The sequence below is a fragment of the Nonomuraea sediminis genome (assembly GCF_018531495.1).
GTDB lineage: Bacteria > Actinomycetota > Actinomycetes > Streptosporangiales > Streptosporangiaceae > Nonomuraea > Nonomuraea sediminis.
The window spans coordinates 229,560-285,020 of the sequence record NZ_JAHDTI010000015.1; the positions used below are offsets into that span (position 1 = coordinate 229,560).

At 66.3% G+C, this 55,461-nt stretch carries 62 protein-coding genes and 1 tRNA gene (2 of these 63 running past the window's edge); 31 read left to right on the plus strand and 32 right to left on the minus strand.

The genetic code is table 11. The features are described from left to right. Positions 1 to 241: the 5' end (the start) of a VOC family protein gene (locus KIK09_RS46680; RefSeq protein WP_214325982.1), read on the minus strand. Its footprint begins 266 nt before the window's first position; 241 of the gene's 507 nt are visible here — the first part of the coding sequence; it begins with the start codon at positions 239 to 241; its stop codon lies off the left edge, out of view. A 528-nt stretch (positions 242 to 769) separates the two neighbouring features. Here KIK09_RS46680 and KIK09_RS46685 point away from each other — a divergent pair. Next, positions 770 to 1,399, plus strand: a complete 630-nt coding sequence (locus KIK09_RS46685) for a hypothetical protein (RefSeq protein WP_214325983.1) — start codon at positions 770 to 772, stop codon at positions 1,397 to 1,399. A gap of 808 nt (positions 1,400 to 2,207) precedes the next feature. After that, positions 2,208 to 2,390 carry a DUF2716 domain-containing protein gene (locus KIK09_RS46690; protein WP_275956528.1) on the plus strand — a complete coding sequence of 61 codons (183 nt, stop codon included), beginning with the start codon at positions 2,208 to 2,210 and terminating at the stop codon, positions 2,388 to 2,390. Positions 2,391 to 2,654: 264 nt separating this feature from the next. Here KIK09_RS46690 and KIK09_RS46695 read toward each other — a convergent pair whose 3' ends face one another. From KIK09_RS46695 to KIK09_RS46705, 3 genes are all read right to left on the minus strand, one after another. After that, on the minus strand, positions 2,655 to 3,476 hold the full coding sequence (locus tag KIK09_RS46695; protein WP_214325985.1) for a nitroreductase/quinone reductase family protein: 822 nt from the start codon (positions 3,474 to 3,476) through the stop codon (positions 2,655 to 2,657). Between the two features lie 347 nt (positions 3,477 to 3,823). Beyond that, entirely contained in the window at positions 3,824 to 4,609 is a 786-nt protein-coding gene (locus tag KIK09_RS46700; protein WP_214325986.1) for a hypothetical protein, read from the minus strand. Further along, entirely contained in the window at positions 4,606 to 5,157 is a 552-nt protein-coding gene (locus KIK09_RS46705) for an RNA polymerase sigma factor (RefSeq protein WP_308164715.1), read from the minus strand. Before KIK09_RS46705 ends, KIK09_RS46700 begins: the two co-directional genes overlap by 4 nt. A gap of 274 nt (positions 5,158 to 5,431) precedes the next feature. On the opposite strand from KIK09_RS46705, the gene KIK09_RS46710 reads away from it, so the two are divergent. Together KIK09_RS46710 and KIK09_RS46715 are read left to right on the plus strand one after the other, a co-directional pair. Beyond that, entirely contained in the window at positions 5,432 to 5,722 is a 291-nt protein-coding gene (locus tag KIK09_RS46710; RefSeq protein WP_214325987.1) for an antibiotic biosynthesis monooxygenase family protein, read from the plus strand. A 25-nt stretch (positions 5,723 to 5,747) separates the two neighbouring features. Then, positions 5,748 to 6,374, plus strand: a complete 627-nt coding sequence (locus KIK09_RS46715) for a TetR/AcrR family transcriptional regulator (protein WP_214325988.1) — start codon at positions 5,748 to 5,750, stop codon at positions 6,372 to 6,374. Positions 6,375 to 6,721: 347 nt separating this feature from the next. Here KIK09_RS46715 and KIK09_RS46720 read toward each other — a convergent pair whose 3' ends face one another. After that, positions 6,722 to 7,606, minus strand: a complete 885-nt coding sequence (locus KIK09_RS46720) for an NAD(P)-dependent oxidoreductase (RefSeq protein ID WP_214325989.1) — start codon at positions 7,604 to 7,606, stop codon at positions 6,722 to 6,724. A 49-nt stretch (positions 7,607 to 7,655) separates the two neighbouring features. Between KIK09_RS46720 and KIK09_RS46725 the strand changes: the two genes are divergently transcribed. Both KIK09_RS46725 and KIK09_RS46730 read left to right on the plus strand, forming a co-directional pair. After that, entirely contained in the window at positions 7,656 to 8,063 is a 408-nt protein-coding gene (locus KIK09_RS46725; RefSeq protein ID WP_214325990.1) for a MerR family transcriptional regulator, read from the plus strand. Positions 8,064 to 8,137: 74 nt separating this feature from the next. Continuing rightward, positions 8,138 to 8,503 carry a tyrosine-type recombinase/integrase gene (locus KIK09_RS46730; protein WP_308164716.1) on the plus strand — a complete coding sequence of 122 codons (366 nt, stop codon included), beginning with the start codon at positions 8,138 to 8,140 and terminating at the stop codon, positions 8,501 to 8,503. 132 nt (positions 8,504 to 8,635) lie between these two features. Here the strand turns inward: KIK09_RS46730 and KIK09_RS46735 are convergent, their stop codons facing one another. Genes KIK09_RS46735 through KIK09_RS46745 form a run of 4 tightly spaced genes read right to left on the minus strand, consistent with a single transcriptional unit; the run spans position 8,636 to position 10,665 of the window. Beyond that, the gene (locus tag KIK09_RS46735) at positions 8,636 to 9,076 is read right to left on the minus strand and encodes a hypothetical protein (RefSeq protein WP_214325991.1); all 441 of its coding nucleotides are present in this window, start codon (positions 9,074 to 9,076) and stop codon (positions 8,636 to 8,638) included. Further along, the gene (locus tag KIK09_RS58615) at positions 9,073 to 9,747 is read right to left on the minus strand and encodes a transposase (RefSeq protein ID WP_372455786.1); all 675 of its coding nucleotides are present in this window, start codon (positions 9,745 to 9,747) and stop codon (positions 9,073 to 9,075) included. Before KIK09_RS58615 ends, KIK09_RS46735 begins: the two co-directional genes overlap by 4 nt. Beyond that, positions 9,662 to 9,991, minus strand: coding sequence for a transposase (locus KIK09_RS60820; protein ID WP_214325992.1), 330 nt, complete (start codon positions 9,989 to 9,991; stop codon positions 9,662 to 9,664). Before KIK09_RS60820 ends, KIK09_RS58615 begins: the two co-directional genes overlap by 86 nt. 23 nt (positions 9,992 to 10,014) lie before the next feature. After that, a complete protein-coding gene (locus tag KIK09_RS46745; protein WP_308164718.1) occupies positions 10,015 to 10,665 on the minus strand; it encodes a TetR/AcrR family transcriptional regulator C-terminal domain-containing protein in 651 nt (216 codons plus the stop codon). 404 nt (positions 10,666 to 11,069) lie between these two features. Between KIK09_RS46745 and KIK09_RS46750 the strand changes: the two genes are divergently transcribed. After that, positions 11,070 to 11,558, plus strand: a complete 489-nt coding sequence (locus tag KIK09_RS46750; protein WP_214325994.1) for a DUF6326 family protein — start codon at positions 11,070 to 11,072, stop codon at positions 11,556 to 11,558. A 590-nt stretch (positions 11,559 to 12,148) separates the two neighbouring features. Beyond that, positions 12,149 to 13,447, plus strand: coding sequence for an MFS transporter (locus tag KIK09_RS46755; protein ID WP_214325995.1), 1,299 nt, complete (start codon positions 12,149 to 12,151; stop codon positions 13,445 to 13,447). Between the two features lie 1,140 nt (positions 13,448 to 14,587). Here the strand turns inward: KIK09_RS46755 and KIK09_RS46760 are convergent. From KIK09_RS46760 to KIK09_RS46770, 4 genes are all read right to left on the minus strand, one after another. Further along, entirely contained in the window at positions 14,588 to 15,724 is a 1,137-nt protein-coding gene (locus tag KIK09_RS46760; RefSeq protein ID WP_214325996.1) for a low temperature requirement protein A, read from the minus strand. Positions 15,725 to 16,140: 416 nt separating this feature from the next. After that, on the minus strand, positions 16,141 to 16,683 hold the full coding sequence (locus KIK09_RS46765; RefSeq protein ID WP_214325997.1) for a DinB family protein: 543 nt from the start codon (positions 16,681 to 16,683) through the stop codon (positions 16,141 to 16,143). Between the two features lie 196 nt (positions 16,684 to 16,879). Beyond that, on the minus strand, positions 16,880 to 17,011 hold the full coding sequence (locus KIK09_RS59725) for a hypothetical protein (RefSeq protein ID WP_275956530.1): 132 nt from the start codon (positions 17,009 to 17,011) through the stop codon (positions 16,880 to 16,882). Positions 17,012 to 17,438: 427 nt separating this feature from the next. Continuing rightward, positions 17,439 to 17,825, minus strand: a complete 387-nt coding sequence (locus KIK09_RS46770; protein WP_214325998.1) for a hypothetical protein — start codon at positions 17,823 to 17,825, stop codon at positions 17,439 to 17,441. 593 nt (positions 17,826 to 18,418) lie between these two features. On the opposite strand from KIK09_RS46770, the gene KIK09_RS46775 reads away from it, so the two are divergent. Then, the gene (locus tag KIK09_RS46775; RefSeq protein WP_214325999.1) at positions 18,419 to 18,616 is read left to right on the plus strand and encodes a hypothetical protein; all 198 of its coding nucleotides are present in this window, start codon (positions 18,419 to 18,421) and stop codon (positions 18,614 to 18,616) included. Between the two features lie 669 nt (positions 18,617 to 19,285). Here the strand turns inward: KIK09_RS46775 and KIK09_RS46780 are convergent. Further along, the gene (locus KIK09_RS46780; protein ID WP_214326000.1) at positions 19,286 to 22,615 is read right to left on the minus strand and encodes an ATP-binding protein; all 3,330 of its coding nucleotides are present in this window, start codon (positions 22,613 to 22,615) and stop codon (positions 19,286 to 19,288) included. Between the two features lie 74 nt (positions 22,616 to 22,689). Continuing rightward, positions 22,690 to 22,887: a hypothetical protein gene (locus KIK09_RS58620; protein ID WP_250574875.1), complete on the minus strand. Its 198-nt coding sequence runs from the start codon at positions 22,885 to 22,887 to the stop codon at positions 22,690 to 22,692. Here KIK09_RS58620 and KIK09_RS60825 point away from each other — a divergent pair. Continuing rightward, positions 22,871 to 23,128 carry a hypothetical protein gene (locus KIK09_RS60825; protein WP_372455788.1) on the plus strand — a complete coding sequence of 86 codons (258 nt, stop codon included), beginning with the start codon at positions 22,871 to 22,873 and terminating at the stop codon, positions 23,126 to 23,128. The genes KIK09_RS58620 and KIK09_RS60825 overlap by 17 nt on opposite strands. Continuing rightward, entirely contained in the window at positions 23,071 to 23,955 is an 885-nt protein-coding gene (locus KIK09_RS46790) for a hypothetical protein (RefSeq protein WP_214326002.1), read from the plus strand. Before KIK09_RS60825 ends, KIK09_RS46790 begins: the two co-directional genes overlap by 58 nt. Positions 23,956 to 24,377: 422 nt before the next feature. On the opposite strand, the gene KIK09_RS46795 is transcribed toward KIK09_RS46790, so the two are convergent. The 5 genes from KIK09_RS46795 to KIK09_RS46815 form a co-directional block, all read right to left on the minus strand. After that, a complete protein-coding gene (locus KIK09_RS46795) occupies positions 24,378 to 24,515 on the minus strand; it encodes a hypothetical protein (protein ID WP_214326003.1) in 138 nt (45 codons plus the stop codon). 212 nt (positions 24,516 to 24,727) lie between these two features. Next, positions 24,728 to 25,519 (minus strand): MBL fold metallo-hydrolase, encoded by a 792-nt coding sequence (locus tag KIK09_RS46800; protein WP_214326004.1) that lies wholly within the window; start codon positions 25,517 to 25,519, stop codon positions 24,728 to 24,730. Between the two features lie 446 nt (positions 25,520 to 25,965). Continuing rightward, positions 25,966 to 26,772 (minus strand): alpha/beta hydrolase, encoded by an 807-nt coding sequence (locus KIK09_RS46805; protein WP_214326005.1) that lies wholly within the window; start codon positions 26,770 to 26,772, stop codon positions 25,966 to 25,968. A 19-nt stretch (positions 26,773 to 26,791) separates the two neighbouring features. Continuing rightward, positions 26,792 to 27,616: an alpha/beta fold hydrolase gene (locus KIK09_RS46810; protein ID WP_214326006.1), complete on the minus strand. Its 825-nt coding sequence runs from the start codon at positions 27,614 to 27,616 to the stop codon at positions 26,792 to 26,794. A 72-nt stretch (positions 27,617 to 27,688) separates the two neighbouring features. Then, positions 27,689 to 30,436 carry a helix-turn-helix transcriptional regulator gene (locus KIK09_RS46815; protein ID WP_214326007.1) on the minus strand — a complete coding sequence of 916 codons (2,748 nt, stop codon included), beginning with the start codon at positions 30,434 to 30,436 and terminating at the stop codon, positions 27,689 to 27,691. Positions 30,437 to 30,563: 127 nt separating this feature from the next. Between KIK09_RS46815 and KIK09_RS46820 the strand changes: the two genes are divergently transcribed. Continuing rightward, a complete protein-coding gene (locus KIK09_RS46820) occupies positions 30,564 to 31,385 on the plus strand; it encodes an alpha/beta fold hydrolase (protein WP_214326008.1) in 822 nt (273 codons plus the stop codon). A gap of 492 nt (positions 31,386 to 31,877) precedes the next feature. Here the strand turns inward: KIK09_RS46820 and KIK09_RS46825 are convergent, their stop codons facing one another. Further along, entirely contained in the window at positions 31,878 to 32,660 is a 783-nt protein-coding gene (locus KIK09_RS46825; RefSeq protein ID WP_214326009.1) for an NsdA family TPR-like regulatory protein, read from the minus strand. Here KIK09_RS46825 and KIK09_RS46830 point away from each other — a divergent pair. The 5 genes from KIK09_RS46830 (at position 32,636) to KIK09_RS60370 (ending at position 37,042) form a co-directional block, all read left to right on the plus strand. Then, positions 32,636 to 33,757 (plus strand): replication initiator, encoded by a 1,122-nt coding sequence (locus tag KIK09_RS46830; protein WP_308164719.1) that lies wholly within the window; start codon positions 32,636 to 32,638, stop codon positions 33,755 to 33,757. The two genes, KIK09_RS46825 and KIK09_RS46830, sit on opposite strands and share 25 nt — an antisense overlap. Then, positions 33,754 to 33,954 carry a helix-turn-helix domain-containing protein gene (locus KIK09_RS46835; RefSeq protein ID WP_214326011.1) on the plus strand — a complete coding sequence of 67 codons (201 nt, stop codon included), beginning with the start codon at positions 33,754 to 33,756 and terminating at the stop codon, positions 33,952 to 33,954. The genes KIK09_RS46830 and KIK09_RS46835 overlap by 4 nt, the downstream gene beginning before the upstream one ends. Beyond that, on the plus strand, positions 33,951 to 35,105 hold the full coding sequence (locus KIK09_RS46840; RefSeq protein ID WP_214326012.1) for a site-specific integrase: 1,155 nt from the start codon (positions 33,951 to 33,953) through the stop codon (positions 35,103 to 35,105). The genes KIK09_RS46835 and KIK09_RS46840 overlap by 4 nt, the downstream gene beginning before the upstream one ends. Positions 35,106 to 35,379: 274 nt before the next feature. Continuing rightward, a complete protein-coding gene (locus tag KIK09_RS46845) occupies positions 35,380 to 35,715 on the plus strand; it encodes a hypothetical protein (RefSeq protein ID WP_214326013.1) in 336 nt (111 codons plus the stop codon). Between the two features lie 493 nt (positions 35,716 to 36,208). Then, a complete protein-coding gene (locus KIK09_RS60370; protein ID WP_214326014.1) occupies positions 36,209 to 37,042 on the plus strand; it encodes a pentapeptide repeat-containing protein in 834 nt (277 codons plus the stop codon). 96 nt (positions 37,043 to 37,138) lie between these two features. Here KIK09_RS60370 and KIK09_RS46855 read toward each other — a convergent pair whose 3' ends face one another. After that, positions 37,139 to 37,399: a GntR family transcriptional regulator gene (locus KIK09_RS46855; protein ID WP_308164720.1), complete on the minus strand. Its 261-nt coding sequence runs from the start codon at positions 37,397 to 37,399 to the stop codon at positions 37,139 to 37,141. 795 nt (positions 37,400 to 38,194) lie between these two features. Between KIK09_RS46855 and KIK09_RS46860 the strand changes: the two genes are divergently transcribed. Further along, entirely contained in the window at positions 38,195 to 38,641 is a 447-nt protein-coding gene (locus KIK09_RS46860; protein WP_275956538.1) for a GntR family transcriptional regulator, read from the plus strand. Here KIK09_RS46860 and KIK09_RS46865 read toward each other — a convergent pair. Together KIK09_RS46865 and KIK09_RS46870 are read right to left on the minus strand one after the other, a co-directional pair. Continuing rightward, complete coding sequence (locus KIK09_RS46865) at positions 38,638 to 39,207, minus strand: cysteine hydrolase family protein (protein WP_214326016.1); 570 nt, start codon at positions 39,205 to 39,207, stop codon at positions 38,638 to 38,640. The genes KIK09_RS46860 and KIK09_RS46865 overlap by 4 nt on opposite strands. Positions 39,208 to 39,212: 5 nt before the next feature. Next, a complete protein-coding gene (locus tag KIK09_RS46870) occupies positions 39,213 to 40,385 on the minus strand; it encodes a hypothetical protein (RefSeq protein WP_214326017.1) in 1,173 nt (390 codons plus the stop codon). Positions 40,386 to 40,829: 444 nt separating this feature from the next. Here KIK09_RS46870 and KIK09_RS46875 point away from each other — a divergent pair, with 444 nt between their 5' ends. The 9 genes from KIK09_RS46875 to KIK09_RS46915 all read left to right on the plus strand — a co-directional run bounded on the left by KIK09_RS46875 (position 40,830) and on the right by KIK09_RS46915 (position 45,900). Next, on the plus strand, positions 40,830 to 41,342 hold the full coding sequence (locus tag KIK09_RS46875; protein ID WP_214326018.1) for a hypothetical protein: 513 nt from the start codon (positions 40,830 to 40,832) through the stop codon (positions 41,340 to 41,342). Then, the gene (locus KIK09_RS46880) at positions 41,342 to 41,488 is read left to right on the plus strand and encodes a hypothetical protein (RefSeq protein ID WP_214326019.1); all 147 of its coding nucleotides are present in this window, start codon (positions 41,342 to 41,344) and stop codon (positions 41,486 to 41,488) included. Before KIK09_RS46875 ends, KIK09_RS46880 begins: the two co-directional genes overlap by 1 nt. Then, positions 41,488 to 41,721, plus strand: a complete 234-nt coding sequence (locus KIK09_RS46885; RefSeq protein WP_214326020.1) for a hypothetical protein — start codon at positions 41,488 to 41,490, stop codon at positions 41,719 to 41,721. Before KIK09_RS46880 ends, KIK09_RS46885 begins: the two co-directional genes overlap by 1 nt. Before the next feature lie 5 nt (positions 41,722 to 41,726). Further along, positions 41,727 to 41,915 carry a hypothetical protein gene (locus KIK09_RS46890; protein WP_214326021.1) on the plus strand — a complete coding sequence of 63 codons (189 nt, stop codon included), beginning with the start codon at positions 41,727 to 41,729 and terminating at the stop codon, positions 41,913 to 41,915. Positions 41,916 to 41,932: 17 nt separating this feature from the next. Continuing rightward, positions 41,933 to 42,265, plus strand: coding sequence for a hypothetical protein (locus KIK09_RS46895; protein ID WP_214326022.1), 333 nt, complete (start codon positions 41,933 to 41,935; stop codon positions 42,263 to 42,265). Further along, positions 42,262 to 44,094 (plus strand): putative type IV secretion/conjugal transfer ATPase, encoded by a 1,833-nt coding sequence (locus KIK09_RS46900; protein WP_214326023.1) that lies wholly within the window; start codon positions 42,262 to 42,264, stop codon positions 44,092 to 44,094. The genes KIK09_RS46895 and KIK09_RS46900 overlap by 4 nt, the downstream gene beginning before the upstream one ends. Before the next feature lie 178 nt (positions 44,095 to 44,272). Continuing rightward, positions 44,273 to 44,449, plus strand: coding sequence for a helix-turn-helix domain-containing protein (locus KIK09_RS46905; RefSeq protein ID WP_214326024.1), 177 nt, complete (start codon positions 44,273 to 44,275; stop codon positions 44,447 to 44,449). Positions 44,450 to 44,552: 103 nt separating this feature from the next. Next, positions 44,553 to 44,705 carry a CopG family ribbon-helix-helix protein gene (locus KIK09_RS46910; RefSeq protein WP_214326025.1) on the plus strand — a complete coding sequence of 51 codons (153 nt, stop codon included), beginning with the start codon at positions 44,553 to 44,555 and terminating at the stop codon, positions 44,703 to 44,705. 4 nt (positions 44,706 to 44,709) lie between these two features. Further along, on the plus strand, positions 44,710 to 45,900 hold the full coding sequence (locus KIK09_RS46915) for a tyrosine-type recombinase/integrase (RefSeq protein WP_250574877.1): 1,191 nt from the start codon (positions 44,710 to 44,712) through the stop codon (positions 45,898 to 45,900). Positions 45,901 to 45,972: 72 nt separating this feature from the next. Here the strand turns inward: KIK09_RS46915 and KIK09_RS46920 are convergent. From KIK09_RS46920 to galU, 7 genes are all read right to left on the minus strand, one after another. Then, positions 45,973 to 46,046, minus strand: a tRNA-Ala gene (locus KIK09_RS46920). 49 nt (positions 46,047 to 46,095) lie between these two features. Next, entirely contained in the window at positions 46,096 to 46,737 is a 642-nt protein-coding gene (gene sepX / locus KIK09_RS46925; RefSeq protein WP_443678892.1) for a divisome protein SepX/GlpR, read from the minus strand. Between the two features lie 97 nt (positions 46,738 to 46,834). Then, positions 46,835 to 47,488 carry a GNAT family N-acetyltransferase gene (locus KIK09_RS46930; RefSeq protein ID WP_214326075.1) on the minus strand — a complete coding sequence of 218 codons (654 nt, stop codon included), beginning with the start codon at positions 47,486 to 47,488 and terminating at the stop codon, positions 46,835 to 46,837. A 46-nt stretch (positions 47,489 to 47,534) separates the two neighbouring features. Then, on the minus strand, positions 47,535 to 48,011 hold the full coding sequence (locus KIK09_RS46935; protein ID WP_214326027.1) for a MogA/MoaB family molybdenum cofactor biosynthesis protein: 477 nt from the start codon (positions 48,009 to 48,011) through the stop codon (positions 47,535 to 47,537). After that, the gene (moaC, locus tag KIK09_RS46940) at positions 48,008 to 48,478 is read right to left on the minus strand and encodes a cyclic pyranopterin monophosphate synthase MoaC (RefSeq protein ID WP_214326028.1); all 471 of its coding nucleotides are present in this window, start codon (positions 48,476 to 48,478) and stop codon (positions 48,008 to 48,010) included. Before moaC ends, KIK09_RS46935 begins: the two co-directional genes overlap by 4 nt. Beyond that, a complete protein-coding gene (gene glp / locus KIK09_RS46945; protein WP_214326029.1) occupies positions 48,475 to 49,662 on the minus strand; it encodes a molybdotransferase-like divisome protein Glp in 1,188 nt (395 codons plus the stop codon). Before glp ends, moaC begins: the two co-directional genes overlap by 4 nt. After that, on the minus strand, positions 49,649 to 50,551 hold the full coding sequence (galU, locus tag KIK09_RS46950; RefSeq protein ID WP_214326030.1) for a UTP--glucose-1-phosphate uridylyltransferase GalU: 903 nt from the start codon (positions 50,549 to 50,551) through the stop codon (positions 49,649 to 49,651). The genes glp and galU overlap by 14 nt, the downstream gene beginning before the upstream one ends. 24 nt (positions 50,552 to 50,575) lie before the next feature. Between galU and KIK09_RS46955 the strand changes: the two genes are divergently transcribed. From KIK09_RS46955 to KIK09_RS46965, 3 genes are all read left to right on the plus strand, one after another. After that, positions 50,576 to 51,145: a 5-formyltetrahydrofolate cyclo-ligase gene (locus KIK09_RS46955; protein WP_308164721.1), complete on the plus strand. Its 570-nt coding sequence runs from the start codon at positions 50,576 to 50,578 to the stop codon at positions 51,143 to 51,145. A 24-nt stretch (positions 51,146 to 51,169) separates the two neighbouring features. Then, complete coding sequence (locus tag KIK09_RS46960; RefSeq protein WP_214326031.1) at positions 51,170 to 52,675, plus strand: potassium/proton antiporter; 1,506 nt, start codon at positions 51,170 to 51,172, stop codon at positions 52,673 to 52,675. Positions 52,676 to 52,746: 71 nt separating this feature from the next. Then, complete coding sequence (locus KIK09_RS46965) at positions 52,747 to 53,031, plus strand: FmdB family zinc ribbon protein (RefSeq protein ID WP_214326032.1); 285 nt, start codon at positions 52,747 to 52,749, stop codon at positions 53,029 to 53,031. Here KIK09_RS46965 and KIK09_RS46970 read toward each other — a convergent pair. Beyond that, positions 53,028 to 54,995 carry an MFS transporter gene (locus KIK09_RS46970; RefSeq protein ID WP_214326033.1) on the minus strand — a complete coding sequence of 656 codons (1,968 nt, stop codon included), beginning with the start codon at positions 54,993 to 54,995 and terminating at the stop codon, positions 53,028 to 53,030. The genes KIK09_RS46965 and KIK09_RS46970 overlap by 4 nt on opposite strands. 145 nt (positions 54,996 to 55,140) lie before the next feature. On the opposite strand from KIK09_RS46970, the gene KIK09_RS46975 reads away from it, so the two are divergent. After that, positions 55,141 to 55,461, plus strand: partial view of an S-methyl-5'-thioadenosine phosphorylase gene (locus tag KIK09_RS46975; protein ID WP_214326034.1) — the 5' portion only. Its footprint extends 486 nt past the window's final position; the window shows 321 of its 807 coding nt (coding positions 1-321); the start codon lies at positions 55,141 to 55,143; its stop codon lies beyond the right edge, outside the window.

The following is a 55,461-nucleotide window of genomic DNA, read 5'->3' on the forward strand; positions in this document are numbered from 1 at the left end:
GGACGAGCAGAGCGTCTTGGAACGCCCACCGTCGAAGGTGCGTGACCTGGCCCGGGACCGTGAACAGGTCGATGAAGCCGAGCCCGCGGGTCCAGAAATCCACGGACGCGGCCAGGTCCGGCGTCGGCACGGTGACGAACATTGGCATGCCGTAAATGCCCCGGTAAATCTCAGGTGGCGTCGCGTCGGGCCCGGGCGGAGGGACAGGGCTGATATCGAATGCCTCGTAGTAGTCGGTCATGCGTTCATCGTGGTGCCTGACGCAACGTCAGGGTCAAATCCGGATCAGCACTCGTACCAAGTTGCAGGCCATGCAGGTGGCAGGGCCTTCCTCGTGCGGCGGAGACGGATCTTGCAGTCTTTGGGGTCAGCAATGCCATTGCCGCCCACAGTGAGCCTTCTGCGACACCCACCACACAGGACCCAAAGGCAGCCTGGAAGCCTCTGAAACGACGAGGTCCCGCCCGACCATCAAGATCAGCCGGGATCCCGTCAACTTCAGTCCAGCCGCTTCAAGAACGACCCTGGGCGGAGATGATGGGATTCGAACCCCTAACCCCTTCGGTACGAACCCCGGTGGGACGCACCGTGCCTGCTCACCGAATGCCATCCGGTGCCGTCAAGTGCCGAGAGGATGGCATCCGTTGGTCTCGACTGCGCTCCCGTGTCAGCAAGTCCGCTGACTCCCCTGACCTTCCAACCTGCCGGCGAGCCCCTCCTCGCACCTCCAGCGACTACACGCACGCGCAATGCCTGGATACTGCCAGCTATGGTCATCGTCGAAGTCGTCCTGGAGACCTACGACGCGGTGGACTTCACGGCCTGGCCGATCGCGGAGCCGTCGAGCGACCGCCTTCTCGCCCTCTCCGGCCGGATGTCTCCCGCCGACGTCGGGACGGCCATGGCCGTCATCTTCAGCTACAACAACATCCCTGTCACGCACGCCGCCGACCTGACCGAGGCGCATCTGCGACAACATCTCGCCGAAACGGAAGGCCTGATCGCTCCGGGCGGTCTGCGCTTCCGCGACACCACCACCAACGTCAACGTCTCGCCCGGTTGCTGTTTCGGCTTGGAGAACTGGCGGGACTGGTGGGACGTGGCTCGCGGGCAAGAATCTTGGCTCGGGCACGACCCCACGCCACACATCACACATGTGGGTCACGTCATCCAGCTCCGGCAGAACGATGAGGACTCTCCGTCCATCGAGATCACTCGCGGCGAACTCTCCAGCCTGCTCACCGCAGCCCAACAGCACTTCTCCGGGTTCCTCGACCTCGCCCAGCAATGGGCGGCGATCACTACCCCGGGGCTGGCCGACCGGCTCATCTCAGCCCTCGACGAATACTTCATGATCACTGAAGCCTTTTCATCCTCGGGCGGCCTTGCGACGCGGTGATTCTGAACGTTTCCACACGAGGCGGGATGTCGTGCCACCATGATCGCGTCGTTACGACGAAGGAGGCTGCTTGGTCGTTTTCTCCTGTACGGGGTGCGGCGCCGTAATGACCGCGAGGGTGGCGCGGGTGGCGCTTCCCGACCACTCCGGCCAGAAGTACGGCCATGACCTGCTCCCCGCTCTTCTGGAGCCAGGAACGTACGTGGTGGACCCTGGAGACGGCCGGCCTTGGGAACCATTGAGGCCCGAGCCGGAAGAGCATGGCGTCCGACTACTGACGTACTGCATCTCGGGCCCCCGAGCAGGATCGGGGTCGCGCCCGTACATGGATCCGTTCTCGTAGACGCGCAGGGCGATGGCCTCGCGGATGTGGCGCCCATGCGGTGGCCACTCCGGCGCCGAAGTCGGGCCGCGGCTCCGGCGAGCGTTACGTCGAGGCAGGACACCTGCTGTCGCTATCTCGGGGCAGCGCCTACGCCCTCATCCGCAGAGCAACCGCTGGGTGATCCTCAAGCGCCGGTTCCACTCCTGGGTGGACCGCACGCCGGGAAACAAGGCGAACTGATATGGGGCACATCGTCAAGACCAAAGCCGGGACGACCACCCCCCACCTGGGAGCAGATCGAGCCCGAACGCTACGAAGACGGGTGGGCACCGTTCGACGCGGGTTTCGCCTTCCGGCCGTACTCATGGAAGGACGGCGAAACCGCGATCAACGAACCCACCCCGTCCCTGACCATCGACCTAGCCCCGATCTTCACCAGCTCTCCGGCCCGGTTCGCCGCGGCCAACGACGCCGTCAACGCCCTTGGCCTGCCGACTGGTCCGTCGAGGGCTTCCCGATGGGGACTACTACGTCTTAGAAGACATGACCAACGGCACCTTCGGCCACCTCGGGGAACAGACCCTCTGCATTTTCGGCTCCAACCTGCTCCCCGAACTGGCCCCGCTGCTCACCTCGTGGCTGCCAGTCAAGCGAGCCCGTCCCTGACACCCCCGCCTACGGCAAGCGGCTCCAAGGACGTCCGCTGACTTCTCGCTGACTCCCGCCGAACCTCTGCTCGGACACTCCGCTACCGATCGGGGATCACCGACAACCCGCATCGCCCCTGACCACTAAAAAGCCCGGTCCCGAAGTAGGAACCAAGCCTTTTGACCTTGTGGGGTGTTCACGAGTATTGCTGAGCTATGTATTCAGAGGGGCATAAAGATCGCTCCCCGGGTGTTCCGAGATCGTTTCCCAATTCCTCGAACTTCAGGAGAGATCGAGAATCGGGATCAGTTGCTCCTCCTCGTACGTCAGGTGCGCCTCGAGCTCATCGACGAGCCGTTCGACCTCGGCCCGTACCTTCAGCGGATCCCCACCGGAAAGGGCCTGCTTCAGCTCTTCCAGGAGTACGGCGATGCGCTCGTGCTCCTTGGCCAGCCGCTCCAAGGTCGGAGCGAGCGAGGGATGCTGCTCAGCCAGGCCGGGGAACATCATGGTGTCCTCGCCCGTGTGGTGATGGTGCAGGCCCTGGCAGACGGTCAAGCAGTTGATCCTCAGCTGTACGCCCAGGCCTGGCCGTCCTGAATCGGACAGCTCCTTGCGGATCAGCGCGAGTTCGCGGCGGAAGCCGTCGTGCACCAGCTTGAGGTAGGCACCGCCCGACGGTGCGCTAGCCCGGGGCGGACCAGTCACGCGAAGTGCGACGACCGGGATGGTGCGCGTCGTCTTGGCCTGGTAGTCGGCCCAGCCAGGGTCGCCTTCGACCGCGCGGGCGAACGCCGCGTCACGCTCGGCGCCCTCCAGGACCTCCGCCTCGACATCGAAGATGAGGACGCCGGTCTCGACGGTGGCGCGCGGGTTGGCCTTCAGATTGTGGTACCAGGCCGGGTTGTTCGGCGCTCCCCCGGCGGAGGCGATGACCAGCATGCGCTCGACGCCGTCGGGCAGGTAGGCGAGCGGGGTCGTGTGCGGCTTTCCCGAGCGGGCGCCCGTGGTGGTGAGCAGGAGCAGCCTCGCTCCCTCGAAATAGCCACCGACTTGGCCGTTGTTGGCGCGGAACTCGTCGATGACCTGCTTGTTGAAATCCATTCTTCTCCATTGGTGGTTCCTGCTGTGCCGTACTGAATGGAGAAGAGGACGGCGGGCCGCGGGCCCGCCCGGCGATCAAGCGTCAGCCGGGCTGCTCTCTGGTGCGTGGCCCAAGGCCGACCCGGCAGTCACACAGGTCACGCTACTTCATCAAGATATTCTCCGCAAAAGTGGCACTCCTTAGTGCCGGCGATCTCCCGAAGGCGGAGGCCCCGCCGATCCCCGGGTCGCGGCCTCCAACTCTGGCGAGAGCCTTCATGATGCAGCACTGCGTGTTGTCTGAGAAAGACCGGGTTGAATGCCGGTTGGAGTACGTCTGGCGCCCGCCTACCCCAACCGGCTCATGATCAGTTTCCGGCCATCTTCTTCACCATTGACTCATCGGATTCCGCGTCTACGAGGGTGCAAGGCGCGACCAGGCTGCCGGCCTTGGCCAGGTAGGTGCCGAGCGTCCAGTCCATTCCCGGGTAGTTGCCCGGCCGGAACTCCAGCACCAGCGTCTCCCCCTGCCGGATGTAGCTCGGGGAGATCACGAAGGTGTCCCGGTTGATCGGCCTGGTGGCGTCCCGAGAGCGCCAGTTCTCCGGCTTGTCGAACTCCTTGCGCTCCTGTTCGGTCATGTTCTTGGTGCTCGGCGGATCGTAGGCCAGGTCCGCGCCGACGAAGCGGCCAGGGGCGCACTGCTTGCCCGCTTCGGTGAACGTCACGTCGGCTACGATTCCCTCGGCCTTGAGCTTGGCCTCCAGCCCATCCGGGTCCCGGAACTCTCGGAGCGTCACCTGAACGGTGCCGTCGGACTTCTTCACCACGGCGTACGCCGCGCTCTGTGGCCCGGAGACCAGCGGCACCGCCACCAGCGCGGCCGCGGCGATGCCCGCGACCGCCGCCCCTGCCAGCAGGCGACGACGCAGCGGTGAAGGGCCGTGCCGCGGCGCCGCCGCCGTCATCGCCGGGGACGGGTGGACGTGTCCCGGCTCGGCGGCACGCCTCCCGGGCAGCCAGGACGCGCGGCGTCGCGCGGGCGGCGTCGCGACGATCTCCTCCAGAAGTTCCTCCATACCCTGGCTCAGGACGAGCTCATCGTGCTCGGCGGCCGGGTCAATGGTGGCCAGCATGCGATCGATCTTGTTCATCGGGTTTCTCCTCTCAGCGGGGTCATCACAGGTGTCTCATCCGTCGTGCCGAGTAGCCGGGCCAGTCGTTTACGAGCCTTGTGCAGCCGTAACCGGACGGCGGTGCTGCTACAGCCGAGAACCGTGGCGATTTGGGGGCCGGTCAGCCCTTCCCAAGAGGCCAGGGCGAGCACCTCCCGGTCGGCCGGGGCCAGGGCGGCGAAGGCGGCGCGAATCTCCTCAGTTCGCGGATCGGCGGGTGCGGTCTCCTGGCGGACGGCCAGTTCGCCGCGGAGCCGCGAGCCCAGCGCGCTGCGGCGCGACTCCCCGCGCCGGTGATTGGCCAGGACGCGGCGGGCGGCGCCGTACAGCCACAGCAGGGCGGCATCCCCCTCCGGGACGTCGTCCAGCCGCCGCCACGCAGCGAGAAAGGTCTCCGCGATCACATCAGCGACATCGTCCACCGAATCGGTACGGCGGAGCGCATAGCGCTGTAGTGCTGGATAGCAGGCGCGGTAGAGCGCCTCGAAACGATCTCGCGCGCCGGAGGGCACGCGTGGATCTTGCACGGGCGTCTCCTTGTCGAAGAGTGGCAGAACACCTCACTAGGTGTCCGGCATCTCCGTCAGTGTTTCCTGCCCTGCTCACCGGCGTGGTGGCCGGCGGGTTCCACGGCGGGGGTGACAGATGCAAAATCTGGGTTAAACTACCGTTTGTGTCAATGACCCGAAAACATCGCTCGGGTCGGCTTCATCCCGCCGCTCGTATGGGCGCGCCGTCGTTCATCGACAGCACGCCGCAAGACGGCGGGCGACCCTCGTGGCCCGATCTCGAAAGGACGCCATGTTCGCTCAAGTTGTCTCCGTGGAGGCGGCAAGCGACAAGCTCGCCGGTCTCCTCACGTTCTGCCAGGAGCAACTCCCGGGCTTCCGCCAAGCTCCCGGGTTCAAGGGCTTCTACCTGCTTGCCGACCGCCAGAGCGGCAAGATCGTGACCATCTCCCTGTGGGACAGCGACGACGACCTGCGCAGGAACAACGAAGGCCGAGGCGCCCAGGCACGTCAGGAGGCGAGCACGGAGCTGGGCGTCGCCCCTCCCCCGGTCGACATCTACGAGGTCGTGCTGCAGGCATGACCCGCGGTGAGCAGAGACCGGAACAATGAGCGCACCGACCAATCCCACCCCGGGCCTGCGGGAACGCAAGAAGATCAAACTGCGCCGCGCCATCCAGACCGCGGCGCTGCGCCTGTTCGAGAGCCAGGGCTACGAGCACACCACCGTCGAGCAGATCGCCGAGGCCGCCGAGACCTCCACCACCACCTTCTACCGCTACTTTCCCACCAAGGAGGACGTCGTCCTCGACAACGACGCCTCTCCCCTCTTCGAGACCAGCGCCGTCGCGCGACCCGCGGGCGAGCCCCTGACCGCCACCGTCCGCGCCGCCATGGGCGCGGTCGTGACCGCGGCCGAAGCCGACCGCGACCTCACCCTCGCCCGCATGCGGCTCATCGCGACCGTCCCCGCCCTCGAAGCGCGTTACGCGGGCGAGGAACGCAGGACCATCGAACTCCTGACCGGCCTGCTCGCCGCCCGCACCGGCCGCCCGGCCGACGATTACCAGCTCGAGCTCATCGCCTTCGTCCTCGCGGCGGTGCTGTTCACCGCCTCCCGCCGATGGGTGGCCGACCAGGGCGCCACCCCGCTCACCGCCCTGGTCGACCAGGCCCTCACCACCGTCGAACCACTACTGGCCACGCTCGAGGACCCGACCCGAACACCGCCGTGACCAGCCGGGCGCGGCGGGGCCGTACAGCTCATCACTTGCTCCAAGATCACTATGTATCTCGATGGCTCCCCAAGCACACCGATAGAGCACACAACCAATCGAGACGAACCCGCCCACAGCCGGCGCGCGGTCGGGGCCCATCGCGCACCGTCCCCCACCAGCGCCGTCCCCGACGCCGCGCGGCGAAGCTCCTCAACCGCAGGTCGCGGCTATATCCGACCGAAAGCTTCGCCAGTGCTACCGGGACCCCAGCTGGGGTGGGTCGAAGCCCTAGAAGATCGCTTCCCAGGAAGCCTGCACGGAGTTGACTCCCCCAGAGACCGCTGAGATCCCGGTATCGGGATCGGTCAGTCGTTGCGGGGTTTGCTGAACTCTTCGATCAGCACCGGATACTGCTCCCCACCGTGTCCGGCGGCGATCGAGCGGTCGGCCATCGCCTTGATCAACTTCGGCAGTTCGGCGTTGACACCGACCGCCTCGCTCTCCTCGATCAGATGTGCCATCGCCCGCGCGTCGGTCTCCAGGGCCGACGCCTCGGCAGGGAAGGAGCCGCTGTCGATCTGCTCGGCATACCCAGGCAGCCATTCGGCCACACCGGCAGCGATCTGCCGCGCGAACGGCGCATACGTCGCGGCGTCAACACCGGCCGTCCTGAGCAGGGCAGTGCCCTGGAGCCAGGCGTTCAGGACGCTCCACATCATGGCGAGGCCGGCCACGTCGTACAGGGACGCCAGCCCGTGATCCGCACCCAGGTAGGTGACGGTGCCGAGCGCGTCGAGCGTTGACTTGTGCGCCTCGAAGTCCGGCTGTGGCCCGCTGTGCAGAATCACCGCCTCGGCGGTCCCGATCGCCGATGGGATGGCCATGATGGCGCCGTCCAGGTAGTGGGCGCCGCGCTGCTCGGCCCATTGGGCGGCTTCCCGCGCCTGGGCCGAGTCGCCCGAGGTCAGGTTGATCAACATCGTGCCGTCCAGCTCGATATCGCTCGCGCCGAGCAGCTCGTGCATGGCCTGATAATCGGTAACGCAGATGATCGTCAGGGAACCTGCCTTGAGCGCGTCGCCAACCGTTGGCGCCAGCCGTGCACCCTCGGCCACCAGCTGCTCGGCCTTGGAGGTCGTACGGTTCCACACTGTTGTGGGATGCCCAGCTTTCAAGAACGCGCCGGCCAGTGCCCGGCCCATCAGTCCGAGTCCGATGACTGTCACGGGTGTATCGGTTTTGCTGTTCATGGCAGCATCGTCAACGTTGATACCGGTGTGAAGGTCAAGTGAGGTTTCGATGCTGATCGGGGAACTGAGTCGCCGGGCGGGCGTGAACGCCCATCAGTTGCGCTACTACGAGGCTCAGGGCCTGCTGGCGGCAGACCGGGGCGCGAATGGTTACCGCGAGTACGACGAGAACGCCGTGCTGCGAGTGAAGCAGATCCGGCACCTGCTTGGTGCCGGTCTGTCATCTGAGGACATCGCGTACCTGCTGCCGTGTGCGGTCGGAGAGGCTCCGGAGCTTCCCGGGTGTCCCGAGTTGCTGACCGCGATGCGGTCACGGCTGCAGCGACTGGACGATCAGATGGCCAGGCTCGCCCAATCCCGCGACGCTCTTGCCGACTACATTGTTGCGGCCGATCGAATCGGCGGCGAGAGCTATCCACCCTGTGACGATGCTGACCAGGAGCCCGTCCCCGCCTGAGTCATCTGTTGGGTTTTCGGCCAGGAACCCAGGGACCCCTTCTTGAGCCGCGCGCAAGGATCTTCCAGGCGGTCGTGACGGCCAGTGCTTTGCCGTCCGCGCCACAAGAGGCGATACGCGCCGATGCTGGAGACAGGTGGCAGGATCACGGCCTGCTCTTCGCATCGACTGTGGGCACGCCTCTCGACGCCCCCCACGTCAGGCGATCCTTCCGCTCGATCCTCAAGAAGGCCCATCTGGACGAGAAGGCGTGGACTCCTCAGGAGATGCGCCACAGCTTCGTCTCGCTGCTCTCCGACTCCGGCGTGCCGTTGGAGAACATCTCCCATCTGGTTGGACACGGCAACACGACGGTCACCGTGACCGTGTACCGCAAGCAGCTCCGCCCAGTGCTCCTCGAAGGAGCGGAGGCAATGGACAAGATCTTCAAAGACGCATAGTCACTCACAAGATCAAAAGACCGCCTCTGATGATCAGAAGCGGTCTTAGAGTGCGTTACGTGAGCTGACGCCATTTTCGTCGTTGCGGTTGGATGAGGTCTGCTGGTCGATGGGTCGCCGCTCGGTCTGTCGTCACGGCCGAGTGGACAAGCCGGGCTCGGTTTCGATGAGGATGCCGCGGCTGGTCAGGCGTTTGAGCTTGGCGCGGACGTTTTGGATGCCGTTGGGCGTCAGGGGCAGGTCCATCGCCAGAGCCAGGTCGCGGGCGCGCAGCGAGCCGCCGGTCTCGCTGAAGACGGTGAGGATCTGCTGGTAGTCGGGATGATCGAAGCCGACCAGCGGCGGCGCGTCCGATTCGGCCGGAGCGGGCTCCGCTTCAGCGAGGGACAGGAGCGTCTTGCGGCTGATCCGCAGATGCTCGGCCTCCTGGCTGAGTTCACTGAGCCGCGCGGTCAGGGAGTCGATGTCGGTCTGGGTCTGCTCGATCTGGCGGGTCAGGGCCTGTTCGCGGGTATCGAGGCGGTCCAGAAGCCAGGTTCCGGGATCGGGCGGGCGGGTATCGGGCCTGGTCATGTCCAGCGCCAGGACGGGGTCGCGGAGGTCAGGCGCCGGGACATCGCGTCCGTCATCGCCCGATACACCCGTGATTCAGAACTGGCTGGACGGTGCTCGTAGTCGCGGATCAGGCGCCGGTGGAACATCAAGATTCCGTAGGTCTGCTCGACGACCCATCGTTTTGGCTGGGGCACGAAGCCTTTGTCGGCGGGGTCGCGTTCGACGATGTCCACGGCGATCCCCAGGCTGGCGCCATGGGCGACGACCGTGTTCTTGAACCCTTGGTCGACCAGTGCTTTGGTCACGCTGCCCTCGGTGACGACGGCGGCCTGGTCCAGCAGGGCGATCCCGGCCGTGTTCTCGTGGGCTGAGGCCGCGAGCACGACGACCGCGATGACCGCGATGACCGCGATGACCGCGATGACCAGGCCCAGCACGTCTACGGCCAGGCCTCGCTTGCGTCCCGGCACCTTCTTGGCGACGTCCCAGCCGGTCGTGGTGGCGGCGACGCCAGCCGCGACGTGGACGCTTTGGGTGTCCAGTACGACCAGGCTCGGGTCGGCTAATCGGCCCTTCTTCTCGCGCAGGTGCCAGCGCAGCAGGTCATGGATCGTCTTGTCGGTGCCGTCGTCGCGCCATTTGGCGAAGTAGTAGTACGTCGCGCCCTTGGGCGGCAGATCGTGCGGGATAGTCCCATTGGACGCCGGTTCGTCCCTGGTAGCGGATCGCGTTGACGATCTCCCGCAGCGCATAGTTGCCTTCGTGGCCGCTGACCGAGGAGTGCGCGGCCTTCCATGCCGTGAGGACCGGTTCGATCAACGCCCACTGAGCGTCGGTTAAGTCGCTCGGGTACGGCTTGCGCTCAGTCACCGCGCCATCCCAGCACAACTGGACCCGCAGACTGGCGGTAACACTACAAATCCACACGATCACATAACGGCATCACGGATGGAGGCTCACGTAGGCACTCTCAGGGGCTCGAGGGCGGCTAGGACGAGGTCGAGGCCGAAGGTGAACTCCTCCGCCGGGTCGTAGCCGGCAGCGGCGAGCACCGCGGCGGATTCGTTGAGGTAGGGGAACTCGTCAGGAGGAAGCTGGGGCAGGTAGACGTCCTCGGCCATGTCCGCGAACTCATCAGCGGTGTCGAACGGCAGGCTGGCTTCCTGCAGGGCGAAACCGTATACATAGCTGTCGAGCAACCAGTTGGCGTGCGTCGCCATCAAGACCGAGAAGCCGGCCCTCCGCAGGCAGGCGGTGACCGCTTCGCGGTGGCGGAGGTTCGCGGGCCCCGGCGATGTCCGCGACTCCATCAGGCCGATCGCCCACGGGTGGCGTGCGAGAACCTGTCGGGCGGATACCGCCCGACGTCGCATCGCTGACTGCCAGTCGGTCTCTTCGGGCGGGAGCTCGATCTCCTCGAACACGACGTCGATCATGGCGTCCAGCAACTCTTCCTTGCTCGCTACGTAGTAGTAAAGCGACATCGCGCCCGCGCCGAGCGCGCCAGCCAGCCGGCGCATGCTCAGCCCGTCGACCCCCTCGCGGTCGGCGAGCCGGACCGCCTCGACCACCACCCGTTGCTTGCTCAGCGCCGCGTCTGACGCCACCTGGCGTTGTTCCCTCGCAGACACGGGTCTCCTCTCGCTCGCTCGAGCGGCTTGACAATCGTCCAGCGCACGGTCATGGTACAGCGTACTACTTGTAGTACATTGTACGACGTACGGTGTACGAACCAGCCAGAGTCGTAGCTCGGACGTGAGGAGGCTTCTGTGGGAATCGAACAGCGATCGAATGCCGGAGCACGCCTGGTGCCGGGGGCGAGTCCGGCCGGGGCGACGACGATGCGGGCCGCCGACCAGCACCGCTACGGCCTGCCCTCAGCGCTCGAGTCGTCCGAGGTCCGGGCTACCGCTGCCCGGTCGAGGCGATGTGCTCGTCCAGGTGGGCGCGGCCTCGGTACATCCCTGCCGCCATTCCGGCGGAGGGACCGCTCCTCTCGAAAGAAGAACCGATGACCATCCGAACGAAAACCCCGAACCTGCTCGACAACCCGCCGGTCCCCGTGCAGGTCAAGCTCGCCGCCGCATGGACCAGCTTCATGTTCCTCTACATCTACGTCGACTACTTCCACCTCCACAAGCCCGGCGTCATCGACAACCTCCGCGCCGGCGTCGTCTTTGAGTTCGACATCAGCCCGACGTTGTTGACCATGATGCTCGCGTCCGTGGCGATCCCGGCCCTGATGGTGATGCTCTCCATGACGCTGCCCGCCCGGGTGAACCGCGCCACGAACCTCGTCGTTGCATCGCTCTACATCCCCTACTCGGTGTTCAACGCGGTAGGGGAGTCCTGGGACTGGGCCCCCTTCTACGGCCTCTCCATCGGAATCGAGGTGCTGCTCCTGGCCTTCATCCTTCGCTCCGCCTGGACATGGCCTCGAACCCCCGCCGTCCCAGCCGGTCCCGCGACGACCGACCTTCGACAGGACCTTCGACAGTAGGTGTCCGTGTAAAGCCCTACGGCGTGAAGCCCGCCGCCGCGGACACCGGGCCGACCGTGACCAGCTCAGTCGCGGTATACGCAGAGAACCTGCTCACGAGCGGTCCGGTGTCCGCGCCAGCCGCGCCCGTAGGCCGAACGGCGGCTGACCGACCAGCAGACCTCATCCAACCAACCGCAACGACGAAAGGGGCATTAGCTCGCTTAACGCACTCTTAGACCTGGGTGAGGTGTTCATTACTGGGTTCTGCCTGCGGTGAGGGTGTACCGCCTTGATCGCTTCCCGCATGAGAAGTGATCGTTTCCCGAACTCTGCCGGGGCAGTTCTTCATGTCCCGGACACGTAGATCCTTCGGTTGCTAGAGTTGAAGCTGTTGCGGAATCCCGTCCGCCTGGGGAACTGAGGAGCACTGATGTCTACAACGATGACCGGAGCTTCCGTTCGCCCTTGGTGACCGCGGTCGCAGGCTTGTAACGCCGCGCGTGTAGCAGCAAAGTCAGCACACATCCCGGTCGCCGGGGCGAGGTGACACGTGTCACCGGCCCTTGGCGCTGTTTGGCGTCTCCGTTCGCCTTTCCGGGAGTTCTGCTGTGTCCGCTCGTCATTCTTCGCTGCTCCGTGTACGTGTCCTGGTCGAACGTCTGATCGCTGCCCCGTTCGGCAGGAAATCTCAACGGTCGTGGTCAGCTCCGCACTCCGCTGATCAGACTGTCAACCGGACTGTCCGCCTCCTGAGCTGGTTCAACTTCTTCGGCGACTTCCGCATGTACGGGCCGATTATGGTCATCTACTTCGCGCAAGTCGCCGGCTCGTACACCGCTGCCGCCAGCCTCCTGGCAGTAAAGATGCTGTCTTCGGCAGCGTTCGAAGTCCCTACCGGGGTGCTCTCCGATCGCCTCGGCCGGCGCGGCACGATGATCGCCGGTGCCGTCGTCATGGTGGCCGCCCATCTCGGGTACGCGGGCGCTTCGGGCTACGGCCTCCTCCTGGCAGCTGTTGTGCTGGAGGGATTGGCGACCTCACTGTGGAGCGGCAACAACGAGTCTCTGCTCTACGACACGTTGCTCGAAGCCGGCCGGGGGGAGGAGTTCCCCCGGCACTCGGGCCGGGTGAACTCGATGTTCCAGATCGCGCTCGCACTGGCGGCAGCCATAGGTGGCGTGGTCGCCGGCGCGTGGTCGCTGCGTGTGGTGGTCGTGCTGTCGGTCGTGCCGCAGGTGCTGTGCGGGCTCATCGCCTTGCGGGTCCGGGAACCGCGGGTGCACGGCCCGCTGGAATCGAACGCGCTGGTGCATCTCGGATCGGCCCTGCGCGGCATCCGCCGTAATCCGGTGCTCCGCCGGATGACTCTGGTGTCGGCGCTTCGTTACAGCAGCGAAAGCGCGGCCCAGTTGTCGCCTGTTTTCGTGGCAGTGCTGTGGCCGCTCTGGGCGCTGGGCCTGTGGCGTACCTTCGGCCATGGCGTGGCCTTCGTCGGCTTCCGCGTCAGTGGTTGGGTGATCGGCCGGGTGGGCGCGGCCCGCACTCTGCTGTTCGGTGAGCTGTTCGACAACGTGGCGAACTTCGTGGCGCTGGTCATGCCGACGGTATTTTCGCCCGTGCTGCTTGGGTCACCGGCCTACGGCATGTCGACAATCGCCCAGCAGACGTTGCTGCAGCGCGAGTTCACCGACCGGGAACGCGCGACGATGGGTTCGCTTGCGTCGCTGCTCGGCAGCGTGCTCTACGCGCTCGTCGCCCTGGGAGCCGGCCTGGTGGCAGACCGTTGGGGCATCGTTCCGGCGTTGCTCGCGATCCAGGCAGTGGTGCTGATCGCACTTCCGCTCGCCCGGTGGGTGCACGCCCACGCTTCTTCACTCCCCGCGGACGCTGAGACGGTGACGGAATGAGCGCCTTCTCGACCCCGGCCGGGCCTGCGGTCGACGTCGCAGTGCTGCAGGGTTAGATCGAAGCGATTTTCGGCTTCCGCTGCTCGGTGCCCTCTTTCGTCGCCGGCGGGCAGGACACCGATGCCTCGGTCCTGCGAGCCACGACGACAGAGGGCCAGGAGGTCGCCGTGAAGGTATCCCGCCGAGCAGGGCGTCCAGGCGCCCCGCTGGTGTCAGACCATCTCGCCGAGCTGGGGCTACCGGGCATCCCGGCCCCTTACCGGTCCCGCAGTGGAGCGCCGTACAGCGACTGCCACGCGGGCCGGTTATCCGTGACCCCTTGGATACCTGGCTGCGCCGGCGCCGCAGGCATGACCCACGAGCAGTGGCGGGAGTTCGGTGGGCTGCTCGCACAAGCGGCGGAGCTCGCTCCCAACATCCCGCGTGAGGACTACCCCACACCGGCCACGGCCGATCTTCACGAAGTGGACCAGTGGCTGATGCGCCTCATCAGCGGAGATGTACGGCTGCCGGCGCAGCTGACCCGCTGTGCCGACATCTGGCGCAGAGCTGGACAGCCGCTCGCCCTGGCATCCGCTTGGTCTCCGAGCAGGCGGAGGTCCTCTCCGCCGAGCTATCCCGACATCCGGCAGCCGACACCCTCACCATCGAGCCGCCCGACCACCTCAGAGACCTCACCGACCAGCGGTCCCCCGAATGGGACATCCCCACCACGGACTTAAGTCACAAATCGCTGCAGCAAGCCCCAGCACCCCGCCAGCCGAGGGCTTCGCCATACCCAGCGGCTCGTCCACCGCACTCCATCGGCCGCGAGACAGCACCTGAGCCCTTCACCGCGCCCGATCCGTGGGCCCCAACCCCGGCAGAACCAGACTCGGAACCCCTGAAACGACGAGATCCCGCCCGGTCTCAACGATCAGACGAGATCCCGTCAACTTCAGTCCAGCCGTCTCGAGAACGGCCCCTTGTGGACCTCATGGCGGCTTACTCGAACACCGCGCCGCAGGTAGAAGAGCTACGGCGCTTTCGAAGCACTCCCACCCTGCCGGATCGGACAGGCCCACGTCATCGCCTTCCTGGCGAGCGAGCCTCCAGCGGACTTTCCCTGCCGGTCGACGGCGGCAGCGCGCGCGTGGTCGCCTAGCGAGCGCCCTCGTGCTGGGGGCGCGCCGTGGGTGAGGTGACTTCGGCCGTTGCCCGCCGTACCGTCAAGGTCCGCGTGAGGCGGGTCACCACCTCGGCGGCGAGCAGTCCCACCACTGCCCAGGCTGGGAGGATCGGGAAGAGCGCGAGCGTGCCCGCCACGACCGCCAAGCCGAGAGCGGTCCAGCCGGCCGCCGGGCCCAGGGGCTGCCCGAGCAGCAGGGCAAGCCCGAAGAAGGTCAGCCGGTAGAGCGCCAGGCCGCCGCAGAGCGCCAGCGCCGCGCCGTACGGGAGGTGGCCGGGCTCGGCCACTGCCGTGCCCAGCCCTGCGGCCATCGAGGTGAGCGCGGCGACGACGGGGAAGTGCCCGATGCCCATAACGTCCCGCACCCGCGAGTTCTTGGCCGGAAGCAGCTGGCGCGCCGCGACCACCGACGCGAAGTCGAAGTAGCTCCACCACAGTGCCGCGAAGAGCACGAAACCGAGGCCGAGCACCGCCCATCCGGCAGCCGTCCAGTGCTGATCCAACGCGCCCAAGGCCGCGGCGACCGACTCGCCCAGCACGATGATGACGAACAGCCCGACCCGCTCGACGATGTGCGGCACCTGGTAGGACGGCTCGTGCTTGCGCGGCTGGATGGCGATCAGCGTGACGACCTCGCAGGCGACGCCCGCGAGCCAGAGCGGCGCCCGGTACGACGGGGGGACGAAGATCGAGATCGCCCAGAGGGCGGAGCTGAACCCGTTGAACGCGAGGACGATCTTCAGTGGCGCGACCGCTCGCCACATCGCGAACGACACCACGCGCGAGGCGATGAAGCCCAACGCGTAGACGGTGGCCCGCTCGCCGGTCGCCTCCGGAATGGCGACGGCCATCGCGCCCATCGCCGCCATCGACGCGAGCAGCGCCAGGCGCGAGCGGGTGCTGTCGGAGCCGGTGACGTTCACGAAGACGGTGACGGTCAGCCAGACCCACCAGGGGGCCACGAAGAGCAGGACGAACGTGCCGAACTGCGCCGGCCCCGGATCACCTTCGAGCAGGTGGGCGAGCCTGGCGACGGCGACGACGAACACGAGGTCAAAGAAGAGTTCGGCCCATCCTGCCCGCTGCTCTTCCCCTTGACTGAGGGTCATGGCGGACAATTGTGACAGGAAGGCACAGGAGAGGCGTATTTCGCCCGTCAGTCATAGGACGGCGGCAGGTGGTCGCCCAGCAACGCCCGCAATTCGATGCGAAGCATTCGTATTGATCACTTGACGTAGGTGTTTGAGCTGGTCACTCGATATTTCAGTGTGCATCGACGTGCACGATTGAGCGGTGTGAGGCATCCCTGAGGTCACTCAGTTTGTCACTCGGTCCCTCGATGCTCTGAGGCCTGGTTCTACGGGTGGACGGTGGCCCATCTTGTGATCGGAGAAGTACGTTCCGCTGAGTTTTGGCCCCATCTAAGGGGTTGTGGTGGGACGCTTGATGCGCTCCGGGGCCTTCTACCTGCATGTCCGAAGCTCGATCGCCGATTACCGAAAAGTCATATTCGGCGCGGTACGGCTCAGTCCTGCCAGCGGTAGAGGTCGCGCAGCAGGGAAATCTCGGCGCCGTGATGGATCAGCTCCCTGTTGACGTGCTGGACGATGACCTCCATGGGACGCCGCTCGGGACCCACCGTGGGCGGATTCTCCAGATCGGCGTCCGAGAGTTCGCGGACCCCCGCGTTCCATCTCCCGTACATCTCATCGAGCTGTTTCAGCGCCTCGTCAGCGGTCCCCGCGTAGGCGAATGTCTGGGAGTCGACGTCCTGGCCGCCGAAGTGCCATCCGACCCGATAGCCCAGGCACGAGACGATGATGTGCGCCAGCCGCCAGGCAATCGTGGTCACCGGCGCCGGCACCGGGTCAGGGGACGCGAAGTCCATCGCCCACTCCCCCGAACCTGCCGACATCGGGGCGGCCGACCTGCCACGTGGGCGGATGCTCCAGCAGCCGCGCACCGGCTCCCAGAAGTACTCCTCATCGGCAAGACCGTCCAGCCGCGGCCGCAGGTTCTTGCGCCAGTACCAGTCCAACTGCTCCGCAAGCCGCTCACTTCTTGTCACTTCCGCACACTACAGGCCACGGAGACCTGGCTGCGAGCCTCGCGGACGCCGTCGCCGGCCGTGGGCCGCGAGAACGTACCGCACCGGGAGATGACGCTGGGGCTGATGTGCCCTTCGGGCCGCGCCGTCGCGAGTACCCCGAGCGAGCGCCACGCCAGAGCCTCCGACCTGCATGTTCGAAGATGGCGAAGACTCACTATTCCAGCGTCACCCCACCGACGGTGAGGCGCCGCGCGGCGGGAACCTTGGTCCCCCTCGACGGCGACCGCAACACCCGCACCTCGCCCAGCACCTCAAGCTCGCGCCTTCCCGCCTGCCCGTCTGCCATCGACCCACCCGCAGGGTAGCGGGGCAGCCGCGGGGCTGCCTCAGGCATGCGCCCGGTGCCAGGGCCGTGATGGAGGGTAGGTGGCCCCGCGGCTGGTCTGCTAGGGCTTGCCCTGGGTCGATGGCAGACGGGCAGGCGCCTTCCACCTCAGCCACGGAAGGCGAGCGCCATTCCGCTGGCAACATGTCACTCAGAAGATCAAAAAGGCCGCTTCTGATGATCAGAAGCGGCCTTTGACCTGGGTGGGGTGTTCACGAGTTGAGATGGTCTGGCGAGATAGAACCGACCTTAAGATCGCTTCCCGACTTAAAGATGATCGTTTCCCAGTCTGATGAGCGCAGCCCTGGACTGGCTCGCAGCATCTGCGAACTTCCAAGAGATGCTCGCCTTCAAGGCGGCGCGGAGCAGGGAGAAAGCCGGTTTTCCGTCAGGCGATGATCAGCGGCTTCGGTGATTCCGGGAGAGACAGTTTTTCTCTACATGACGCAATCTTCGTCCTGGCCCACTGGTGGACTGCCATGCCGTCGTGCGCCATGCCCGCGACCCGGTGAGCAATCTGCTGAGCCTGCTCGATCCAGTCGGTGAAGGGATCTTCGTCGCAGACCCGCTCAAGTCGTTGACGAGCGACCTCAACCTGCCCCACAAGTGCGGCCGCCACGCCAGCGTTGAAATCTTCCCACAGAAAGCCGGGCCGGCTGGGACGCCCCATCAGCACGTCGGCGGTGGTGCCGAGGTCGGCAAACCGGACCCTTAGATCTTGGACACACCGCTCGGCCTGCTGAGCAAGACGGGCCGCGACAGAGGCGAACTGCACCTCATCACGGAAACCCTCCGCCGGCCGGAGGCGTTCGTCGAAGTCGAAGGCAAGATGGTCGAAGTCCTACCACAGCCACATGGCTCCCACAGTCAGCCCGCTCCCCTGACTCCAGTGCGGGGAGGGGAATTCCACGACGCCGAGCCACCAGCCGTGATCATCGATCCAGATCCGGGATCCGCCTTGCCGGCGCAGGCCGAGCGGACGCAGCCGTTCTCGGGCTGCGCCGGTGATCAGTCTGGACGCGGGAGAGGTGGTTGCCATGCTGGACATTGTCGCCAGAACCTGACCGCGGCGTTCGGATAGGGGTGTTCACGCGTACGGCTGTGCAGTTGGAAGCGCGACAGGCGGGGTTTGTCTCCGCTTCAAGGATCTTGAAGCAGCGTAGTGACTGCCAGTGTTTCGCCGTTTGCAGTGTGGAGTTGTCGGGCTGCATGGCGTGAATGCGGCGGGCGGGATACAGTTGCCGCTCCTTTCGGGAGGCGCTAATGACGTCATTCTGGGAACGCGTGGCCCAGGCCGAGACGGCCGCGCTCCAGCAGGCCGAGGAATTGCGAGCCCAACTGGCCGCGGTCTAGGCACGACTGCAGCGCTTGGCCATCACGCGCGAGACCCTGACGGAGTTCACCGACGCCCCTTGCGACAACACCGCCATGGCCGAAGACGACAGCGTGATCCTCGAGGAGGAGCCGTCGGACCAGGCCCACCTCGCCTCCGACGGTGAGGTGCCCCACCTGCCACCGCTGCGGGGGTTCCGGCAGCAGGTGGTGGCGTTGCTGGCCGCCCGATAAGCCGATGCGGGCCAGGGGAATCGTGCAGGCCATCGGCAAGCCGGACACTCGCTCCCAGGTGGAGGGCATGCGCTCACGGCCACAACGGCTGGTGAGTGATGGGTGCCTGCGTCGGGGAAGCCGACGGCCTCTACGCGATCGCTACCGGGATCAACGGCTACGCACCGGGCGGGGAGGTCGGTTGATCGCGTCTCGGCGGCACCCGAGGTTGCACGAGCGACCATTACTAACTACCTAAAGCGGCTCCTGCATTCGGGGAGGTGTCGAGCCCGGGATTTCGCCTGCCACCGCTGACGGCGGGGATGGGCGGGAAGGATCGGCGATGCCTCCACCAGGGCAAAAGCGCTGCCGACGCGAATCAGATTCCGGGCGGAGTGGGCCACAGCCGGACGGCCAGCCCGGCTCCAACTGGGCGTAGCGCCCTCGGCATAGGGATCCATGCCGAGGGCGACAACCGCGCGGTAGCTGATCATCCCAGTGGCGTACAGGCCGCCGGGGCCGGAAGGTGATCATCGGGTCATCTCCAGGGGCCTAGGGCCAGGAGCACGAACGCAGGACCGTCACCACGGGGACTAGGTTCACCCCGCGGGTGTGGGGACGGATCACGGCGACCGGGGGAAAGCAGGCGGTCTCGCGGATCACCCCCGGGGCGTTGGGGCCAGAGGCGTCTTAGCCGGGATCCGCGGGCAGGCCCAGAACATCGTCATAACCGCCGCAGGGGAGCTCGGCGAGCAAGCTCTTGGCGCGCGCTACGAAAAGGTGGGCCTCGCGCTCCCGCGAAAGGACGAGCGCTCGATGGGCGGCGCGCACGGCGGACTGGATGTCGCCGCCGGCTCGGAGCGCCTTCGCGCGGATGAGGAGAACCAAGCCCTCCGCATACCGTTCGCCGTAGGTGTCGATGAACGTCTCGGCCTTGTCCAACGCGGTCATGGCGGCCGGGATCTCGTCGGCGCAAAGCCGGACCTCGGCAAGAAGCGCGTACCAGGTGGCCAGGTTCGATCGAGGTGGGTCGACCAGCGTGGTCTCGATGATGCGCTCCATCTCTCTGGCCGACGTGACCGGGTCACCGCCGGACATGGCTGTCGCCCAGTGCCTGGCGAGCCGTGGGTAGCTGCCGGAGAACGTGAAAGTGAAGTCCGGATCAGCGTTGATAGCCGTCTCGGCCGCCCGCAGCGCCCAGGCGGAGTCTCCACCGGTGGCAGCCGCGGTGACGGCGAAGGAGCCCCAGATGCTGAGGGCATAGGGGTCGCCGCCGGCGTCGAACTCCACCAGGTCGAAAAGGTGGCGCGCGGCAACCAGATCGCCGTACAGGGCGGTGTTGAGCGCCAACATGACCGGGGTCATCATCTGGAGCCGGTGTCGCAGCGGCTCGGCGTCCCGATGGGCGTGGATGAGCGAATCGGACTGACTCAGGTTCCGATAGGCCTCACCGATGTTGCCTGAACTCCACTGGTGGACGCCCCACGCGTGATGTCCGGAAGCCTGGACGACTGGGTCGGAGGAGCGCCGACCGTGGTCCAGCAACCGGCGCGCGAGATGCCGGGCGGCGTCGAGCTGGATGCCCTGGGCATGGGCCAGAAATCGGGAGAAGAGGAAGCCGGTAGCCTCCCGTTCTCGGCCGAGCGACCGCGCGACCTCCTCGGCGCGGTCCAGATGGTCCATGGTGGCTCCGACGAAGCCGGCGTGGATGCCCGCGATGGCGGTCAGCTCGGTCAGCGCGGTCAGCTCAAGGCTGAGGAGTCCGTTGCCGCGTGCGATTCCGGCCGCGGCGTCGAGGTGCTTCTCCGCGGTCTCGTAGGCAGAGCGTCGTGCCGCGATGCGGGCCGCGACAATCAGTGCCTGCGCTGTTCGCTCCGGCTCGGCGAGCGGGCCCGCCGAACACAGGTGGTGGGCGAGTGCCTCACTATGACGCTCGGTCGGGTCCTGGGTCTGCGCGAGCGCGGACGCGATGTGCAGGTGGAAGCGGCCTGCGTCCGATCGTGACGTCGAGTGGGCCACTGACTCGCGGACGAGATCGTGCACGAACCGCCAGTCGCTCAGGGAGTCGGAGGTCACCTCAACCAGGCCGACCGCTTCAAGGGCCTCCAGACGAACGAGGCACTGCGAGGGGTCGAGGCCGGCCGCGCGCGCCAACAGGCGGGTGTCGATGTCGCGGCCCATCAGGGCCGCGATTTCGATGAGACGGCGGTCCCCGTCCTCGAGCTTGCCCGTCCGGTCGCGGACGATGTCACGTACCGCGGACGGGACGCCGGCTCGGGCTGCCACCTGGTCAGACAGGTGGTCCTCTTCGGCCAGAAATCTCGCGAGCTCGCGCACGAACAGAGGATTGCCTTCGGTGCGGGCCTGGATGCTCCGCGCGACGCCGGGACTCGGAGACCGCCCAGTCTCTTGTCGGACCAACTCGGCGACATCAGAGGGGCCAAGGGGGCCAAGGACGATGCGCCGGTGGCGGTCTTGGCGCACGACCGCCGCCAGCATGCGCCGCAGGTGTGGGCTGGGCATCGGTGCATGGCCGCGAAAGGTGCCCATCAACACGCTCCTGTCCGGGAGCGACTCGGCCAGGTGTGCGAACAGCTGCAGCGAGGCCGGATCTGCCCAGTGAAGGTCATCCACGACAACGACCACGGGCCGGTGTGCGGCGGCTGCGCCGAACAGTGCGACGACGTTGCTGTACAAACGGAATTGCGCTCCGGCATCTGGCCGTGCCATGACTTCGGCATCGCGTGCAGGATGCTGCAGCAGGTCGCCGAGTTCGGCGGTCCAACGCGCCTGGTCCTCCTCCGGCAGTGCCGCGATCAGGGCATCGACAATCTGGACCCAGGGCCACATCGACGGGGCACCTTCGCCGTCGTGGCACCGCCCCCAGAAGGTGAAAGCACCGTTCGCAGCAGCCTCGTCGGTGACTTCGGCAAGCAACCGGCTCTTGCCCACTCCTGCTGGACCCTCGACGAGGACGATCTGCGCTCGGGCGAGGGTGGCCGAGTCGATGGCATGGCGGAGGAGGGCAAGTTCTTCTTGCCGACCCACCAGACGATCGGACCGGCTGCCGGAAGGATTCCGCGATTCGCTTGTGGAGCGCGCGCCGGACGTGGATCGGGGCGCGGCTTCCGGGAGAAGGCCGGCGCCACGTGGTGCGAAGACGGCCTCGCCTTGTCGGAGAACTTGCTGGTGCGCCTCGCGGAGCGCTCGACCGGGATCGATGCCCAGCTCGTCGGCCAGCCGTACGCGCACCGTGTCGAAAACGGACAGCGCCTCCGCCTGCTGTCCTGACGCTGCCAGGGTGGTCATGAGCGCTGCCTGAATGGTCTCGTCGAGGGGCGCGATCCATGCGGCCAGGCGCAGCGGTTGCAAGATGCGCTTGGCATGACCGAGAGACACGGTGGCGTGAGCGGCCTCGACGCAGGCGTCGAGCAACTCGCGGTTGACGGAGGCGAACAGCGGTCTGGCGGTGGTGCTGATGGTCAGCCCGTCGCCCGCCGACCCTCGCCACCGTGACAGAGCCTCTTCGTATGCGCCGGCTCCCTCCTCGAAGCGCTGAGCGTCCATGGCGGCGCGGGCGAGGCCGAGGAAATGCCGGAATTCAGTCAGATCGAGTGCCACGCTGCGGTCATCGAACTGGTAGCCGCTGCTGCGGTAGTGGAGGTAGGAGCCGGGCGCCCGCGCGGGCAGGTCCGGCTCGAGCAGCCGTCGCAACGCCCCGACATATTTTTGAACGATGTTCAACGCCGACGTCGGCATCCTGTCGTCCCAGACGAGGTCGATGAGCTCAGAAGCGCTGACCGGTCGACCCACGTGCATCAGCAACAGGGCTAGCAGGTAGGTCTGCTGTCGCGGTCCGGTGTCGACCTCGACGCCATCACGCCACACCCGTAAGGGACCGAGGACCTGGACGGTCAGCGAAGCGGTGCCGCCTCCAGGACGGGCCACGGGCGCGACAGCGGGTACAACGAGCGTCGGTTCGGTTCCGCCGCTTCGTCGGGAGGGGGAGGCGTCGGCCATCGGTCTTCCTCGAACTAAGTGATGTTGAGGAAAGGCTACGCGCTGGCCAGGGCTCTCCTGATTCGGGTCGGCGATCACCTGTTCGGCGCGGTGGGCGAACAGGTCTTGCCGCGGTGAACAACAATCGGGCGGAGCAGCGGCTTGTCGCCGACGGCTATCCGGTCGTCGCCGCGCCGAACCCGCTGCCGGGGCTCTCCTCCGACGCGCAGCAGCGGGCCGATCATCCTGATCGGCCATTCGTACGGCGGAGCCGTCATCTCCGCCGCCGCCACCGGGAACCCCGAGGTGAAGGCGCTGGTCTACCTGGCGGCGTTCGTGCCGGAGACGGGGGAGCGTCCAGGAACTGATCGAGAAGTTCCCCGGCAGCACCGTGGGCGTCTCGACCCACCTACGGCTACAGCGCCACCCTCACCGTCGCCGCCCGCACCCGCACGACTGTCGGCTCCTTCCCCCACTTGGCGCTCGGCCTGGTCCTGGACACCCCACACAAGCGCATCGGCGCAGGCGCCGTGACCACCCTCAAACCGCTGGCCGACCTCGGCTTCCCGGCCGGCATCGCCGTCGTCGACCGCGCCTACACCGACCAGCAACCCGCCCACTTCGCTCATCCAGTTCGTGAGCTCGGCTACCGGCTCGCCCTCGACTACAAAGTCGACCACCGAGGGGTGCAGGGAAGTGTCCACGGCGCACTGCTCATCGACGGCCGCTTGGCCTGCCCAGAAACGCCCGACCGGCTTGCCTGCGCGACCACCGACCTGGACGACGCAGCTGTCCGCACCCCGTCGGACGAACTCACCGCGTTGATCGATGCGCGAGATCCGTACTGGCTGCGCATCAAACAGAACGCGAACGCAAGCGGTGCTGTCCGCGCTCAGTGCCCGGCAGCCGGCCCCTCCCCCTCGGTCACCTGTCCCCGCTTCGAGCGCGTCCAGCAACGCCAACCCAGCCGCTCCGTCACGGTCGATCTGGCCGACACCCGCCAGCGGGCAGCCCATCAGGCGGCCAAACCCCGCATCCGGCCACCAGCCCCTGACGCCACGATCGGTGAACTGCCGAAGATCTGCAGCCAGCAGAGCGTCACGGTCCACCCCGGCGATCTCGGTCACCTCGACAAGTTCCGCCAGGACCTGCCCTACCTCAGCCCTGCCTGGCGAGGAACGTATTCGACCGCCAGAGCCATAACCGAAGGGCTGAACGGCAGACTGAAGGGCCACGACCTCTCACGGACGCGTCGCTCAATCCATCTTGGTCGCGCTGACAGTCGCCGTCGCCAACGACCACTTCCTCGACCAGTGGCGCCTGACTCAGCAGCCCCCAGACAAAGCCATCGGCTCCGCTGACATCCCCGAGACCCCGGCGACCAGCCAATCGCCGCTCACAGATGGCCAGAGCAGGCCACCACCTGAGCGCTAAGCCACGCCTCACATCACCGCGTCGCAGCGTCCAGCCCGGCGTCGGCTCCGGCATGCCCGACGACGTGATCGCAGTCCTCCACCAGCGGCCCGACACCACCCGGCCTCTCCCGGACGCTCACCCCGCGGTTCACAACAGGACGAACCCGATTCGGAATCCCCTGAAACGACAAGATCCCGCCTGATCGCGATGATCAGACGGGAACTCGTCAATCCAAAGTGGGCCGTCTCAAGAACGGCCCTGGGTGGGGTGTTCACGAGTCAGTCTGAACTGCTACGGAAGCAAGGCTCTGAAGATCGCTTCCCGGATCTAGATTGATCGTTTCCCGGGTCGGGACTGTTTGGACGGCTCAGCGGGGTTTGGTGAGTGACCATAGGGATAGCGCCATGAGCAGAGCGGTCAGCCCGCCGCAGATCAGCACGGTGGAGACCGAGAAGGCGTCGACGATGCGGCCGCCGAGGAACGCGCCGAGGGCGTTCTGACCCAAGCCTCGATCACCTATCTGACCACGATCCTGATCCAGGTTGTCATGCGCGACCGTCGCGGCCTGTTGGCTCTGTTCTGGGTATTAGGTGGTGGTGGTTGTCATGGCTACTTCCGCCCCTTCTCGGTAATGCGGGGATCGTCTTTGATCGTCGTTGCGACGCCGCGAGAAGAGCGACCAGATGGTCATCCACTTCCGCGCGGCGGTGCCGCGATCTATAGCTGCACTTGTTCTGCCGACCCGGGGGGCAGCCAGTGGAACAAGCTGCTGATCTGCTTCGGCGCCCGCCGCAGGTCCCGCTCGATGCCGTCGCGGTCCTGTCGGAAGTGCTGCCATCCCTCGTAGTGCACCGGCAGGATCGTGCGCGGGATGATGGCCTCGCACAGCCGTACGGCCTGCCTGGCGGTCATGGTGTAGCGCAGTGGCCCCGTGAGGGGGAAACCGACGCCGCCCAGATGCAGCAGGATGGTGCCCGGCCGGATCTCGGCAGCGGCTCGACGGAGTGCGCGATGGTAGACGGTGTCGCCGGTGATCCAGAGAGGTCCGTGCTCCTGGCCGGGCCAGGTGAGCGAGAAGCCGATGACCTCGCCCACGATCGGCCCGCTCAGCGGGGGCCCGTGCCGACAGGGCGTGGCGGTGATGTCGATGGATGGGCGGCCGGGCGCCTCCAGCCGGGTCGCCTGCCCCGCCTGCAACCCGTGGGCCGGGAACGGCAGGGACCGGGCACCGGAGGAGGTCGTCACGATCGCAGCGGCGGCCGGCAGCAGGGCGCGTCCCGCGTCGTCGAGGTTGTCGCCGTGGTGGACATGCGAGAGCAGGATGGCGTCGATGGGCGGCAGGCTCTCGAGTGGTACAGCGGGGCCGGTGAGCTTGCATGAGGAGGTTCCCCAGCCGAAGGGGTAAGTGTGGCCGGGGGGATCGAAGGTCGGGTCGGTAAGCAGCCGCCAGCCGTCGAACTCGATGAGGACGGTGGGACCGCCGATGTGGGTGAACTGCACCTTCGTCATGGGATCAGCGCCGGTGGTCGTTGGCCGCAGCGATGGGGGCGGATTCCAGCGCCACCACCTGCGCGGCGGCGTTCATGTCCAGGAGGCACCGCCGTCGGTCTCCCGCCCGGGTGGGATGTTGTGTACCAAGCCGGGCCAGGGTGCCTGTTCGGGGAGTGAGGATGAGGCCTTGGCCGGGCACCAGGACCATGGCCTCGTCGGGTACGTGTACGCGCGTCATACGGATGTCGCCCTTTCGATGGGTGCTCGCAGGCGGCGGCGCTCCTCGGGGGTGAGACCGCCCCATATGCCGTCCGCTTCGCCGGTGGCCCGCACCCACGCCTGACGGTGCGGGCGGCGCAGATCCTCTTGACGGCCGCGGCCTGCTCCCAAGCCGGCCCGGAGATTCAGTTCGATCATGTTGGCCCCGGGTCAGGGCGGCTCCCGGAAGGGAGCCGCCCATCTCGTCAGGAGTGGTCCAGGGCCCAGGCGAGGGCGTAGTCGGCCACGGCCTCCCAGCCGAGCGCGCCGCAGGTCCAATGGTCTCGTCCCGCGAACTCGTGGTACGCCGTCAGCGCGGGAGACTTGTGGTAGTGCTTGGCGTTCGACCTGTTCACTGACGGCGGCATGATGTGGTCTTTCTCACCGGCGATGAACAGCAGCGGAGCGCGGTCGGCGGAGTAGTCCACCCAGGTGTCCTGGTGGCCGGGTTTGAAGTTGGCGAACAGCCCGTATTCCCATACCCAGTAGCCGGGGGCCGCGATGGCGTAGCGCTCCCACACCCTGCGCGACTCTTCCTCCGTCAGGGTGTTGGTGAAGGCGTAGTGGAACTCCTCCGGCGTGAACCCGACTGCCTTGTGCCGGTTGGCCGGGTTCTTCAGCGCCGGGAACAGCGACCTGGCCTGCGAGATCGGGTTGACCCGTACGCCCTCGGTGGGCGCGGAGTCGATGACGACTCCGGCGGCGCCGAGCCCGCAGGCCAGCAATAGCTGGGTGAGCGTGCCGCCGAAGGAGTGGCCCATGATGATCGGCGGGGTGGGGATGGCCTCGATGACCGCGGCCAGGTGGTCGAGGGTCGCCGAGATGGTCAGATTGGCGATGGCCTCAGGGTTCTCGCGCAGTTCCTCGACTTCGATCTCGAAACCCGGGTAGGCGGGGGTGAGTACGTTCAGACCCTTGGCCTCATAGTGCTTGACCCACTCCTCCCAGCTGCGCGGGGTGACCCACAGGCCGTGCACGAGGACCACGGTGTCGGGGCGGATTCTGTCGTTCATGTGAAGCTCCTTCACCAGGTCAGGCGCCGATGAAGGCGAGCAGGTCGGCGTGCAGGCGGTCTCGGTCGGTGTCTGGCAGGGCGTGTCCGCTCCCTTCGTAGACCTTCAGGACGGCGCCGTCGATCAGTGCGGCCGACCGTTTCCCGCCGACCTCGAACGGGACGATCTGGTCGTCGTCGCCGTGGATGACCAGGACCGGCCTGTCGATCTTGGCGAGGTCTGACCGGAAGTCGGTGGCGGAGAAGGCCGCGATGCACTCGTAGGCGGCCCGGTGCCCGCAGGCCATGCTCTGCAGCCAGAACGCGTCCCGGAACCCCTGCGGCACATCCTGCTTGCGGTTGTGGCCGAAGAACGGGCCGTCGGCCAGATCGCGGTACAGCTGGGAGCGGTTGGTGGCCTCTCCGGCACGGATGGCGTCGAAGGTCTCGATGGGAAGCCCGTCGGGATTGTCGTCGGTGCGGACCATCAGCGGCGGTACCGCTCCGACCAGGACCGCCCTGGCGACGCGGGCGCTGCCGTGCCGTCCCAGATAGCGCACGACCTCGCCGCCGCCGGTGGAGTGCCCGACCAGGGTGAGGTCACGCAAGTCCAGGTGGTTGATCAGGCAAGCCAGGTCGTCGGCGTAGGTGTCCATCTCGTTGCCATGCCAGGTCTGCGAGGAGCGGCCGTGTCCACGCCGGTCGTGGGCGATGGCGCGATGGCCGTGTTCGGCCAGGAACAGGGCAGCGGCCTCCCAGGCGTCGGCGTTGAGCGGCCAGCCGTGGCTGAACAGCACCGGTGTTCCGCCGCTGCCCCAGTCCTTGTAGAAGATCTGCGCTCCGTCGTCGGCGGTGACGTAAGGCAAGGTGGGTCTCCCTCGGCTCGATGGGTGTGGATCGAGCCTGGCGCCGGGGCGGGAGCGGGCGGACCACGTGATTCACGTAGTCCTTCGGCCGTCGAAGTCCTTGAGCCGGTCCGCGAGCTGGCGGCGTGAGGACAGGCCGAGCTTCTGGAACACCTTGCGCAGGTGGTAGTCGACGGTGTTGACGCTGATGAAGAGGTTGGCCGCGATCTCCGGATTGGTGCGTCCAGCCGCGGCGAGCCGGGCGATGACCAGTTCCTGGGAGGTCAGGTCGGGCGTCTCGGCGTCGCCGGAGCTGGCCGGCTTGACCCCCGTGGCCTCGAGTTCGGCGCGGGCACGAGGCAGGAACATGTGGGCGCCGCTGTGCTCGAAATGCCGGATCGCGGCCTGCAACTGCTCGCTCGCCTCCCGGCGACGCCGCATCCGCCGCAGCCACTCCCCGTACAGCAGATGGGTGCGAGCCAGGTCGATCTCCGCGCAGGTAGGGCCGAGCGCCTCGACCGCGGCCAGGAAATGCGCTTCGGCTGCCGCGCCCTGGCTGGTCAGCGCCTGGGCGCGGCGCGCTACACCCCGGCACCAGGCTGATCCGTTGACCGTGGCGAGCTCGGTGAGCAGCCCGCTGACCCGTTCAGCCTGAGGCGCGTGGCCGCTGCGAACCGCCGCTTCGGTGAAGTCGGCGTATTGGATGGCTGTGACATGCAGGTACGGGTCGTCGACCAGCGGCTTGAGCCGGTCATAGGCCTCACGGTAGTGACCCTCGGCCAGATCGCGGAGAGCGAGAGCCGCGATGGCGGAAGTGGTGACACCGCCGAACCCGACCGCACGCGCTCCGTCCGCGATGGCCATGACGACATGGCCCGGAGCACCGGTCCACGCCATCAACGCCGCGTTGATCACATTCTCGGTGTCATAGCCCATCGCCAGCCGTACGTCACGGACCTGCGCCATGGCCTCCTCAGCCCGCACGACCGTGCCGCCGGTCAGCTCGGCCAGTGAGATGATCCACATCAGAGAATCCAGAGCCTGCAGCGCGCCGGCCTCGCGGGCCGCAGCCGCGGCCCGATGGAGCGCGGCGCGGCGGCCCGCGTCGTCCCACAGGAAGGTGCCCAGCGACGCGATCGCCGAGGCCATGGACAACATCTCGTGGTCGGGTAGCTCCAAGATCGCCTCAAAGGCGGCCCTGGCGGGCGGGACAGCTTGTGCGTAGGGCTGCAGGATGAGCGCCCCGAGACCAGCCAGGATCGTCGCGCCCGACCCATCGGCCAGGCGTGCCGCGGTTTCCAGCCGCCGGCCCACGTCCTGCGGGGTGACACCCTGCATGAACCGGTCCGCTACCACGCAGGCATCGAATGCCAGGATGGCAGCACGCTGCTCACGCTGGGTGTCGATGCCGTGGAAGTCGTCGACAGCGCGAATGAGCTCGGCCGCCGCGCCCAGGAGCACGGCTGGGTCGGCCATGAACAGGCCCACCCCGCAGCGAACGACGATCACGCGTCCACGATGGACACGATCGACGCCGGTCGGGTCGATCCTGCCCAGCAATTCGTGGGCGACTTGTGCTGCGCCCACCGCGAGCGCAGCCTCCGCGGCGCCTGCCAGCCGCGAGGCCTTGTCATCGCCGGAAGGGGTCAGCTCCGCAGCCCGGGTCAGGATGCTTGCCCTGGAGGCCAGACCGCCTCGGCGGGCGGCGAGGTCGGCGGTGTGCTCCAGCCGGTCAGCCACCTCCGCGTCGGTTCCCAGCGTGGCCTTGGCCGAGTGCCAGGCCTCAAGCTCCACCATCCCGACGCGATCCGCCGCCGCGGCCAGAGCCCGGTGGGCGAGGCGGCGCTCGGCACCGGAGACGGCGTTGTAGATGGCCGATCGGACCAGCGGGTGCCGGAACCGGATCGTCTCGCGCAGCTCCACCAGCCCGGCGCTCTCGGCCCGGTCGACAACCTCCCCGGGGAGGTCCATCGTGGCGGCTGCGGCGGTGACGAGGTCGAGGTTGCCGGTGGTGTCGGCAGCGGCCAGCAGTACCCACTGCTGGACCTGGGGATCGCACTGTCGCGCCTGCCGTACATAGTGCTCTTCGAGGTGGCGGCCCACCGGGATGGGGTCATTGCCGAGGCCGAGGCCGCCGAGTTGCTGCGCCGACAGGTCCTCGGCCAGGTCGATGAGCGCCAGCGGATTCCCACCGGTGGCGCGGGCGATCGCCGCGGCGGAGGCCGGGTCGATCGGCGCGCTGAGTGAGCGGCGCAGCAAGGCGGTCGCGGACTCCTGGCTGAGCCCGGCGAGCGTCAGTTCCGGGATGCCGCCCATTCGGGCGGCGAAGCCGTTCTCGTTGCGGGCGGCGAACAGCAGCGCCACCGGCTCGACGGCCAAGCGCCGGGCAGCGAACGCCATGACGTCCAGGCTTTCCTGGTCGAGCAGGTGCGCATCATCCACGACGCAGACGACGGGGATCGTGGCGGCGGCCGCGGCGAGCAAGGCGAGCACGCTCATGGCCACCAGGAACCGGTCGGGCGGCGGGCCTTCGGCCAGGCCCGAGGCAACCTGGATCGCCTGCCGCTGACGTTCGGTCAAGGCGGAAAACTGATCGCCCAGCGGGAGGGTGAGCCGCTGGATCGCGGCGAACGGCAAGGTCATCTCCGATTCGACCCCGTCCAGGCGCAGCAGCGACAGACCGGCCGCCCCGGCTGCGTCCCCCAGCAGCGCCGTCTTGCCGATGCCCGGCTCCCCCGTGATCAGCAGCGATCCACCATGGCCGTTGCGCGCGCCGCGGAGCAGCATTTGTAACCGTTTACGTTCGTCGTCGCGACCCAGCAACGCCCCCACTCTGATCATGAGGTGAAGGTAAGCCACGCAGAAGCCGTGATTCCAGAGGCGAGGACTACGAACTTCGCGTGGTCCGGTGCCCAGGTGCGCCCGCTGACGATGTGGTGATCCAACCACTGCATCGCAGGAGGTCTTCATGACACCACTACCTTCCCATCGGCTGCTCAGGCTGATCGCCGCCTCGATGGCCGCGGTCGCCCTCGGCGCGTTGGCCCTTCTCGGCCCGGCCGTCTCGGCGCGGGCGTCCGCCAAGGCAGTCAGGCCGACCATCGTCCTGGTCCACGGCGCCTTCGCAGACTCCAGCGGCTGGAACCCCGTCGCCGGCCAGTTGCTGGCCTCCGGCTACAAAGTGGTCGCCTTCTCCAACCCGCTGCGCGGGCCCCAGGCAGACGGCGAGTACCTACGCCAGTTCCTGACCACCATCGACGGGCCGGTCGTGCTCGTCGGTCATTCCTACGGCGGGGCTGTCATCAGCAACGGCGCCACCGCCAACCCCAACGTCAAGGCCCTGGTGTACCTCGCGGCCTACGCCCCCGTCGAGGGCGAGAGCGTGGCCGCGGCCAACTCCCTGGGCGGCGGGCACACCGAGGTCACTGACCACCTCATCGTGCGGCCCTACCCAGGCGCCGCGCCCGGCGACGGGGACGCCTACATCGACCCCGCCTACTTCCACCAACTGTTCGCCCAGGACCTTCCGCGCAGCATCGCCGGCATCATGGCCGCCACCCAGCGTCCCGGGGCGCTGGCCGCACTCGTCGCACCGTCCGGCCTTCCGGCCTGGAAGACGGTGCCGAGCTGGTACCTCGTCGCCCGGCAGGACAGGATCATCCCGCCCCCGGCCGAGCGTGCCATGGCCAAGCGGGCCGGAGCCACGACCGTCGAGATCGACAGCTCGCACGTCGCGATGCTCAGCCATCCCGAGGTGGTGACAAAGCTGATCCTGCGGGCAGCCGGCTAGCCCCGTTGTCCGGCACCGAGCCTCAGCCGGTGCCGGACAACCTGCTCGCGGTCGATCTTCCTGCCCGCCGGGCGGCCCGCGCTGCCGTACCCCTCTATTCGTGGGCTGGTGCATCCCACGGCCCACGTCTCGTTGCTGTCCGACTCGGGTGTACCGCTGGAGAGCACCTCCCGCCTGGTTTGACACAGCAACACGACGGTCACCGAGACCGTGTACCGCAAGCAGCTCCGCCCGGTGCTCCTCGAAGGAGCGGAGGCAATGGACGAGATCTTCAAAGACGCATAGTCGCTCAGAAGCGGCCTTTGACCTGGGTGGAGATGAGGGGATTCGAACCCTGACTCCTTCGATGCGAAGCAACGCGAGCAGGGTCGTGATCTTGGCGGAGGCCAGCTTGACCAGGGAAACCTGTCCGCCCTCGGTCACCAGAGTCCATCGCCGTCCGCGGCGATTGTCACTCAGTTGGTCACCCAGAATCGGGGCCATTCTGCCTCGTCAGGCCGATGTACGGCGGGCAGTCGTGAGCGCCTGTTCCAGCGTATCCGCGAGAGGAGACCTGCGCTCTCCGAGGAGGACCTTCACGTTGACGAGCTCCTTGTGTGCGTGGCGGTTCAGCTCGACGGCATCGGCCACGACGGGGAGGGCGACCTGGAGCGCTGTCGCCGCATCTCCCGCCTCGGCATGGGCCTTGGCCAGACATGAGCCGTACCAGGCGCGATCACGCTTGTAGGACTTGGGCAGACTGTCCATTCCGGCTGTGAGCAGATCGACGGCCTTGGGCCAGTTGGACAGATAGAGCTCGGTCATGCCGCGTTGGAGGCGGAACCAGGTCTCGTCGTAGAAGTACATCCACACCGGTTCGTCATCGGCGTGGTCAGCGGCCTGGCGGATGAGTGCTTCGGCCTCGTCGAGCAGCGTGCGGGACGCCCGGGCTTCTCCTGCCAGAGCGTGGCCTCGGGCACCCATCTGGGTCGCCATGCCACGTACGCCGGGGGTCACCCGGCCATCGTGCCAGCGAGCCGCCTCGGCCAGCCGTACCGTCCTGCGGGCGTTGCCTGCGCTCCACGCCTGGTGGGCCTTCATGCTCAGCGTGGTGGTGGCCATGTTGACGTCGCCGATCTCCAGCGCCCAGTCGTGGGCACGGTCGTACCAGGCGAGCGCGGCCGCCTGGTCGTCGATGTCGAGTGACATCCAGGCGACGAACTGGGCGTACTGGGCGGCCAGATCCACGACGGTGTCGGCGATGGCGCCGCGTGCGTTCTGGGCCAGCTCGACCACGATGCCGAGTTGCTGGCGGACGACGCCCAGGAGGGGACGGGAGCCGATGGCGTCGCAAGCACGGCAAGGTATGTGATCACGGACGGCCGGTCGGCTGCCATCTACGACACGAGCCACAGGACAAACGGCTCGGCCAACCGATCTGCCCCGACTGCTACGACTACACGGGCGCGGTGCTGTGGCAAGCCCACGCGGGCGGCCTGTGGCACCGCTTCACCCTGGCCATCCGCCAAGAGCCGGCCAACCAGATCGGGATGAGCCGTCGCACCTTAGCCCGGCACGTCAAGGTGTCCTTCGCCAAGGTCGCCGAGTACCAGCGACGCGGTCTCATCCACTTCCACGCCATCATCCGCCTCGACGGCCCTGACGGACCGACCGAGCCCTCACCCGACTGGGCCGACCACCACCTGCTCGTCCGAGCCATCCCGCCTGCCGTTCAACAAGTGACCCTCACTACGCCCCCGAGCACGCTCGGCCGGTGGACCCTCACCTGGGGCAACCAGCTCGACATCCGCCCTATCCTGCTCGACCCCAGCGCCGACGGCCTCAGCGAACGAGCCGTCGCCTCCTATATCGCCAAGTACGCCACCAAGGGCGCCGAAGCCTCCGGCACCGTCGATCACCGCCTGTCCTGCGCAGCCTGCTCCGGACGCGGACGGCTGAGCCTGACGGTCACCTGCGCCCACTGCTACGGCACGGGGCTCAAACCCGGCCTTGACCTCAACGCCCTGCCCGTCACCGACCACGCCCGGCGCATGATCCGCACCTGCTGGCACCTCGGTGCCCGTCCCGAGTTCAAGGCGCTCCGGCTCCGGCCCTGGGCGCACATGCTCGGCTTCCGCGGCCACTTCTCCAGCAAGAGCCGCGCCTACTCGCTCAAGCTCACCGACCTGCGCAACGCGCGCGCCGCCCACCGCGCCGCCGAAGCCCGCGAACGCCACGGCCTGCCCGCGCTCGGCGACGACACCACGCTCGTCCTGGCTCACTGGCGCTTCGCGGGAATCGGTCACACGCCCGGCGAAGCGATCATGGCCGAGCACATCCGCCAACGCGTCCAGACCGCCCGCCACATCGCGGCAGAGCGGGAGGACGGATGACCCCACCCACACCGCTGCACGAACGGCGGCTCTACCGCGTCTGCGAAGCCATGCGCCTGCTCAGCCTGAGCCGCAGCGTGATCTACGAACTCATCCGATCGGGCCGCCTGCGCTCGGTCACCCAGGGCCGAACTCGGCTCATCCCCGCCTCGGCCATCGACGACTACATCGCCCTACTCGAACGGGAGGCATCATGACCGCACGACGCAGCAAAGGAGACGGCGGCCTGTACTGGAACGAGAAGCGGCAGCGCTGGATCGCCTCCGCCACGATCGGCTACACCCCTGCCGGAAAGCGCATCGTCAAGAAGGGCAGCGGTAGGACCAAGACCGAAGCCAAGAACAAGCTCAAGGAGATCATCCGAGATCACGACGACGGGCTTACCATCACGGGGAACAACTACACCGTGGCCGACGCCGTACGTGACTGGTTGGAATTCGGCCTCAGCGGGCGAGAGAAAGCCACGCTAGATACCAGGACCTTCCTGGCGAACAAGCACGTCATCCCCGCGCTGGGGGCGCGAAAGCTACGCGAGCTCTCGGCCGATGACGTGGATCGCTGGCTGGCGCAGAAGGCCAAGGAGCTCAGCACCCGCAGCCTCCGGGAAGTCCGCTCAGTGCTCAAGCGTGCGGTGGATCGGGCTCAGGCTCGCGACAAGGTGAAGCGGAACGTCGTCCTGCTCTGCGATATCCCAAAGGGCAGAGAAGGGCGACCGTCCAAGTCCTTGACGCTCGACCAGGCGGCGGCAGTGCCAACCGCCGCAGAGGATTCCACGCTCCACGCCTACGTGGTGCTTTCCCTGCTCATCGGCGCCCGTACTGAGGAGCTCCGGGCGCTGACGTGGTCCCATGTGGATCTCGTCGGCAGACCGGACGCAACGCCCCCGGTGCCACCGTCGATCATGGTGTGGCACTCGGTACGTGCCGGAGGTGACACGAAGACCAGGAAGTCACGCCGTACGCTCGCCCTACCCGAAAGGTGCGTTACCGCGCTGAAGGCTCACCATGCACGCCAAGAGGCGATGCGTGCCGATGCTGGAGACAGGTGGCAGGACCACGACCTGGTCTTCGCATCGACTGTGGGCACGCCTCTCGACGCCCATAACGTCCGGCGATCCTTCCGCGCGATCCTCAAGAAGGCCTGTCTAGACGAGAAGGCATGGACTCCTCGGGAGATGCGCCACAGCTTCGTCTCACTGCTCTCCGACTCCGGCATGCCGTTGGAGAACATCTCCCGCCTGGTCGGACATAGCAACACGACGGTCACCGAGACCGTGTATCGCAAGCAGCTCCGCCCGGTGCTCCTCGAAGGGGCCGAGGCAATGGATCAGATCTTCAAGGACGCATAGTCACTCAGTTAGTCACCCAGAAGATCAAAAAGGCCGCTTCTGATGATCAGAAGCGGCCTTTGACCTGGGTGGAGATGAGGGGATTCGAACCCCTGACCCCTTCGATGCGAAGGAACACCAGAGGGTCTGAAGATGTCGATCAGAGTCGATCGGGGGCTTCTCACCTTACAGAACACTCCGGGGAGGGCGCGGGCAGTCTGAGGGAGCCGCAAGGCGGTGGCTCCCAAAATTGGCTCCCGTGGCTCCCCTCTTCGCGAGTGGGAGAGGAGCCTCCATGACCTACGAGATCAACAAGCGCCGCCCTGGTGACAATGACGGGCGCTTCCCTGAGGAGACCCCCGTGCTCGTCAGATACCCCCTGCACGACGCCCAGACAAACGATCGCGACTCGTGGCCGTGGCTACCGGGCACCATCCTGGAGCAGTGCGGTCCTAACGAGTGGTGGATCGTTGTCGAGGCACCAGCCCTGGCCGAACCCGACCCCAGTATCCCAAACGGCGATGCTCCGGAGAATCTGCTCTACCCCGCATGCTTCCGCGACTCAACCGAGATCCGCGCCGTCAGCATGCACGTATGGGAGCGAATCCGCAGCAAGACCGAGCACGGCTGATCTCTGCTCACAGGCCACCGCCAGTCGTCGGCAGCCCTTCCTTTGCCTCGTTCGTACTGATGACCTGGAGTCCCGCCTACGCGGGGTGTTGGGAACCAGACCAATGAAGCACCTCGGCGGCTGGCGCAGCGTACAACCTCCCATCCACGATCATCGATTCCCCTCGTGATGTGAGGCCACCCGATACTGTGCTGACGTGAGCGCCCCTGCTTCGCCCGAGTCGCAGAACCCATCTACTGCACCCTCCAAACCGCTACCGGCTACGCCGACCAGCACCAAGTCGGCCAGTTCTCGCCGGGGCACGAGGACATTTCGCAAGCTTGAGCAGACCACGCGCACACCTAAACCCGGCTCCCAGTCACGACGATCTTTACGCATCCGCACACCGCGCGTGACTCGCCCAACACAGGCCGAATTGGATACATTGCCAGTTGAGAAGCGCCAGGAACTGTATGACGCATATCGACAGCGTCCATGGCAAAATCTCACTTCAGTGGGCGTTCTCTTTGGCCTGTTATTTACAGCTGGCGGCCTCTACTACACAGCAAAAACCTGGGAATCTGGACAGGAAACGCTCAAGGCCACTCAGCAACAATCGATCACCGACCGGTACACCAAGGCAGTGGAACAAATTGGTTCGGATAAATCGGTTGAGGTTCGTATCGGTGGCATATATGCACTTGAGCGCATCGCGGCAGACTCGTCAGCCGACGCTGAGACCATCGAGAATGTGGTAGTCGCGTTTATCTTGGAGCATGATGGACGTACGTCAAGTATATCCATTTCACACAGAAGCTTACTATTGCCCGAGCGGCCAAAAAAGCGGCCGCTTTGGCGGCCTGGCGCCGACGTGCTTGCCGCACTACGAGTACTTGGCACGATTGCGAAGTCGCGCCATTCTCAACCTGATCTATCCAGCGCAACATTTGCATATGCAGACTGGAGCGGCGCCAATCTGACAGGGGCATACCTCTCACAGGTAGATCTAGGTGGCGCTAAACTCGCTGACGCGGTATTGGCTGGATCAAACCTATCTCGCGCGTGGCTGGATGCCGCAAATCTAGCTTCGGCAAACCTATCTAAAACTAATTTGACTCAAGCTAGCATGGTTGAGGCGGAACTGAGTGGGGCGAACCTCCAAGGCGCGAACCTATCTGAGGCCAATCTCCTGAAAGCGAACATGCTTCACGCAAACGTGATTGATACGAATATTGCGGAAGCATTCTTGCCGAACGGAGACATATCCAATGGCGATCTCTCCGGAATATCCAACGAAGTGGAGCCGACAGAGCAGGGCATGCCGCCACAGACAGGAATTACGCACTAGTGTACGCGCACAGCCGGAATGTTCCAGGGCCAGCGTGCACAGGGTCTTGCGGGCAGTGCAGCGGGGCATCGGGCCTTGCTCCTCGCACTTCAGCGCTCAATCCTCAGTGTTCACTGGACGTTCGACTACGAAGCTGCCCATCCCCGGCTCTGTTCGGATGAGTCCATCGCGCCGCAACGCGCGATGGACCTTTTGGCCGGTTGCTGTGGCGATGCCGTAGATCTCCTGGAGCCGCAGGACGGACGGCACCTGATCGCCAGGGGCGAGCTCGCCGCTTTCGATCTTGGCCTTCAGGTCCTCATAGACCTGAACCCATCGGGGGATTCCGGGCTTCCACGCCAGCTCTTGATCGGCCACATGGACACGCTAAGTACGGGATACCGTGGCAAGCGAGATACGCCATGCCTAGTGAGCTATAGCATGGTGTACTACAGTGGCAGTCATGGAGACCCGGAGGACGAGTGCTGAGCGCCCGTTCCTGCGGAGCAGCCATCGCCAGGTTCGCCGCCACCACGCAGGGGTGTTGCGATGACGCGCTTCTGGGAGCCCTACCAGAGCTGGGGTAACCGCCTAAGAGTCACCGAGACCTCATGCTGCGGAAAATACGAGTGGGCTTGCCAGGGCGGGCTGTTCCTCATACTCCGGCACAGCGTAATCGGGGGTTATGAAGAGGCCGGCAGAGGGCGCTATCGCGAAGCACGAGCGCTCTGGGATGAGCTCATTCACGAACACGACCAAAAGCATCACCGCCGCGCGATGGCAACGCTAGCTAGCAAGAAATTGAAGCGCAATGTCGCCTGATCACCTCTCCGAAAGGTAATCGCGACGTGCCGAATCAGACTGAAGAACAATACATACATCTGATGCGCCTTGCGTGGGAACTGAGGACAGGAGGCCTCGGGGTTTCGGTTCGACTGCCTCAAGGGATGGAACCCTTTGTTGAAATCCCGAGGGCTGTAGGCCCTTTGCGTGTGAGGGTGTCAATGCGTGTTCAACGCTGGGTCTTTACATGGGGGCGGGGGCGAAATCAGTGGATTGACGCACTCGACGAGAATGCGGCAAACCAGATCCTGAAGAGCGTGAGATGACACCCACGCGCGCATGCAGGACCACTCCTAATGCAGAGAGCCCAAGCCGGTGAGCAGAGAAGCCATGTTTCGTCGAATCGCTGACTTGCTACGGACCCGGATAAGGGCGAGCGAGTATCGGGCAGGTAGCATGTTCCCCGCCGAATCGGAGCTGTGTCGAGAGTTTGGCGTCGCACGCACGACCATCCGACGCGCTCTCGTGCTCCTGGAAGGCGAGGGTCTGATACTCGCGATCCCGGCAAAGGGACGCGTGGTCAATGGGGGCCGTGCGGCTCTACCCTACCGATATCAAAGGATCGCCGCTGATCTCCGTGATCGGATTCGACAGCGCGAGTTTCCAGAAGGGGCAACGCTGCCAAGCGAGGCGCAACTATGCCGTCGTTACGCTGTTTCGCGCAACACCGTTCGGCAGGCTCTAGCCATCCTTGAAAAGGATGGCTGGATCACGGTCAAGCAAGGAAGCGGGCGGCTCGTACGTCTTTTTGAAGGCGAGTTCGAGCAGGGTCTTTAGTCGGCAAGTTCTGGCTGTGCAGACGTTAGGGAAGTCCACGGGATGTCGGAGGTTGTAATTATCTGATCAAGACCGATGAACCGTGAAGCTACGAGAATGCCCGCATCATGCGCAGCCTGGCCTGCGTGACTGGCCGAAGCGTCCTTGATAAGCCGTGGGGTGAGATCGCGCTCGAACGCATCCACAACGGTTTTGAGTACACAGCTTTCCGTGTCGAGCCCACAGACGTAGAGATCGGTCCAGCCATGCTCTCGCGTGAGAGTCTCCCCTTCCTTGTTGAAAAAGCTGTAGATGGTCTTGTCTATGATGGCTGTAGCTTTGCCCGCGAGCGGAATGAGTTCGGGCACTATATCAATCTCCGGAGACTCCTTGAGCTTTGACCAGCGGATCAGCCTCTCATAGGGGCTGCCTGCGTAGTTGAGGTAACGCGTGAACACGACCGCGCCCCCCGCAGTCTGCCAGCGATCCACGAGAGTGGCTATGACGGGTATCACTGGGCTCGAATGCTCGCTGATAAAGCCGTTCTGTGTATCAATAACGATCAGCACCGCGGAGTCGTTGAACATCGTGCTCACCTTTCGCTTGTTTCGCGGAGAATTTCGATTGCTTCGGATAGGTGATCAAGGGCGCCACTGGTGTCTAGGATCGCCATGCGCATGCACTTGTGGTATTCGGTCTCTTGTGGTCGGGCGTTGATTAAGCGCGAGCGAACTCCGCGAAGGAAGCGCCAGCCGTACTGGCTGGGAACCTGTGGATCGATTCCTTGTTCAACTTGCGTATTGATGGACTCGCAGTAAGCCCACATTGCTTGAGTGGCGAGCTCCATATTGACTATCTCGTCTTCCGCGAGCGCCCTACGCGGCGCGGCGGGATAGTAAACAACGCCCGACCACGAGGCATAGCCGAGCGAGATGCCCTTGAAGCCAAAGGACGTCATGTCCAGATGCTCAAAGCCATCGGCGAGCAGCGATCGTTCAACAAGTTCGGCTTGAGCGAGCGACGAGTCAGAGATCTCTGAGTCTCGCTCGAGCAGAATCTTGGGTATACACATGATCCGCAATGCGGTATCCAATTCATGGACTTGCCATGATGGCGCGTGAACCCAGTAGGCACTCAGCACGTACGAGGCGTTTACCGGTGCAGAAATTGAGGACGAGAGATAGCTCGACGCCCATTCCAGGTCTCGGGCGTAGGTCCGTCGGCGCCATGTCGCCAGATTTGCAAGGCTGGGGAGTTCGAGTTCCTCTATGAGATGGAGCATGGCCACACCGAACGGCCACGCATAGAGAGCACACTTGCCGTGCGGGTTGGATATCTCCGCCCTGTGGCATTCAAGTCCAAACTTGGCCTCTGATGAGCCCATGGCTTCAGCGCGTATTAACTCCGGTATGCGCTTCGCTTCGATGTATGCCGGAATGAATTTATGCGAGCGAACGCCTGACAGTCGGCCCGGCGACGGAGTTGTCGGAGTGATATCTCCGAAGAGTTCTTGCGCAGTGGCCTCATAGATTGCGCAATACAGCTCGATATACAAAGGGTCGCGGCAGACTGCGCGACCTGTCTCGTGGCGGTATATAGCCTTTTCGATTGCGTCGAGCTCGGGAAGGCCACGCGTTCGGCCCAGCCGATGTAGTTCCTTCGCGGCGCGTTTCCGGCTCCAGCTGAGTGCCTCACGCTTGGCGATCAGGACCTTGTTCGGCTCTAGGTGCTTGTGCTGGTCCCTGGGGGGCGGGACTTCGGACATGGACCGTGTCCCCTCATGTCTACTCCTGTCATCTGCCGACTCGTCGCCGGCGCCGCGAATCTGTTTGGCATGAGACAGAAACAACGCACCAGTCACAGCCACCAGGCCCGCGCACCAAGCGATTTCGTGCCGTGCTCAAGACAGGGGCTATGGCGGCTTGTTCGTCATCTGACCTGCCAACAAAGAGCGAGTGAACAGGGACTTGCCGATCTTAAACCGGAGGCACTCAACCTGTCTCGTCCTGTAGCGATTCCACCTCGTCAGATGGGGCGTTCGTCGTCATCCCGGGTCACCACCCGATGGTGCAAGCCCTCTTCACGCTCGTCCTGCTGGTGGCCCGAGCGGTCTATCGCCGCCAATAGCCACCGACAGCGCACCGCACAACCAGCCGTTTTCTCCCAAACAGCTATAAACCAGCCGAAACACGAAAAGGAGTGATCAATCATGCGCACTTCAGAACAGAACCGACGCTCAGATCTGATTGCCGGAATTCGCGTTCTCGCCGACTTCCTGGAGCTTCATCCGACCCTGCCCGTTCCGTACTCAGTGGATGTCATGGCCTTCCCTGAACCGGACGGGAGCTATGCAGCGCAGCGCGCAGAGATCGACCGTGCTGCGGAGGCCCTGCAAGCAGAGCTCCGCGACCACGATGGGCACTACACGGCGCGGGTCGATTTCGGTCCCGTGAGCTATCGCCTCATAGCGATCTCCAACGAGGCGAGCGCACGGTACGACGCGCTCATGTCCTACCGCGGCTCCATCGTTCCCGAGGCTCCAACGGACGCTGGCACGGAGGGGAGCAAGTCGTTGGACATCCCCTCGGCCGACGCTTACGGCGATCAGTGCGCCTGTGGGGCTCTGGCTGACAAGGGCGTGCGCCAGTGCCGCAAGTGCCGTAGCCGTGGTCGCTGGAACCGGCGTAAGGCTCCCTTCTACGCGGAGGGAGAGCAGAGGTGATGATTCCCGCCATCCCCGTCGTCCTGGGGCTCATTGCCCTGGTCACCACCGCCGTTCTGTTCGTCCGCGTCGTGGTCGCTATCCGCGTCAGTGATCGTGCCGTTGTCACTCGCCACCTTCAGGCCCTTCACGCCCGGGAGCATTGATGTTCCTCGTCGTGGTCATCGGGAGCGCCGTGCTTGGCCTGGTCGTGCTGGTGTGCCTGGCCGTAACGGCGGTCGCCATGAAGTGCGAGGGCAAGGGGAAGCGCCTGCTCAACATCCCCGGCATGGCGCGCGCACGGTATGCCCGCTGGGTCATGGGCCTGTTCGTCCGCGACGAGGACGAGTGCTCCTCATGCCCCCATCCGTACATGCATGCCTCCAGCGAAAGAAGCTGATCCCCATGTCCGTATCCATTCCGCTCGTCGTCCTTCTCGGCGCCGTGGTGTTCATCGCCTGGCGCTACCTCGGCCTGAAGCTCTGGCACGCGCTGATCGCGCTGCTGTTCGGCTTCCTACTGGCCGCCACCACCCTTGCCCCCGACATCCGCCGCGTGATCCAAGCCGCCATCGGCTGGATCGCCGGCCACTGAGAGGAGCGTGATGCCTAATGACCCATACTCACCCCTATCCCTACTCTGACCTGCAAGGAGCCGCCACCCGCAACACCACCGCCATCCACCTGCTGACGGCATTCGCCAAGTCCGCCCCCGCCCTGGACGACATGTGGCGGTACCTGTTCGCCGCCCTGGCCGACACCCCCGCCCTGATCAACGAGACAGACCGGCTCCGCACCGCTCTGGCTGCCGCCCGCCACCAGCGGGCCAACCTGATCGCCGCCATCCGCGCCACCCTCGCCGCACATCACGACGGCGAACACGACCCCCTGTACTACGTGCGCGACGAGCTCAATGCCCAGACGCGGGCGGGTGGTGGCCGATGAACCCACGCCACCGCGCCTCGCGATACCAGATGCGGCGCAACGCCCGCCGCATGCGCCGTTACGGCGTCCAGCCCATCGCCTCCATCACCGATGACCTCGAATTCGCGCCCGCGCTCATCGCCTCCATCTCCCGCTTCCTGTGGCGCTACCGCTCCGAACTCGCCCCCATCACCGCTGTCCTGCTTGACGGGGCGGCGGGGGCGATCCTGCACACCTGGTATCCGACTTGGTGGCCCGCCGTACCGCTCCTTACCGCCCTGGTGGCGCTGCTGCTAGCGGTGTGGGGGCGGTGGGTTAACCTCACCCGCCCGATCGAACGCGCCTACGCAGCAATCACCACGCTGTTCGCGGGCGGCGGGCTGACCGCCGCCGCCCGCCTCGGTCCATTCACGCCCCCGCTGCCCGCCGTGTTGCTCGTCGGCGGGGTGCTGCTGGCCGTTCCGTGGTGGGCGCACCGCCGCCGGCGGGCCCGTGTCCGGGTCGAACGCACCCTCGCCGCCTGGCCGGACATTGCCGAAGCTGTCGGGCTCGCGGGATCGCGCGTCCAGTCGGCGATGGTGGACCTGTGGGGGTACCGCTTCCGGCTTGGGCTGGGGCTCGGCCAGACCGTTGAGGACGCGGTCAACGCCGTCCCCCGCCTGGAATCCGCGCTCGGCAGCACACGCGGCGGGGTGCGGGTGCAACCGGTGGCCAGCAAGAAGGCCAACCGCGCCGACGTGCGAGTGATCGAAACCGACCCGCACGCCGATGCCATTGCCTGGCACGGCCCGTCCATCACCTCGATCACCCAACCCGTCAAGCTCGGGGTGTTCGAGGACGGCACGCCCGTACGTGTCCCGCTGTTGCGACGGCATGGGCTGTTCGCGGGCATCTCGGGAGCAGGCAAGTCCGGAGGCGTGAACGTCTTGCTCGGGGACCTGACCGCATGCCAGGACGTGATCTTGTGGGCGATCGACCTCAAGCGCGGCATGGAACTGCTGCCCTGGGCATCGTGCATCGATCGCCTGGCCACCACGCCGCAAGAAGCAGAGGCGCTGTTGGCGGACGCGGTGGTCATCCTCGACGGCCGCGCCGACGACCTCACCCAACGCGGTCAACGCGTCTGGGAACCCACCCCGGACCGACCAGCGCTGATCATCATCATCGACGAGTACGCCGAACTGGCCAGCGAGGCACCACGCGCGATCGACTACGCCGACTCCATCGCACGGCGGGGACGCGCCCCAGCCGTCAACCTGATCGCGGCCACCCAACGCCCCACCAAGGACGCGATGGGCAAGAGCGCCGTCCGCGCCCAGATGGACGTCCGCATCTGCTTCCGCGTCCGCGAACCCCGCGACGGTGACCTGATCCTCGGACAGGGCATGGTCAAAGCCGGATGGCACCCCCACAAGCTCGACGCACCCGGCAAGTTCCTCATCAGCTCCCCAGAACACGACATCCCCCGCCGCGCCCGCACCTACCTCCTCGACGACGCAGGCGTACAGGCCACCGCCGAACGGCATGCCCAAGCTCGCCCGCATCTCGACGAGGTGTCGGCTCAGGCGCTGGAACGCGCGGCTGAGATGCCCGCTCGGCGAGAGCAGCCCGTCACCGGGCCGTCTCCCCGGCACGCCCGCGACAACGCCGTACGCGAGGCGGAAGAGACTCTCACCCTCACCCTGGAACAAGCAGGGGACGAGGGAGTAGGCATCGGCGATCTCATGCGCGCCACAGGCATGCGCCGCACCTGGGTCTACCAACGCCTCCAGGACATGGTCCGAACGCGGCAAGCCGAACAGATCGCCCGGGGACGCTGGCGCGCACTCCCCGAGATGAACAATCCGTAATCGTCCGCGTCCGCCGTCCGCGTCCGCCGTCCGCGTCCGTCCGCGCGTCTGCGCGTATATAGCGCGAGAGACACGCGGACGGACGAACGGACGGACGATCACTCGCCGTAACCATCACCAGCGCGTGGAACCCGCGCAGAAGGGAGCCGCACACCGACAACCGAAGGGAGGGATGTGCATGCAGGCATACACCGTCGAACAGGTAGCGGAGATCCTGAGTATCGGGCGTGACAAGGTCTATGGCCTTCTCCGCACGGGGCAGCTCAAGAGCATCAAGATCGGCAAGCTCCGCCGGATCACTGACCAGCACCTTGCCGACTTCGTTTCTTCGCTGGAATCGCTAGACGAGGCGTAGAGCGGCGTGCTACAACGTTCTACATGGGCCGGAACGTACGGCACCGCCGTACCAGCCCGGCAAGCGCCTCTTGATAACTGCATGACACGAAAGGAAGCCGTCAATGACGAGCGACCGAACGACCCTGCCACCCGTGCGGGTGGATGCGGAGCTGAAAGACCGCCTCCGTAGGTACGCCGAGTCGCAGGAGCGAGATGTGTCGTGGGTGATCAGGAAGGCGATCGAGGAGTACCTCAACCGTCACGAGAAGGGGTGATCCCTTGGCCAAGATCCTGATCGGCAAGTACGAAGCGACCATCTACCCCGAGGGGGAGGGCTACACCGGAGCCATCTCCCTCGGGTTCGGCCCCGACGGCAAGCGCCAGCGCCTCAAACGCAAGGGCAGGACCAAGGCCATGGTCAAGGACAAGCTGATCAAAGCTGTCAGAGACCTTGAGGCCGGCATCACCGCATCAGAGAACTACACCGTGCGCGATGCCGTCAACGACTGGCTGGCCAAGGGGCTCAAGGGCCGGTCCGAGAACACCGTCACCAAGCTGCGCATCCTCGCCGAGACGCACGTCATCCCGAAACTGGGAAAGATCAAACTCCAGCAACTACGCGCGGATCACGTGGATGAGTGGCTCGACGAACTCGCCGAGAGGCTCGCTACCAGCACCTTGCGGGAAGTTCACAGCGTCTTGAAGCGAGCCATCCGGCAAGCTCAGGCACGTGATCAGGTGCTCAGGAACGTTGCCGAACTGGTCACCACGCCCACGGGCGCGGATGGGCAGCCCAGCAAGGCACTCACCCGGCAACAGGCAGAGGCGGTGCTCAAGGCCGCTGAGCCCTCCGAGCTCTACGCGTACGTGGTCATCAGCCTCACCACGGGTATTCGCACCGAGGAAGCCCGTGCACTCCGCTGGGATCACGTCGTCGCGTGGATACCGAAGCTCAAGAAGTGGCAGCCAGTGACCGAGGTGGGGTTCAACCACAAGAGGTTCGCCATCTACGTGTGGCGTGCCGACCGAGTAGGAAGCGACACCAAGACACGCAAATCGCGGCGCACCCTGGAGCTGCCCACGCTCGCCGCTCAGGCACTCCGGCAACACCACGCCCGCCAAGCTGCCAGCAAGCTCAAGGCGGGAGAAGCATGGAAAGATCACAACCTCGTGTTCTGCACAAGCGTCGGGTCTCCACTCGACGCAGCGAACGTGCGACGGTCTTTCCGAAGGATCACCAAGAACGCAGGAATCGGGACCAAGTGGCGCCCCCGCGAGCTGCGTCACTCGTTCGTCTCGATCCTGAGCGACCAGGGCGTACCCATCGAGACCATCGCCGATCTCGTCGGGCACGCAGGCACCAGCGTCACGGAAACCGTGTACCGGCATCAGCTAAGACCAGTGATCACCAAAGGTGCACACACGATGAACACCGTCTTCGGCGACCGCCGACGGGTTGAGTCCGAGTGAGATGGCTCCCCGATTGGCTCCCAGACATCAAAAAGGGGCTCCGGAGAAACTCCGAAACCCCTTCTGACCTTGTGGAGATGAGGGGATTCGAACCCCTGACCCCTTCGATGCGAACGAAGTGCGCTACCGGACTGCGCTACATCCCCAAGGACTCGACCAGGTTAGCAAACTCCGAGAGGTTCTCGCGCCATCCATTCAGTCCCCCACCGCCCGCCGTGGCGGCTCGGCGTACTGATCGAAGAGCACATCCGGATGATGTGCCGCGAACTCGATGATCTCCGCCTCCGCCTGTTCGGCGGCGAGCTCCGCGGCGCGCCGCTGGTCACGCAGGCGACGGGCCCTGTCCGCGCGGATCTTGGCGGCGCGCTGGCGCCGCTCCCTGTCCACGTTGACCGCGATGCGCAGGAAGACCATGTAAGTGACCATGATCACGCCCGACGGTGCCACGCCCCACCACGGGATCATCTTGACCGCGGCAGTGACGACCGAGGCGATCACCAGCAGTGCGGTGAAGAACAACAGCCGCCGCCGGCGCGCTACGATGATCGCGCGGCGCCGGGCACGGAACTGCCGCGGGTCGATCGGCGCCTCGGGGACGACCTCGACCTCACCGGTCTCGCCGTCGTCGAGGGAGGACGGTTCCGACTCCTCGAGCTGCGTCAGATCCGGGATCTGATGCTCGCCCGTGTAGTACTCCTCCTCGAGCTCCGCGAGCTCCGCGAGATTGGTCTTGTCCCTGCGCAACCACATCGGTACCAGGACACAAAGCCACATCACGACAATGAGGAGATAGAGGAAGGCGCTGCTCACGACCACCTCCGGGCAGCATGAAGACACCTAGGCGTTCTTGGCGTCTTCAATGTGCTCACGTCACGCACCGTAAGACCGCGTGTCACTAATTGACGAGCATTCGATGCGGTGTGTCGCGAGATCGTCAAACCTCTTCTACTGGAGACCCACCGTGAGCCGCTGACTCACGGGCGCGACGCCACTGCACGAGAAGCCCGCCGGGAACATCTTCGACGGTCAATGCGTAGCAGATGTGGTCACGCCAGGCTCCATCGATGTGGAGTTGACGACGCCGAATGCCTTCTTCCCTGAATCCGAGCTTCTCAACCACTCTACGGCTGGCGTGATTCTCGGGACGGATGTTCGCCTCAAGCCGGTGCAGGCCGGTCGTGAAGAAGCAGTGGTCGACCGCCAACGCCAGCGCGGTGGGCGTGATGCCCTGTCCGGCCACGGAGCCGTCGATCCAGTACCCCACCTGGGCGGATCGGGCGGAACCCCACACGATCGCACCAACAGTGAGCTGCCCGGCGAACCGCCCGTTGTAGGTGATGACCCAGGGCAGCGCGAGCCCCTGACGCGCCTCGCGGCGCAGCGTGCCGACCATGGAGACGTAAGGCCCGAGCCCGGTCCTGAACAGCGGCGTTTCCGGATTGCTCGGTTCCCAGGGGCGGAGCCAGTCAGCGTTGCGCAACCTGGTCTCGCGCCAGACGCGCACATCGCTCAGCCGCAGCGGCCGCAGGCCAACTGGCCCTTCGCTCAGAGTCGCCGGCCAGCCACGAAGTCGATCCACATCTCTCATCATCCCCCCATCGGGGTCCATGTCGCCACGGATCAGCACCTGCGTATCAGCGCGGGTGATCGCCTCCGCGGATCTGGTCCACCGCATGCTGGAGAACAGGAGCCAGTACGGCAAGGCCGTCGCGTACGCCGCCCGAGGAACCAGGCAGATTAACGATCAGCGTGTCACCGGCCTGACCCGCCAAGCCGCGGGAAAGGATGGAAGCCGGGACTTTGTCGCGGTTCACCTGCCGGATGGCCTCGGCAATGCCGGGAATTTCCCGAGAAATCACTCGTGCGGTCATTTCCGGCGTCCGATCGGTGGGCGTCAGCCCGGTGCCGCCGGTGGTGACGATCACGTCATAACCCCCGGAGACCCCGTCCCGCAGCGCCCCTTCGACCGGTTCCCCGTCGGGCACGACGACAGGCCCGTCCACCACGCACCCGGCCTCCTCCAGCAGTGAGACCAGCAGCGGCCCCGACTTGTCCGGATAGACCCCGGCCGAGGCACGGTTCGACACCGTCACCACCAGCGCGCGGATCATGGGCGAGTCCAGTGACCGGTCTTGCCGCCGAGCTTCTCCTCGACGCGCACATCCGTGATCACCGCCGCGGGGTCCACCGCCTTGACCATGTCGATCAGCGCGAGCGCCGCCACGGTCACCGCGGTCAGCGCCTCCATCTCCACGCCGGTACGGTCGGCCGTCCTGACCACGCAGGTGATCTCCACCCCGGAGTCGACGACCTCGAGCGACACCTTGACCCCGTGCAGCGCGATCGGATGGCACAGCGGGATCAGGTCGGGCGTGCGTTTCGCGCCCATGATGCCCGCGATCCTGGCCACCCCGAGCGCGTCACCCTTGGGTACTTCTCCTGAGCGCAGCAGCGCGACGCATTCGGGCGACAGCAGCACCCGCCCGGTCGCGGTGGCCTGGCGGGCGCCGACGTCCTTGGCCGACACGTCGACCATCCGCGCGGCACCTGTCTCGTCCAGGTGCGTGAATTCGCTCACAGTCGGATCACCTGCACAGAAGTGCCCGAGGGCACCTCGGTCGTGTCCTCCGGCACCACGATCAGCGCGTTCGCCGAGGCGAGCGCGGCCAGCTGGTGTGACCCCTGGCCGTGCACGGGCGTGACCGTGCCGTCGTCGGCCAGCACGGCCCGCAGGTAGGACCGGCGGCCCGCAGGCGAGCGCAGCGTCGCCAGGACATACGCGGTCACGGTTTCCGGCGGCCCGGCGGGCAGGCCCCGCATCTTCCGCAAGGCCGGCCGTACGAACAGCATGAAGGAGACGTACGACGAGACGGGGTTGCCGGGCAGCGCGAAGATCGGGATCTGGTCGTCGCCCACCACGCCGAAGCCCTGCGGCATGCCGGGCTGCATGGCGACCTTCTCGAATCGGACCGTGCCAAGCGGCGACAGGGCCTCCTTGACCGGTTCGTAGGCACCCATGGACACGCCGCCACTGGTGATGATCGCGTCGGCGCGCACCAGCTGGGCGTCGAGCTGGTCGAGGAAGACCGCCGGGTCGTCGCCGACCGTGGGCGCGCGGAACCCCTCCCCGCCCGAATCGCGCACGGCGGCGGTGAGCGTGAAGCTGTTGGAGTCCCAGATTTGGCCTGGCCTTAAGGCGGCACCGGGCTCCACCAGCTCCGCGCCGGTGGACAGCACCACGATGCGGGGCCGCGGTCGTACCCAGACGCGGCGGCGCCCGACCCCGGCGATGATGCCGAGCTGGGCGGGGCCGATCACGGTGCCGGGCTTGAGGACGATCTCCCCGGCCTGCACGTCCTCGCCGGCCCGGCGGATGGCGTTGCCGAGCTGGACGGGCCGGTTGATGGTGACCTGGGCCGTGCCGCCGTCGGTCCACTCCACGGGCACGACGGCGTCCGCCCCGGGCGGGACCGGCGCGCCGGTCATGATCCGGACGGCGTGGCCCGGCCCGACGGCGCGCAGCTCGTCCGACCCGGCCGCGACGTCGTCGACGACCGGCAACGTGACCGGAACGCCGGAGACGTCGGCGGCGCGTACGGCATAGCCGTCCATGGCGGAGTTGTCGAAGGGCGGCAGCGGCACTGGCGAGGACACCTCCTCGGCCAGCGTCGTGCCCAGCGCCCGCTCGAGCTCCAGCTCGAGCGGCGCCAGCGTGCGCACCGTGGCCAGGATGTCGGCCAGATGCGCGTCAACCGATTTCATCAAGGAACTCCCGCAACCATGGCACGAACTCCGGCGCCAGGTCGGGCCGGTCGGCCGCGAACTTGACCACCGTGCGCAGGTAGTCGAGCTTGTCGCCGGTGTCGTAGCGGCGCCCGCGGAACAGCACGCCGTGGACCGGCCCGCCCTCGTGCGAGCCGCGCGAGGCGAGCGTGCGCAGCGCGTCGGTGATCTGGATCTCGCCGCCACGCCCCGGCGGGGTGTTCTCCAGGACCTCGAAGATCGCCGGGTCGATGACATAGCGCCCGATGACCGCCCAGTTGGACGGTGCCTCCTCCATCGGCGGCTTCTCGACCAGGTCGGTCACGAGGACGACGTCCTCTTCCGAGGTGGGCGAGATGGTCGCCACGCCGTACATCGAGGTCTGCTCGCGCGGGACCTCCATCAGCGCGATGACGCTGCCACCGTAGGTGTTGCGCACCTCGATCATGCGCTTGAGCAGCTCGTCGCGGTGATCGATGAGGTCGTCGCCGAGCAGGCACGCGAACGGGTGGTCGCCGACGTGCTGCTTGGCGCAGAGCACGGCGTGGCCGAGGCCCTTGGGCTCGCCCTGCCGTACGTAGTGCAAGGTCGCCAGTGAGGCGGGCTCACGCACCTGCGACAGCCGTTGCTCGTCGCCCTTGGCCTCGAGCGTGGCCTCGAGCTCGAAGGCCACGTCGAAGTGGTCCTCGATGGAGCGTTTGTTCTTGCCGGTGACCATGAGGACGTCGAGCAGACCGGCGGAGGCCGCCTCCTCGACGACATACTGGATCGCGGGCTTGTCGACGATGGGCAACATCTCCTTGGGTGTTGCCTTGGTCGCCGGTAGGAACCGGGTGCCCAGACCCGCGGCGGGCACGACGGCTTTCGTCACAGGGTCGAAGTCAGCCATGAGTAGACCCTAGTGGAGGTATCTGTGGACAAGATGAAGCTGCGCCGCGAACTGATTGAGGCGCGCACCTCCCTATCCCCCGAACAGCGGCGGGCAAACGCGACAAGCATCCGTGAAACCCTCCTAGATCAGCCGTGGGTGCAGATGGCCGGGCTGGTTGCCTGCTACTGGTCTACAGGGAGCGAGCCCGACACGCATGGCCTGGTCTTCGCCCTGTGGAAACACGGTGCAACCGTCATCCTGCCTGTGCATAAAGAGGATGACGATCTGGACTGGGCGGTCTATGACGGCCCAGACACGCTCGCACGCGGACGTTCCGGGATCATGGAGCCCATAGACACCCGCCGCGGCGTCGACGCCATCCGCACGGCCGCCCTGGTGATCGTCCCGGCCCTGGCCGTCGACCGGCGGACGGGGGTACGGCTGGGCCGCGGCGGCGGCTCCTACGACCGGGCTCTGGCCCGCGTGGGGCCGAACGTGCCCACGGTCGCTCTCCTCCACGAAGGGGAGCTGCTGGAGGGCATCCCGGCAGAGCCGCACGACCAGGCCGTCCGTTTTGCGGTGACACCCTCGGGACTCACTAGGCTTATGTGACCGAAAGTACGAGAGGGGGGCCAGATGACGTTGAATGTCTGGCTCCTTCTCGGTGCCGCGATCGTCATCGCGGCGATCGCGTCGGTGCGCGTGGCGCATCGCAGTGGTCTGCCCAGCCTTCTGCTGTTCCTGGCGTTCGGCCTGCTCCTGGGCGAATCGGGGCTCGGTATCCCCTTCGACAACCCCGAGCTGGCCCAGCAGATCGGGCTGACCGCGCTGGCGGTGATCCTGGCCGAAGGTGGCCTGACGACCAACTGGACCCATGTGCGCTCGGCGGTGCCGATCGCGCTGATCCTGGCCACACTGGGCGTCACGGTCAGCATCTTCGTGGTCGCGCTTGCCGTGTTCGGGCTGCTCGACATGAGTCTGCAGGGCGCGCTGATCATCGGCGCGGTGCTCGCCTCGACCGATGCCGCGGCCGTCTTCTCCGTTCTGCGCAGGTTGCCGTTGCCGCCGCGGCTCGCGGGGATTCTGGAGGCGGAGTCCGGTTTCAACGACGCGCCCACGGTCATCGCGGTGGCGCTGCTCAGCAATGTCAGCGCGCACATGCCGGGCCCTGGCACGTTCATCTTGGAAACCGGCTATGAGCTGCTCGTCGGCGCCGCCATTGGGCTCGCCGTGGGGCCGGCCGGGGCTTTCGCTCTGCGCCGGGTGGCCTTGCCGGCTTCGGGCCTTTATCCGATCGCGGTGCTCGCCCTGACCTTCGTCGCGTACGGCGGGGCGGCGCTGCTCCACGGATCCGGATTTCTCGCCGTATATCTGACGGCGTTGATCCTGGGTAATTCCCGCCTCCCGCACCGGGCCGCGACCCGCGGGTTCGCCGAAGGTGCCGCCTGGCTGGCCCAGATCGGCCTGTTCGTCATGCTGGGGCTGCTGGCCAGCCCGCCCGAGATGCCCTCGGCCATCGTGCCGGGCCTCATCGCGGGAACGGTCCTGGTGCTGCTCGCCCGCCCCATCTCCGTGATGCTCAGCGTGCTGGTGGCCAGGCTGGCGCGGCTGGGCAAGGTGAACCTGCGCGAGCAGGCGTTCCTGTCGTGGGCGGGCCTGCGAGGAGCTGTGCCGATCGTGCTGGCCACGATCCCGTGGGCGGCCGGGGTCGCGGGCTCGAAGCTCATCTTCAACTTGGTCTTCGTGATCGTCATGGTGTTCACGCTGGTCCAGGGCCCGACGCTGCCCTTCGTGGCCCGGCGGCTCGGGGTCGCGGCACCCTCCGAGGCACACGACCTGGAGGTGGAGTCCGCGCCGCTGGAGGAGCTCAACGCCGATCTGCTGCAGATCAAGGTGCCACCCGGTTCGCAACTGCACGGTGTGGAGATCTTCGAGCTGCGCCTGCCCTCCGGGGCGGCGATCACGCTGGTCGTTCGGGAGGGCAAATCGTTCGTCCCCTCGGGCACCACTCAGATCATGGAGAACGACCAGCTGCTCGTCGTCGCCACCGCTGCCTGCCGCGACCAGGTCGAGCGCCGCATGCGCGCCGTCAGCCGCCGCGGCAAGCTGGCCGGTTGGTACGGCGAGCGCGGAGTGGAATAGGCGTTTGACCGGATCGGTTAGCATTAGCAGTCGCAAAGCTCGAGTGCCAGAGCCTGACGGAGGAGGAGCGCGTGCCGACCTATCAGTACGCCTGCAACGACTGCGGTGAGCAGCTCGAGGTCGTCCAGAAGTTCACTGACGACGCCCTGACTGTTTGCCCCAACTGCCAAGGAAACCTCCGCAAGGTGTTCTCCGCGGTGGGAATCGTCTTCAAGGGGTCGGGTTTCTACCGCACCGACAACCGCTCGTCGTCGACGTCCACCTCCACGTCGAGCACGCCCTCGTCGTCGAAGTCCGAGAGCAAGCCGTCCACCGAGACGAAGTCGACCCCCGCTCCCGCTGCCGCCTCCAACTAGCCAGGCCGGTCGGCGTGCGCGCCGAGCAGCTCAGGCGTGAGCTTGTCGAGCAGCTCCTCCAGCCCTGGACACGACCCCCAGTCGGCCACGAGCTTCTTCAGCCCGTCGCGTGAGTGGCGCAGGAGCGCCTGCGCAGCCGCGTCACCCGCGGGGGTCAGCCTGAGCGACTCGTCATCCGGCGAGCGCTCCACCAGCCCTGCGGCGATGAGCTGATCGACGTACGGTCGCCCTTCCGCTCTGGTGACCTCGGCACGCTCGGCCAGGGCGTCGGCCCTGACCCAGCCCTCGCCGCCGAGCCTGGCGATCACCCAGACGCCCTGCGACGGTATGCCGTCCAGCCCCGCCAGCGCCCCGAGCCTGTCGTAGTAGCCCCGGCGCAGGTCCGCGTCGGCCAGCCGTACCAGACCCCGCTCCACCTCCGCGAGCGAGGAGCGCTCCGCGGATGTCGCGCCCAGGCCCTGACCCAGGTCGGAGGCCTTGGTCGTCTCCCTGAGCCGCTTCTCGGGAATGAGCCAGCTCAGCAGGAACGCCACGAACATCACCGGCGTGGCCACGCGGAAGACAGTGGCGATCGAGCTCGCGTACACGTGCAGGAAATCAGCTGCCACCTCCGGCGGCAGCTTCTGGATCACGGTCGGGTCCTGCTGAATCTGGGCCGGATCGAACCCCGCCGGCAACGTGGTCGTCGCCATCACCCTGGCCAGGTCGGCGTTGAGCGTGCTCGCGAAGACCGAGCCAAGCGTGGCCACGCCGAACGAGCCGCCGATCATGCGGAAGAACGTCGCACCCGAGGTGGCGACGCCCAGGTCCTTGAACTCGACCGCGTTCTGCACGATGATCACCAGCACCTGCATGGTCATGCCCAGCCCGATGCCGAGCACGAGCAGGCAGACGCCCAGCGTGAGCAGGCTGCTGTGCTCGCTCAGCGTCGAAAGCAGGCCCATCCCGACCGTCGCGATGCCGGTACCGGCGATGGGCAGGAAGCGGTACCTGCCGGTTCTGGAGATGATCTGCCCGCTGACGATGGACATCAGGAGCATGCCCGCCATCATCGGCAGCAGGTGGACGCCCGACAGCGTCGGGCTCACGCCATGGACGGTCTGCAGATAGAGGGGCAGATACGTCAGCGCACCGAACATGCCGAACCCCACCACGAATCCGACGGTCGCCGTCATGCTGAACGCGCGCAGCTTGAACAGCCCGAGCGGCATCACCGGCTCGGCGGCCCGCCGTTCGACGAAGCCCCAGGCCACGAGCAGCACCAGCGCGGCGACGGCGAGCCCGATGATGACCGGGCTGCTCCAGGCGTAAGTGGTGCCACCCCAGGTCGCGATCAGGACCAGGCACGAGGTGGCGGCGCCGAGCAGCACCACCCCCGCATAGTCGATCTTGTGGGCGGTCCTGGTGTCGTCGCCGGGCAGCACGACGATGATCACCACCAGCGCGATCACGCCGAGGGGCAGGTTGATGTAGAAAACCCAGTGCCAGGACAGATGGTCCACGAACAGGCCGCCCAGCAGCGGGCCGACGATGCTCGACACCGCGAAGACCCCGCCGAACCAGCCCTGGTACTTGCCCCGATCGCGCGCGGAGACGACGTCGCCCACGATGGCCTGCGCGAGCACCATCAGCCCGCCGCCGCCCAGCCCCTGAAGCGCGCGGAAGGCGATCAGCTGGTCCATGCTCTGGCTCAGCCCGCACAGGGCCGACCCGATCAGGAAGATCACGATCGCGCCGATGAACAGCCTCTTGCGGCCGAACTGATCGCCCAGTTTGCCCCATAGCGGGGTGGACACGGTGGAGGCCAGCATGTAGCCGGTGACCACCCACGACAGCCGCTCCAGGCCGCCGAGGTCGCCGACGATGGTGGGCAGCGCGGTGGACACGATCGTCTGGTCGAGCGCCGCCAGCAGCATGCCGAGCATGAGCGCCATGATGATCAGGCCGAGGCCCCGTTGCCGCATGATGATCCCCCCTGCGGCGATATTACTCCGCGCGTTCTTGTGGCCACTTCGAGTTATCCACAGGCGGGCCGATCTTGCTCGGCTGTCCACAGAACGCTGTTCTCCTCCTGCCGTGCCCCCACGCCATGCCACTAATCTCGGCGCCATGGTCAATCGCGCAGACATCGGCGTCATCGGCGGGTCCGGCTTCTACTCCCTGCTCGACGACGCGGAGGAGATCCAGCTCAGCACGCCGTACGGCCCGCCGAGCGACGTCGTCACGGTGGGCAGGATCGGCTCGCGTTCCGTGGCCTTCATCCCCAGGCACGGGCGCGGCCACCAGTTCCCACCTCACCGTATTCCTTACAGGGCCAACCTGTGGGCGCTGCGCTCGCTGGGCGTGCGCCAGGTGCTGGCCCCGAACGCGGTCGGCTCGCTGCGCGCCGAATACGGGCCGGGCACGATCGTCATCCCCGACCAGATCGTC

Coding starts and splice junctions, on each gene's coding strand:
- KIK09_RS46685 (WP_214325983.1), top strand. CDS start 770: ATGGTCATCGTCGAAGTCGTCCTGGAGACCTACGACGCGGTGGACTTC.
- KIK09_RS46695 (WP_214325985.1), bottom strand. CDS start 3,476: ATGGATTTCAACAAGCAGGTCATCGACGAGTTCCGCGCCAACAACGGC.
- KIK09_RS46700 (WP_214325986.1), bottom strand. CDS start 4,609: ATGAACAAGATCGATCGCATGCTGGCCACCATTGACCCGGCCGCCGAG.
- KIK09_RS46710 (WP_214325987.1), top strand. CDS start 5,432: ATGTTCGCTCAAGTTGTCTCCGTGGAGGCGGCAAGCGACAAGCTCGCC.
- KIK09_RS46715 (WP_214325988.1), top strand. CDS start 5,748: ATGAGCGCACCGACCAATCCCACCCCGGGCCTGCGGGAACGCAAGAAG.
- KIK09_RS46720 (WP_214325989.1), bottom strand. CDS start 7,606: ATGAACAGCAAAACCGATACACCCGTGACAGTCATCGGACTCGGACTG.
- KIK09_RS46725 (WP_214325990.1), top strand. CDS start 7,656: ATGCTGATCGGGGAACTGAGTCGCCGGGCGGGCGTGAACGCCCATCAG.
- KIK09_RS46735 (WP_214325991.1), bottom strand. CDS start 9,076: ATGACCAGGCCCGATACCCGCCCGCCCGATCCCGGAACCTGGCTTCTG.
- KIK09_RS46750 (WP_214325994.1), top strand. CDS start 11,070: ATGACCATCCGAACGAAAACCCCGAACCTGCTCGACAACCCGCCGGTC.
- KIK09_RS46760 (WP_214325996.1), bottom strand. CDS start 15,724: ATGACCCTCAGTCAAGGGGAAGAGCAGCGGGCAGGATGGGCCGAACTC.
- KIK09_RS59725 (WP_275956530.1), bottom strand. CDS start 17,011: ATGGCAGACGGGCAGGCGGGAAGGCGCGAGCTTGAGGTGCTGGGCGAG.
- KIK09_RS46780 (WP_214326000.1), bottom strand. CDS start 22,615: ATGGCCGACGCCTCCCCCTCCCGACGAAGCGGCGGAACCGAACCGACG.
- KIK09_RS46800 (WP_214326004.1), bottom strand. CDS start 25,519: ATGACGAAGGTGCAGTTCACCCACATCGGCGGTCCCACCGTCCTCATC.
- KIK09_RS46805 (WP_214326005.1), bottom strand. CDS start 26,772: ATGAACGACAGAATCCGCCCCGACACCGTGGTCCTCGTGCACGGCCTG.
- KIK09_RS46815 (WP_214326007.1), bottom strand. CDS start 30,436: ATGATCAGAGTGGGGGCGTTGCTGGGTCGCGACGACGAACGTAAACGG.
- KIK09_RS46820 (WP_214326008.1), top strand. CDS start 30,564: ATGACACCACTACCTTCCCATCGGCTGCTCAGGCTGATCGCCGCCTCG.
- KIK09_RS46835 (WP_214326011.1), top strand. CDS start 33,754: ATGACCCCACCCACACCGCTGCACGAACGGCGGCTCTACCGCGTCTGC.
- KIK09_RS46840 (WP_214326012.1), top strand. CDS start 33,951: ATGACCGCACGACGCAGCAAAGGAGACGGCGGCCTGTACTGGAACGAG.
- KIK09_RS46845 (WP_214326013.1), top strand. CDS start 35,380: ATGACCTACGAGATCAACAAGCGCCGCCCTGGTGACAATGACGGGCGC.
- KIK09_RS46860 (WP_275956538.1), top strand. CDS start 38,195: ATGTTTCGTCGAATCGCTGACTTGCTACGGACCCGGATAAGGGCGAGC.
- KIK09_RS46865 (WP_214326016.1), bottom strand. CDS start 39,207: ATGTTCAACGACTCCGCGGTGCTGATCGTTATTGATACACAGAACGGC.
- KIK09_RS46870 (WP_214326017.1), bottom strand. CDS start 40,385: ATGTCCGAAGTCCCGCCCCCCAGGGACCAGCACAAGCACCTAGAGCCG.
- KIK09_RS46875 (WP_214326018.1), top strand. CDS start 40,830: ATGCGCACTTCAGAACAGAACCGACGCTCAGATCTGATTGCCGGAATT.
- KIK09_RS46880 (WP_214326019.1), top strand. CDS start 41,342: ATGATTCCCGCCATCCCCGTCGTCCTGGGGCTCATTGCCCTGGTCACC.
- KIK09_RS46885 (WP_214326020.1), top strand. CDS start 41,488: ATGTTCCTCGTCGTGGTCATCGGGAGCGCCGTGCTTGGCCTGGTCGTG.
- KIK09_RS46890 (WP_214326021.1), top strand. CDS start 41,727: ATGTCCGTATCCATTCCGCTCGTCGTCCTTCTCGGCGCCGTGGTGTTC.
- KIK09_RS46895 (WP_214326022.1), top strand. CDS start 41,933: ATGACCCATACTCACCCCTATCCCTACTCTGACCTGCAAGGAGCCGCC.
- KIK09_RS46900 (WP_214326023.1), top strand. CDS start 42,262: ATGAACCCACGCCACCGCGCCTCGCGATACCAGATGCGGCGCAACGCC.
- KIK09_RS46905 (WP_214326024.1), top strand. CDS start 44,273: ATGCAGGCATACACCGTCGAACAGGTAGCGGAGATCCTGAGTATCGGG.
- KIK09_RS46910 (WP_214326025.1), top strand. CDS start 44,553: ATGACGAGCGACCGAACGACCCTGCCACCCGTGCGGGTGGATGCGGAG.
- KIK09_RS46930 (WP_214326075.1), bottom strand. CDS start 47,488: ATGAGAGATGTGGATCGACTTCGTGGCTGGCCGGCGACTCTGAGCGAA.
- KIK09_RS46935 (WP_214326027.1), bottom strand. CDS start 48,011: ATGATCCGCGCGCTGGTGGTGACGGTGTCGAACCGTGCCTCGGCCGGG.
- glp (WP_214326029.1), bottom strand. CDS start 49,662: ATGAAATCGGTTGACGCGCATCTGGCCGACATCCTGGCCACGGTGCGC.
- galU (WP_214326030.1), bottom strand. CDS start 50,551: ATGGCTGACTTCGACCCTGTGACGAAAGCCGTCGTGCCCGCCGCGGGT.
- KIK09_RS46960 (WP_214326031.1), top strand. CDS start 51,170: ATGACGTTGAATGTCTGGCTCCTTCTCGGTGCCGCGATCGTCATCGCG.
- KIK09_RS46970 (WP_214326033.1), bottom strand. CDS start 54,995: ATGCGGCAACGGGGCCTCGGCCTGATCATCATGGCGCTCATGCTCGGC.